A 57,671-nucleotide genomic window follows, 5' to 3' on the forward strand; every position below is an offset into this window, starting at 1 on the left:
GTAGCTACGTCATTTCGAGCGGAGCGCAGCGAAGTCGAGAAATCTTTTAAAAATGCTACTAAACCCTATTCAAAGATTTCTCCATTTCGCGGCCAATGAAAAATCGGCACGCTACAGTCGAAATGACGATCGCTCTATTAATTCTTCTTCGAGTGGAGTTTACACTAGTTTCGTCATTTCGAGCGGAGCGCAGCGAAGTCGAGAAATCTTTTAAAAATACTAATAAATCTGGTTCAAAGATTTCTCCATTTCGCTGCCGATGAAAAATCGGCACGCTACAGTCGAAATGACGATTTTTCTAGTAATAAATTCAACTAGAACGAAGTGCCCGTAGTTCCGTCATTTCGAGCGGAGCGCAGCGAAGTCGAGAAATCTGTTAAAAATGCTAATAAACCCTGTTCAAAGATTTCTCCATTTCGCGGCCAATAAAAAATCGGCACGCTACAGTCGAAATGACGATTTTTCTAGTAATAAATTCAACTAGAACGAAGTGCCCGTAGTTCCGTCATTTCGAGCGGAGCGCAGCGAAGTCGAGAAATCTTTTAAAAATGCTAATAAATCTAGTTCAAAGATTTCTCCATTTCGCTGCCGATGAAAAATCGGCACGCTACAGTCGAAATGACGATCGCTCTATTAATTCTTCTTCGAATGGAGTTTACAGTAGCTACGTCATTTCGAGCGGAGTGCAGCGAAGTCGAGAAATCTGTTAAAGATGCTACTAAACCTGTTCAAAGATTTCTCCATTCCGCTGCCGATGAAAAATCGGTACGCTACAGTCGAAATGACGATCGCTCTATTAATTCTTCTTCGAGTAGAGTTTACACTAGTTTCGTCATTTCGAGCGGAGCCGAGAAATCTTTTAAAAATGCTACTAAACCTGTTCAAAGATTTCTCCATTTCGCTGCCGATGAAAAATCGGCACGCTACAGTCGAAATGACGATCGCTCTATTATTCTGTCTTCAATAGGAATTTACATTATTCCCGTCATTTCGAGCGGAGCGCAGCGAAGTCGAGAAATCTTTAGAGTTGCTACTAAACCCTGTTCAAAGATTTCTCCATTTCGCGGCCAATGAAAAATAGGCACGCTACAGTCGAAATGACGATCGCTCTATTAATTCTTCTTCGAGTGGAGTTTACACTAGTTCCGTCATTTCGAGCGGAGCGCAGCGAAGTCGAGAAATCTTTTAAAAATGCTAATAAACTTGATTCAAAGATTTCTCCATTTCGCGGCCAATGAAAAATCGGCACCCTACAGTCGAAATGACGATCACTCTATTAATTCTTCTTCGGGTGGAGTTCACAGTAGCTACGTCATTTCGAGCGGAGCGCAGCGAAGTCGAGAAATCTTTTAAAAATGCTACTAAACCCGGTTCAAAGATTTCTCCATTTCGCAACCAATGAAAAATTGGTAAGCTACAGTCGAAATGACGATTTAGATATAAAGATTTGCTCGGAATGGCGAAAAATCAACCTTAAAACAAATCCGTATTTAACATGGTTTTTAAAATATTCGATTGAACATCGAAATTATTGAGGTGGTTTAAGAAATTAATATCCGATATTTTATGATAACTATCTTCCAGCAAATTAATTACCTCGTGCGGAATGGCGGTTTTTAACACCGCAGCATTGCTTTTCAACTTATCATTTTTGTATTGAAGTTCCTGCATAATCTTACCCTTTTCGGAAAGATTGGTAGAAGTATCCAGATCTTTCAAAATGGTTAAATCGCACAATAAAAAGAGGTTTCTGCTTGGAAAAAAGAGATAATAACTGTCTGTTTCCATAAATTTATATACTTCTATAACCTGTTCGCCCGATTTTAAACCGATGTAAAATTCTGTACGAAAATCGTATTTACACAGTTTCCCCATCAATTTTTTCTCGATAGTGGCATACACATGAGTATATACCTGTTTATCCTGAAAATTAATCAGTTGGGCAAATTGACCGGTGGTAAGATCGAAATAAAAATCGTTAGCGTATTTAGAACTGAAAACATTGATGTTTTTAGAGAAAGGAAAATCTGTGCTTAAGTCAGACAATACACTGAACAGTTTCCGCAATGACAGGTTTACTTTAAGCGATTGCTTTTGTTTATCCTGCTGAAAACTTTTCTGATCAACCAGCGTTCCCGCCATACGGTCTATCAGTTCTTCATTAAGATCGATCTCATCGTAAATGAGTGATACATTTTTCTCGTTACTCTTTTTAATCTTTTTGAGCAACTCGATTACACTATCGGTAAACTGAAGGTGAAAAAGATCCAGTTTTTCGATCTCCAGTTCTTCATTATTGGCAAAAAGCTGATGAATAACCTGGCTCCGTAAGTAAATTTTATAAATCACTTCATCATCAAAAAACACAGAGAGCAACTGTAAACGGTTGATCTCTGCGCTTGATTTTTTGATAATATTTAAACGGTATTCATCCATGTTTTAATTAATTCACCCTCGTAACGTTCTTTTTCAACTCTGCTTCCAAAGTTTTAAGTTCGCCATCTAACACACGTCTGCTTTGTGCACCTGCCTCATGAATCTGTTTCACCTCGTTAAGTGTTTCAATCAATGATGATGTGGTCAATTTTAGGGTTTCCAAAGATACCACAGTTTTTTCATTTTCTTTGGCCACATCGATACTGTTTTGCTTTAGCATTTCTGCATTTTTCTGCAAAATGGTATTCGTGGTATCCGAAATTTTCTTTTGCATCTCTACATTGGCTTTCTGCCTTTGTAAAGCAACCGCAATGGTCAATTGGTTTTTCCATACCGGAATGGTGGTAGACACAATCGACTGGGCTTTTTCTGCAATAGACGTATTGTTGTTCTGCACGACACGAATCTGCGCTAAAGATTGTAACATAATAAAACGCACAATCTTCATATCTGCAAGCCTTTTATCCAAACGACTGATGAAATCTCTTAAATCGGCAATTTCATAATCCTGGTAATCGGCAGGCCTGCCTTCCATTTCTGCAAGTTTAATATTCAGGTCGTTGTATTTCAGTTGGCCTGCAATAATCAGTTCTTCCATCTGGTGGATGTACCCGACATTGCTATCGAACATGGTTTGCAGCGAGCTGTTATCCTTGATCGAATTTAACCTTCCGGCTTTAATTTTGTTGGTGATTTTATCGATATTATTCACCACCACATCGTATTTCTGAAAAAGTTTCTTCACATCAACCACTAAACTCTTTAAAAATGGAATTTTAGAGATAAAACTCTTAAAGCCGCTCTGTTCAAGCTCAGAAACATCAATATAATTTAGTTCGGTAAGCAGTTCGTTAATTAAACCGCCAACTTCGCCACTGTTATAGGTACGTACAGACGATAAAAACTCGTTACTGTATTTCTCCATTGAATTTTGGGCGTCGCTTCCGTAATTCAGGATCGAATTTACATCTGATGGTTCAAGCGATTTTCCAATTTCATGGTATTTAGTGGTTTCCTCAGAAGTTATTTTTTCGAGGTCAACATTCCCGTCTTTATCCAGTTTAACCGGTGTAAGAACCTGGGGCAGATTTGGGTTGGTTTCCATAGTTGATGATATGATCGGCTTTGCAGCTTATAAATAATTTTGGGTTACAGTTTTAACAGTATCTTCCAGTTTTCTGTCTTTGGTTGGTTCGCCAATGGCATTAAATTTCCATTCGCCGTTTTTCTTGTAGAAAACACCCATTACCATTGATACGTGACCTGCAAAATTAGAACCGTTGGCAATATCGTATTTAGCGAAAACTTCGTTTACACGTTTGGTTGTACCTTCGTAAATGCGGATAGATGCAAAAGGAATGGTTCCAAAATCGTGACCTCTAAAGCTGTTCAACACAAAAGCCGCATAACTTACATTAGCATCCAGCTGGGCAAAATCAAGCGTAATCACTTCATTGTCCAGACCATCATCACCGCCCATATCGCCGGTTAAATCGTCACCACTATGTTTTACCGATCCGTTTTTAGATTTTAGGTTACCAAAATAAACAACTTCTAAAAGCTGCTTGTTTTCGTTATACAAGGCACAGCTTCCATCTAAATCTACAGCCTCTTTTGAAGATCCGAAACCGAAAAGACCTTTCTTTTCAATTGCGCCCCAGTTAATGCCTACGCAAACATTTTGCAGTTTGCTACCATTGCTTTTTTCAAGACTGATACGCTGTCCTTTTTGAAGATTGATTGCCATAATATTTTATTGATATTTGTTTAAATAATCCTGTAAACCACCTTTCATGCCTACGCCTACTGCTTCAAATTTCCATTTATCTTCGCGTTTGTAAATTCTGCCGAATTCTACAGCCGTTTCGATAGAGAAATCTTCTTCCAGTTCATACTTTAAAACCACCTCATTGGTTGTGGTATCAAAAATACGGATGAAAGAGTTTCTCACCTGGCCGAAATTCTGTCTTCTGTTCTCCGCATCATGAATGGTTACCACAATGCAGATTTCGCTTACTTTAGCATCAATTTTGGTCAGATCGATTTTAACCTGCTCATCATCGCCATCACCATCTCCGGTTAAGTTATCGCCTGTATGTTCTACAGCACCATCTGGAGAAACAAGGTTATTGTAGAAAACAAAATTTTCGTCAGAAACTAATTTTTTCTGATCGTTTAATATAAAAATTGAAGCATCTAAATCGAATGCAGAACCGGTAGAAGAGCTGTTGGTATCCCAACCTAAACCTATTGTAAATTTAGGAGCATTGATATTTTCTCTTTGCCCCTTTTGCAAATTAATAGCCATATTAAATTAATTTATAATTGTTGTTTTTGATATAATCTTTAATGAGATGTAAATTTTCGGAATACGCCTCTATGGTATGGTAATTATTGCCAAGCGAAAGGTCGTAAAGCTGGTTGATAAAATCGGTACTTCTACGTTCTAAAAATATGGTAAAACTACTCGAAGTACTATTTAAAATATACTTTACAATGCGAGTATTGAAACAAAAATTTTCACTATCGATAATTTCTTCCAGATCAAAAATAGATTTAATCTGATGATAGTTCAGCAGGTTTTCTACATTTGGATGGATATTTTTATTCACCAGTTCGGCAAAATAAAGCATGTGCATTTCGTTTTTCAGGCCGTATTCTTTTGCCATTTTTAAGATCATGCGCTCGTGGCTTCCGGTAATTTTGATATCATCCAGAAACAAAAGGGTTTTACCGGTCAGAAAATCCTTATCAATGTGAAAAGAATCATTTCCGATGAGCGAAAGCCTTTCTTCTGCACTTAATTCGCCATAATCTTCCTTATAGGTAATGGTTCGGTGTACTTTTGTTTCCTGCACAGCTAAACCACCATTTTCGACCAGCCAACGATTCAGCTGACTTACGAAATAATTTTTCATCGCAAAAGTTGCTGTGGGTATGAAGCTGTAAGGACTTGAAATGACCACAATCTGATCGGTAATCAGGTTATCAACGAGGTAATAGCGGATAAAGCCATCGGCGAGGGCCTTACCAAATGACCTGGCGACCAGGTCATCGCCAAATTTAAAACGGCTGTAATCGTCAGCACTAAAACCGAAGTCGGTTGTATTGTCGATTTTATGGAGTGAATAACTATACGGTATCATAGAGTAGGTTTGAGATAGATAGATTATTGGAATTGATCAGCATACTGTTAATGCCTATGGCTTCTGCCCCGCGGACATCGGCATGCGGGTTATCGCCAATATGTATGATCTCTTTTAACTGTAATTCAGGATGTTTTGTTCTGTCGATGGTATCCAGCATCAACTGAAAAAATCCAGTACTGGGTTTAGACATGCGCACTTCGTCTGAATAAAGCTGAAAATCGATATACTGACCGATACCTAAATGATTGATGACCTTTTTTAAAGTTTTACCTTTAATAAACCCGGTGTTGCTTAAGATATTGGTGGAACTTTTGCCCGATTCCTTAATCTTAGCCAGCACATTTAAACAATCATCGCAGTAGAGTTTCGGCATGTGGGCAAATACGATTTGCTCCATATCATGGTCCAGCACCTGCAGGTCTACATCACGAAAGTTAAAATCGTAATCATTGATCATACTGATGATCATTAAATACATTTCGTCTGCATCAACATTTTTTCCGGCTTTCTCATTAATGGCATTCACCATTAAATCAACCTGCCTGAAAGTGATGGCAATCTCGTCAAGGCTTTTATGCTTGCCGTTAAAATTCTTGTAAAAATACTGTACCCGTTCCTGTTTATACGTTGGATTAGATTTAATCAACGTTAACCAAAGATCGAATGAGTAATGTTTGTAAAAAGCCATTGCACCCTGTTTCCTAATCTATTTTATTAAATCCTAATATTACAAAATTTGGTTGTAATATCAGGAAGGTTTGATTGTAAGATTTATCACAGATAAGCCTTACAATTAAGATTTATCCAATACATCTTCAGCATCATCCGAAATGATAATGTCGCTTTTGTGTTTTTTTGGATAGTTGAATAATAAAGACGTTATTACTGGTATAATAAAAATGGCCACGGTAAAAATAGATACGAAAAGATCTGTTTTTTCACCTTCGATGGCATGGGAGATAGGCGATTCCGGGTAGAAATGTGTAAACAATGATGAGGTAAGTTTAATACCCAAAACACCAATTACGATGAAAGCTACCGTTTCTAAAAAGGTAAATTTCTCCATTAATTTCACAAAAGCCTGTGCCACGAAACGCATGGCCAAAATACCGATAAAAACACCGATATAGATTAACCAGATATGATCGGTAAACGCTACCGCAGCAAAAACGTTATCGATAGAGAAGGCAAGGTCCATTACTTCTACCAAAGCAACTGTTGCCCAAAAGGTACCGATTAAACCTACTGTTGATTTGTAGATCCAGCTTTTGCTTTTATCTACTTCCTCTTCTTCCTCGTTGTTTTTACTGTTCTTTTTTCTAAAATAATCGAATGCCAGGTACAGGAGGTATAAACCACCCAGCGGTTTTAACCACCAGATTTTTACCAGCCATGCAGCCAGGAACAAACAGATACCCCTAAAAACGTAAGCACCGATAATACCATATTTTAATGCTTTATCGCGTTGGTTCTTTGGCAAATCCATAACCATGGTAGCCAAAACCGCAGCATTATCAACTGAGAGCAAACTCTCGATTACAATCAGGTTTAAAATAATTAATAATCCGGCCTGTATATCATCACCTAAAATTGTGTGCAGAAAATCCATTGAGCGTGTGTATTTTTAAATTAAAGTTTTAGTTTTCATAACAAAGAAACAAAATTTTATCATTTCTGCTATTTATTTATATGATTGTTCTATTGTTAGAATGACAATTGTTAAAATTGTTACGTATTTAGCGTCAAATATTAGTTAACAGCATCTAATTGATAAATCGCTCCCTTATCTCCTGCCAGCACAACTATCTTACCTTTTTTTGCTTTTTGAACAGCATTAAAGCTCTTATCAGAAATGTGTTTCCAGTTTTGACCACCATCTGTTGAGATATCTGTACCCGATGTTCCTGTAGCAACTAATGTTTTGGCACTGAGGTAAGCCACGCCCGAACGAAAGCCCCAAACAGGTGTATTTGGCTTTCGCCAGGTTTTACCACCATCGTTGGTTAAAAGAATGTTATTGACATTTTCTTTATCTTTTACATAGTTTCCGCCAACAGTTACACCAATTTTTTCATTTAAAAAATCGATAGAAAAAGGCCCTGTGCTATTTTCGCCCTGTAAAATAGGGCATTTAAATACCTGCCAGGTTTGGCCATAATCAGGTGAAAAATAAATATTGGACACTGTTCCACCGGTGGCAATCCAGGTTTTTCCACCCGGCAGTGTTTTAATGGTTGTGCCGCTGGCGGCAAAACTGGCTTCGCCCTTGGCTAAACTGGTTTTTAAATTTGAAGTGATATCCTGCCAGGTTTTTCCTGCATCGCTTGTTTTAAGCAATTGCAATTGATCATTGATCGGATCGCCGAAAATGATCCCTCTGTTTTTATCCCAAAAACTAACCCCATCCAAAAATATGGCAGAATCTACATTTTTGTAATTTTCTGTCCAGGTTTCGCCCCCATCGGTGGTTTTTAAGATATACGCCGGCGATGCAATACCCACAATAACGGCCTGTTTATCGTCAAAAGCTTCGATATCCCTGAAATCGATTTTTTCATATCCTTTAGGTTTTACCCATGTCCAGGTTTTGCCGCCATCAATTGTTTTACCAATTGAGCCATTGCTGCCACTTACCCAGGCAACCTGATCAGATACCACGCTTAAACCACGCAAACTGGTTTTAGCACTCTCATTTAAGGGTTTAACAATATACGACTGCGCAGCGCAAAAAAAAGGTGCCATTAAAAGGCACCATATTAATTTCTTCATTGATTGTTATTTAACACGTCTAAAAGTTTCCGATCGGCCTAAAAGTGAAATACCCACATAACCACGGATGTTTAATACATCAGCACTTTTTAAGGTCATATTACAGCTATAGGTTTTACCACTTTTTGGATCATAAATTGTTCCATCGGTCCATTTGCCATCATCATATTTAAAATCCTTTAGTATTTCCAGATTTAACAAAGCACGTTTCTGTAGATTTTCGTCTGGATTTTTAACATCTAATTTAGGTTTTCCGTTGATATTCGGCTCCTTTATCCATGCTAATTTCCCGTAAAACTTATCTCCTTTTTTATAAATTTCTATCTGTCCTTCTCCGGATGGATTTAGCCATTTGCCTACAATAGCATCTTTATTCTGTGCAAAGGCAGAAAATGATACTGCTACAAAGAGCAGCATTAAAAATGGTAACTTTCTCATATTTTTTATTTCTAGTTAGTTTTTAAAGATAATGAATTACACCTTATACCGAAACACTAAATAAAGAGAAAAAGTATGAGAAAGTTTTAAAATCTGAAAATTTACTTTGAAACGATGGGTAGATACTTGGCCCTGTAAGCATAAAACAGGAACAGGTTGAATAACAACATTACTGCAACCATTGGAAGATCTTTGGGACCTAAAAATGCATGATACAGAAAGACATTTAAAGTTACCGGAAAAATAATGATCGCAGCAAGCGGTGCTGTTCGGTTAATCAGCAATAATGCACCTCCGATCAATTCTGTTATTTTAATCAACGGGAAGAGATAAACCGATGCCATTATGCCTGTCATAAAGGTGGTTTGCGCAGCCGTCATCTCCGGCGCCTTCGGCATCAAGTTAAGAAAATAGCTTACGGAAGCAAATAGATACATGGCGGCCAAAAGCACGCGTACAACAATTACTGCAATTTTCATAGCGGTTAAGTTTTAGTTTGTATTTTAAAAATAATAAAATTTATTGGTTCAATTGGTTAACTGGTGAATTGTTTAAATTGGTTAGCTGATTATAACGCGGAACGTTAAACCGCCTGTTTGGTCAATAGTTTGATAGTCCATGGCTGATAGCCACATAACTTAGAATAATTACTAAAACCTTAATATCCTTAACTTCTTAATGGTCAAATTATTTATAGTTGATAGATCATTCTAAGATTAATCATTTAGCCTTGATAATTGGTAATTATTCTACTGGTGATCTCAGACTTAGTACTCACGACTACGGACTTTAGACTCTAATTATAATCATAATTCACCATCCACTGGATCCCGAATTTATCGGTAGCCATACCAAAAAGTGCGTTCCAGAATGTTTTTTCTAAAGCCATGGTAATGGTACCACCTGCAGACAGGCTATCAAACAGGCGTTTAGCTTCTTCTTCGCTTGTTGCATCAACCGAAAGTGAAATGCCCGTACCAAAGGTTGCCGCTGGCATTGGATTGGTAATATCGGTTCCCATTAAAATATTGCCGCCGATGGGTAAAGCGATGTGCATCAATTTTTCCTGATCGCTTGCAGGCATACCATCGCAGCCGGGAGAATCTTTATAACGTTGCACGACCAAAAATTCGCCACCAAAAACTGACTTGTAAAAGTTGAATGCTTCTTCTGTGTTCCCGTTAAAATTTAAATACGTGTTAAGTGTTGCCATTGTTTTGTTTAGTTTATTAGTTAATTCGTCATTAGTTCACTAGTAATTGAAAATTGTTCATTGGGCATTGGTCATGGTTTGATGATTAATAGCCTTGCGATTAGTCGGCTTCCGACTGCGGACTTCGGACTTCATCTATATTCTCGTCAGTTTTATATCCATCCATGGCACCCAGTTTTTTCCATCAAACTGTTCCCACAGGCCTTCTATGCTATTGGTTTTAAAATTCCCTTTAAATCTTTCAGTATCAGCAAATATTAAAATGATATCATCGTAAATTTTAAGTGTCGAGATAGAAATGTTTCCTTCGTTATCGAAAGATTGCGACCTGAAAACATCCTCCATATCATCATAATGGGTAATTTCTAAAGATTGTATTTTCTTCTTGTTAAAGGTTACCTCTACTTTATGTGTTAAAAAGAAACTGCCATCAATCCATTCGTAAGTATCGGTTCCGGTAATTACTTCGCCAGATTTGGTTAAACCTTCTGTTTTCCATTTACCGATATAGGGATTTAATAAATCAAGCCTGCTGTTTCTCATAAATTTAGTTAAAATCAATTGGAATTTAAGCCACTGTAAATGTTTTTTAATTGGTGGATATGTCGCTGCGTATGATATATCACAAAATAAACAGCTTCCAAACGTGTAAGAAAACCATACCCGGGCAATTCATAGGAGCTACAGGTTTTAGTTAAATCCAGGTTTCCCGCCGCTTCCGAAATGCCTACCCTAATCTGCTTTAAATTTCCTAACAATTCAGACGGATTGTAGGTCCTATCTTCAGGGTAAATTTCTTTCGGAGAATCGTACTTCACATTAAAATTCAAAAAATCTTTTTTAATGGTCTCAACCATTAAATCGGCTGGCTTATCTGTCTCCGTTACAGGTCCATTAATAACCTGCAAAAAGCCCGAATTCGACAAAACCAGGTGCTCAGCCAATTGCCCTGCAGTCCAGCTGCCCTCAAAAGGCACTTTATTCACTAGTGGGGTATCAAATTTTGAGAAAGCGTTTTCCAATGCCAATAAGGTTTCATCAGCTTCTTTAATTAATTTTTCCATAGCTTACATATAATTCATTCCTGGATAGTTCAATAATCTCCGCCACAAGGCAATTTGTCCGATGCAGTTTGCATCGCGATAAGTGCTGAAACTGATCATTTCGAAGAGGGTAATTTCCATTCCGGGTATGTTGAGTTTCTCTTCCAGCTTTTCATCCGTGGCCTGGGTTAGGGCTTCCTGTAACTTTGGAGAAATGTCTTTCCAATCTTTTATAAAATCGGCAAGCGGCGGATAAACCGCATCATCGATAATGCCCTTGTTATTAGCAAAAAGTTCATCAGTGATGGATGGAAGATCGATGCCGAACGATTTAGCAAGAAAATATCGCCCCTGCACTATGCTACCCGTAATCCAGGCGATGTGATTGGCTTTGGTATCCAATCTTTTCTGCGCATCCTTTTCATCTATCCCATCTAAAGCCCTCAATAAAAAATCTGTCTGCATTTCGTATAATACAATTATGCCGTACATTCTGCTACTGGTTGGTTTGCTTTTCATATTATTTTATCAGGTGGTTAGTATAAGAATAAAGTTAAGACTTAATATTGATGCCTACCCTTGCCGTAAAAGTCAATATTGAGGGGCATTTCAGACAATTTTTATATATTTACTACACTTAAATTTTAACCAAATGATAAAAATAGGCGTTTTAATGCCCCAAAACTTCAGATTATTGAGCGTAGCGGCTATTTTAGATGTTTTTGATACCGTAAATGGATTTTATCGGAAAGATGAGCTGGAAACGCCTTTTAATATCAGTTTAATTACTGCTGATGATAAAAATTACAACTTTAGCGAACACCCCTGTATACCTTTACAAAAAGCCACCGATCTTGATCTTATTCTGATCCCATCGTTTGCAACCAATGATATTAAGGAATGCATTTCGGCCAATAAAAGTTATATCCCATGGTTGAACAAACAGCATCAAGCAGGGGCAGAAATCGCAACTTTTTGTACCGGTGCATTTTTACTGGCCGCATCGGGATTGTTGGATGGCAAAGCGGCTACCACACACGTTGATGCCTGTTCAGCATTTTCTACCGCTTTTCCAAAGGTGCACTTAAAGGCCGATAAAACGGTAACGCAGGATGGTAAACTATTTACCAGCGGAGGTGCTACATCAACCTTTCATTTATTGCTGCACCTTTTACAGATCCATTGCGGGAAAGATATGGCGGTTAAAGTTGCTAAAATTTTCGCCATCGATATGGACCGTGTAAACCAGTTGTACTTTAGCACTTTTCAGCCCATCCGTCACCATAATGATGACCTGGTGGCTTCGGCACAGGAAAAAATAGAAAGCAATTATCAGGATGTGGCTACGATTGAAGAAATGATCAAAGATATTCCATCAAGCAGGAGAAATATTGTGCGCCGCTTTAAACAGGTAATCGGTATCACCCCTATCGAATACCTGCAGCAAACCCGTATAGAAGCCGCCAAAAAGCTTTTAGAGCAAACGGCACAACAAATGACAGAGGTGATTTTTAATTCCGGTTATAACGACCCGAAAGCATTCAGGAAAGTGTTCAGAAAATCTGTTGGGATGACGCCGACACAGTATCGGGATAAATTTCAGGCGAGGTAGATCATGAGATACCGTCATTTCGACCGCAGTGGAGAAATCTAAGCGTTTTTTTTGAAGCGCAAAACATGTGGTTCTTGGTAAAAGTTCGGTCCCGCTTTTTGGGGGCAGTCCACATGCTTCGCTCCAGGCTTTACGTTCATCCGATAGCTATCGGATCGGGGCTATGAATAATTGGTATCTGCTCCAACCACTAAAAAACATTACTGCTTCGAAAAAGCCTGCTGATATTTAAGCGGTGTTTTTCCGGTTATTTCCCTGAAATATTTATGAAAACTGGTAAAGTTATAAAAACCACAATCGTAACAAATCTCCTTTACTGTTAAATCATTTTCGATCAATAATTTACAAGCCTGCCCCACCCTTATTTCGTTCAGAAACTGGGTGTAGGTTTTTCTGCTTTTAGTTTTAAAGAACTTACAGAAAGAATTGGGACTAATTTTAGCAACTGCAGCAATTTCTTTTAGTTCTATTTTATTTTTGTAATTACTGATGGTATAATTATAAATCGACTGGATCCTGTCTTTCTCGTTTTCCAGAAAATTAGGCTTGAATCCTAATGAAACCAATGTTTTTTTCTCTTCGCAATTGGCAATTTCAGTTAAAACTTCCAATAGCTTGATAATCCGCATGGTACCCGTGGCTTCAATAATGAGTGGCATTAAACCCGCAATCCTTTCTTTAGCGATCCCTAATAGCTGGATCCCCTGTTTAGATTGTGCCAACATTTTTTTAAGTTCCTGGTTTTCGGGAAGATCAATAAAGGCTGCTCCCAAAAAATCTTCTTTAAAATGGATGGCATAAACATCAACGGATTCTTCCTCTTTTTTCTCAAAAAATTCGGGATCAAAACGCCAGTAATGCGGCAGATTGCTTCCCAGCAGCACCACATCCCCCTCACTAAAATTTTTAATGCTATCGCCGATAAACTGCGTTCCCCTGCCTTTTTTAACGTAAATTAGCTCTAAAGCAGAATGGTAATGCCACAGGTTGTTAATATCTGGCATAATATCCCTCCGGGCGCTAAAAGAATCTACGGTATTGGTAGATACATTAAGTAAATGCGGTTTCATAATTCTTAAAAAATCAATCTAATATGCAGTAATATTTCGCAATGTATAAAATTGAGCCAATATCATTTAATAATTAGATCATAAAGTTAAATTTTTATTAGCACTTAAGGGCTTAATTTGTAAAGCAACAACTAACCAAAAACATAATTATGAAGGTGGGATTATTTATTCTTTGTTATATCCATCAGCTCTATCCAAAAGTTGCCAATAACCAGCTTAACCAATTATAACCAAACCAATATGAGCCACACCACAACAACGAATTTTCAGGTATCCGATACGTCAAAAAATAGCAAGGGATACCTGTTTCCATTAATTTTGGTCACCAGCCTCTTTTTCTTCTGGGGTTTTGTCCATAACCTCGATCCGGTATTGATTCCGCATTTACGCAAAGCCTTTCAACTGAATGTTTTCGAATCTACCCTGGTCGATTCATCGGTTTTTATCGCCTATTTTTTATTGGCGCTACCTGCAGGCTACATTATGCGTAAATATGGTTATAAAAGCGGGATCATTTTAGGCTTAATTTTGTTTGCTGTGGGTTGTCTATTGTTTATTCCAGCCGCCAACACCGCACAATACATTTTTTTCCTGGGCGCACTTTTTATCATCGCCTGTGGTTTAACCTTTTTAGAAACGGCTGCAAATCCTTATGTTACCGTACTTGGGCCGCCAGAAACGGCTACGCAAAGATTAAATTTTTCTCAATCGTTTAATGGTTTAGCCGCTTTTTTAGCTCCGGTTATTGGGGGTAAACTCATTTTTACCGAAGCAAAATATACCGATGCCCAATTGGCAAAACTACTGCCTTTAGAAAAACAGGCTTACGTGCTTGAAGAAGCCTCAACAGTAAAGGCGCCGTACTTAATTTTGGGTCTCATAATTATTGTGGTGGCCATTTTATTTATTTTCACCAAACTGCCCGATATCAAAGAAGAAGAAAGTGCCAATGAAAAAAGTAGTTTTGGCCATGTATTGGGCCATAGTCATTTGCGTTGGGCCATTATCGGACAGTTTTTTTATGTTGGTGCTCAGGTTTGCGTACTCAGTTTATTTATCAGTTTCGTTACCACATCGGCAGGAATCACACAGGATCAAGCAAAATGGTATGCGGGTGCAGCAGGTTTGGCTTTTATGTTAGGTAGGTTTGCCGGAACGTTCTTCATGAGGTTTGTAGCTCCGCATAGATTGTTAATGTTATACGCCTTAATCAGCGCCGTCCTCACATTAGTTTCCATCTTTTCCAGTGGGATGATCACCGTTTACGCACTGATTGGCGTAGCATTTTTTATGTCGATCATGTTCCCAACCATATTCTCTTTAGGAATAGCCGGGTTAGGTAAAGATACCAAACTGGGTTCGTCGCTCATTGTAATGTCGATAGTGGGCGGTGCTTTTTTACCACCGATATTGGGTCTGATATCAGATGCCACACACAATATACAATATGGTTATTTAGTGCCTTTCGTTTGCTTTTTAGTGGTATTTTACTTTGGCTGGAAAGGCTGGAAACCCAACCATATTGAAAAAGAAATAAGTTTAGAAGCATAAAATTGATAATGAAAAAATTAGTCATCAGGATTAATAACGCTGATAATGTTTTGGTAGCATTACAGGATTTACCCAAAGGAACAGAAATAGTGCACGAAGGGATTACCTATCTAACTGTTGATGAAATTCCGGCCAAGCACAAGTTTTTTATGCAGGATATGAAGGGCGGTGATGAAGTAATCATGTATGGTGTTCTGGTTGGTAAAGTCCAGTTTGAGGTAAAAGCCGGTATGCGCATGAGTATAGAGAACACCAAACATGCTGCCGAACCCTTTGCTTACCGCAATGTTGATTATAAATGGGAAGCCCCGGATGTAAGCCAATTTGCCGATCGTAAATTTTATGGTTATCACCGTAAAAACGGTGCAGTGGGTACTGCAAATTACTGGTTATTTATTCCAACGGTTTTCTGCGAAAACAGAAACCTCGACATCATTAAAGAATCCTTGTATAGCGAATTGGGTTATGCGGTTGATGCACAATATAAATCATATACACACAAACTTGTTCAGGCTTACGAAAATGGTGAAAGCATCGATAACATCAGTTTCGAACCCAAAGCAGATAAAGCCAACCGTACCTTTAAAAATGTGGATGGGATTAAATTCCTAACACATAATGGCGGTTGTGGCGGCACCCGTCAGGATTCGGATACGCTGAGCAAATTGTTGGCTGCTTATGCCAATCACCCCAATGTGGCAGGCGTTACCGTTTTAAGTTTAGGCTGTCAGCATTTACAGGTAGAAGATTTTAAACGTGATCTTTTTGCGCTCGATCCTGATTTTGATAAACCACTTTTAATTTTCGAGCAGCAAAAAACACAGAGTGAAGAGCAATTGATCCAAAATGCAATCAAAAGTACCTTTGAAGGCCTGATGTTTATCAATAAACAACAACGTACAGAAGCCCCTTTAAGCAAATTATGCGTAGGCGTAAAATGTGGAGGCAGTGATGGTTTTAGTGGCATTTCTGCCAATCCGGCTGTGGGTTACTGTGCAGATTTATTGGTTGCATTGGGCGCAAAGGTGTTATCGGCAGAGTTTCCCGAACTTTGTGGCGTGGAACAGGAAATGATCGACAGATCTGTAGACCGGCCCACTGCCGAAAAATTTATTCGCTTAATGACCGAATATGATGATTTGGCACATAAAGTAGGTTCCGGTTTTTACATGAACCCTTCACCAGGCAACATTAAAGACGGTTTAATAACCGACGCGATAAAATCGGCCGGAGCAGCACGAAAGGCAGGTTCTTCTCCCGTGGTTGATGTTTTAGATTATACCGAACCTGCCACTAAACCGGGTTTAAGCCTGGTATGCACCCCAGGAAATGATGTAGAGGCTACTACAGGTAAAGCAGCTGCTGGTGCAACGCTTATCCTGTTCACCACGGGTTTGGGTACCCCAACGGGAAACCCGGTATGCCCAACCATTAAAGTAGCTACCAATTCCGTTCTGGCAAAACGCATGAGCGACATTATCGATATCGATACCGGAGCGGTGATTAACGGCGAAAAAACCATTAACGAAATGGGCGAAGACATCTTAGAATATTGCATTAAAGTAGCCAGTGGAGAAGAAATTCCAAAAGCCGTACAGCTTAACCAGGATGATTTTATCCCCTGGAAAAGAGGAGTAAGCCTTTAAATTATGGAAAATGGATGAGGTAAAATGGAAGATGTGAGATTAAGATCTCAAAACAAATTCGTCATTCCCGCGCAGGCGGGAATCTTAAAGTACCTAGCGCTTGGCAATAAGATTCCCAATCTAGTTGGGAATGATGCAACTCTCCAACTTATACTTCGTGTTCTCTGTGAAAAACTCTGTGTCCTCTGTGGTAAAAAAACAAAATAAAAACCTAACCGAATATGAATTTAAATTTAGACGGAAAAATAATACTGGTGAGTGGCGGTGCAAAAGGCATTGGCGCAGCAATTGTTAAGGCTTTAGCCATTGAAAATGCACTTCCTATTATCATTGGCCGAAATGAGGAAGATAACCTGAAAATGCTTCAGGAAGTAAAAGAACTAGGTTTAAAAGCCGACTATTTTACAGCAGAACTTACCGCACCAGAAAGTTGCAAAACCATTGTTGATGACATTCTTACAAAATACAACAGAATAGATGGTTTGGTGAACAATGCGGGAGTAAACGATGGCGTAGGACTAGAAAGCGGCACCTACGAAGCTTTTATGGAATCGCTACATAAAAATGTGGTTCATTATTATCTTTTGGCAAAATACGCGCTCCCTGCACTAAAAGAAAGTAAAGGATCTATTTTAAATATTGGCAGTAAAACTGCTGAAACTGGTCAGGGCGGAACATCTGGTTACGCGGCATCAAACGGAGCCAGAAATGCCTTAACACGTGAATGGGCTGTAGAATTGTTACCATTTAGCATACGTGTAAATGCAATCATCGTAGCCGAAGCCTGGACGCCATTGTATGAGAAATGGATCAACACTTTTGAAGACCGTGATGAAAAACTGAAAAGCATTACCGATAAAATCCCATTCGAAAGCCGGATGACTACTGTGGAAGAGATTGCCAACACTGCTGTGTTTTTATTATCGGATAAATCGAGCCACACTACCGGTCAGTTGATCCATGTAGATGGTGGTTATGTACATTTGGATAGGGCTTTGTTGTAAAGTACTACGCTCAATTCAATAAGGCGTGTCATTCCCGCGGAGGCGGGAATCTTAAAGCTCTTCTCCTCGGTCTGTGTCTCCACAGACCGAAACCTAAAAAACAATCTGAAATTGGTTTCTTAAGCCATTTCTGTCATTCTGAACGCAGTGAAGAATCTTTTATTCTTCGAAATGGAATATTCGCTTTAATCATAAGCTCACTTGGCTTCAGTGTTTCATAGGGTGGAGATTCTTCGCTACGCTCAGAATGACAACCTTACTTTCTCTTCCTTTCCTCTAAATAAGCGTGCCATAACAGCATCGTGGCGATGGTGCGATAAGGTTTAAACTGATCTGCCACTAATAACACTTCTTCTTTACTTACAGCGGGTGCCAAACCTTTTATTTTCTTTAAGGAGTTTACCGCAGCCAGATCACCTATCGGGAATATATCGGTATGATGCAGCATAAAAATCAGGTAAATATCTACCGTCCAATCGCCGATACCTTTAATACTTTTAAGCTGGTTTCTAATGGATAAATCATCCATCGTTTCCATTTTGCTTAAAGATAAAGCCCCACTGACCAGGCTTTCGGCCAGATGCCGAACATAAACTGTTTTCTGCCGGCTGAAATAACAATCCCTTAATTCCTGATCGGTAAGCAATAACAAGCGTGCAGGCTTAACCTCCCCTATTTTTTCTTTTAATTTATTCAACGTGGCTAATGCCGAAGCCAAAGAAACCTGCTGCTCCAAAATAATATGCACTAAAGATTCGAAGGTATTCGGCCTCGACCAAAACGGCGGATAACCATACCGATTTAAAATCGCCTGTAAATCTGCATCCCTGCTACCCAGTAAATCGCAAAGCTGATAAAAATTGGTCTGATCAAATGTTTCGAACATGGAGATGTTTTTATTCAAATATAATAAGGATTAAGGTAGTGTAACCTCTGTCAAAACTTCTTTGCTGTCATTCTGAACGCAGTGAAGAATCTTTTATTCTTCGAAATGAATAATCATAAGCTCATTTGGGTTCTGTATTGCATAGGTTAGAGATTCTTCGCTACGCTCAGAATGACAATAACGTCATTTCAGCTACAACATAACTCATTTTGGATCATCCAGCCCTTTAAGCATTCCACACCTTTGTGAGGTAATATTTAACTCCATAAAAATGAAAACAATCTTCATCACAGGCGCTTCAACAGGTTTGGGCAAAGCCACCGCAAAATTATTTCAATCAAAAGGCTGGAAAGTAATCGCCACCATGCGCAATCCAGAAAAAGAAACCGAATTACAACTTCTGGAAAATGTAAGTCTCTTACCACTCGATGTAACCAATACAGAGCAGATAGAAGCAACCATTGCACAGGCCATCACAACGGGTAATATCGATCTGGTATTCAACAATGCCGGTTATGGCTTGGTTGGCGCTTTAGAATCTTACACTGAAGCACAGATTATCCAACAGATCGATACCAATCTGATTGGCGTGCTCCGTGTAATTAAAGCTTTTATCCCTTATTTTAAATCGCGTAAAAACGGTTTATTTATTACCACTACATCGGTTTGCGGTTTCTCTTCCAATCCCCTCTCTCCAGTGTACAATGCTACCAAATGAGCTTTAGAAGGATTTAGCGAAAGTATTTCTTATGACCTTGCCCAGTTCAACATCGGGATTAAAACGGTAGCACCCGGCGGTATCAAAAGCGATTTTATTAACGGCATGCAGGCTAAAATAGATCAGGATTATGAAACATTAAACAAAAGACTGGGTGAACTCTTTGCCGATGGCACACTCATCACTTTTACCGAGGCGGAAAAAATTGCAGCAGTAGTTTATGAAGCTGCAACTGATAGCAAAGACCAGTTGCGTTATCTTGCCGGAGAAGATGCTAAAAAAATCGCGCAGCAACGCCTTAATCAGGGAAGCGAAAACTTCAGGATCAACCTGCGCCAAACCTTAAACCTTAATGCACCAGAATTAAAATAAGCAACCATGAAAAAATCAGAAGCCATAGAAATTACTACCTTTAAGTTAAAAGATTATACCTGCGAACAGTTTATTGCTGCCAATGGTGAAATTGATGAATTTTTGAAACGGCAGCAAGGGTTTATCTCCAGAAGGATTTTTCAAAAATCTGACCGTACCATTGTCGACATGCTGATCTGGGATACTGTGAAAAATGGAACGGAATCCATGCACCGCCTGATGAACGAACTGAGTGAATCTGTTGTACACGATATGATCGACCAGAATACCGTAGAATGGACCATCAACCAGGTTGAACACCAAATTAATAATAGATTTGTAATATGAAAAAGGAAGAGCGCCTGCCCCAAAAATTCGATTCCATATCCGAATTGCACCGTGCATTGGGTTTACCAAAACCGCTGCATCCATTGGTGAGTTTGGTTAATTACGCCGATATTACTACACCTGAGGCCGAATTGCCAACCATGCTGTTGTTCAACTTTTATAAAATCTCCTACAAGATAAACCTACAGGGTAAGATAAAATACGGACAGCATTATTACGACTTTGAAGAAGGTGGCATCTCTTTTTTGTCGCCCAACCAGATCATTGCCGCAGCAGAAGACGAAAAAGATTATTCCGGCTATACTTTGTTGATCCATCCAGATTTTTTAAGGAATTATCCACTGGCTAAAAGCATTAACAATTATGGCTTCTTTTCTTACTCGGCAAATGAAGCTTTATATCTCTCTGAAAAAGAAAAAATCACCATTTCTGAAGTTTTCGAGCATATTTTACAGGAACTGAATAGCAGGATCGACGATTTTAGTCAGGATGTAATTATCTCGCATATTGAAGTGCTGCTCAATTACAGCAACCGATTTTATAAACGGCAATTTATCACCCGGAAAGCAGCAAACCACGATATTTTAACCCAACTGGAAGATGTTCTCAACCAATATTTCAATGATGAAAAAACACTGACCAAGGGATTGCCTACGGTTTCGTACCTGGCGGAAGAATTAAATCTTTCGCCACGCTATCTCAGCGATATGTTGCGTAGCCTTACCGGACAGAATACCCAACAGCACATTCATGAGAAAATGATTGAAAAAGCAAAAGAATTTTTAGCATCCGACAAATTAACGGTTGCCGAAGTGGCTTATCATTTAGGTTTCGAACATCCTCAATCCTTCAATAAAATTTTCAAAAAGAAAACCAATCAAACCCCGGTGGCTTTTAAACAGTCATTTTATAAAAATTAGATGAAAAATTTAGATTTAGCAGAAATAAAGGAAAGATCTTTAGTGCTTCGCGAACGTTACCGTGAGCTGGAATTGCAACACCATGGCAGCGAGTGGACGGTTGAAGAAGATGCCCTTGCTTTCCTTACCGATGCCGGTTTGGTGGGGCGTTTGACCATGTCGCAGCAAGGACGCTGGCCCAAAGGCGAACAAACTGTTCCTGAACTCGAACATAAACTAGGCGAATGCATTTGGTGGCTAACCGTATTGGCCGACCGTATGAACCTGGATATAAACGAGGCCACAGCAAAATTCCTCACCAAAACCGAAAACCTCCTTAAATAACAGAAAGCCATCCATTTTAATCCCGTTTTAAGATGAGATGGTTACTTTTGTTGCATGCTAAAGATTGGAATAGCTGAAGACGACCCTAAAATTGCTGAATTGTTAAAGTCGGCACTCGAAGAAAACAATTATCAGGTGCTTACCGTTGCCAATGGGATTGATGCGTTAGACCTATTTTTGGGCGAAAACTTTAATCTGCTGATTATCGACGTGATGATGCCCGGCCTCAATGGCATCCAACTTTGCAAACACATCAGGGAAAATGATGTGCACACGCCAATCCTCATGCTTACCGCCATGGGCACCATTGATGATAAAGTTACCGGTTTAGAAGCTGGGGCCGATGATTATCTGGTAAAACCTTTTCACCTGAAAGAACTTCTGGCCAGGGTTGCCGCACTTTTACGCCGGCAACCTGGTGTTGAAACTAAAACAGATCACAAATTATATTTCGAAGACCTTACACTCGATACGTACAGCAAAGAAGTAAGTCGAGGCGGTAAAACAATTGAATTAAGTGCCAAAGAATTTGTGCTGCTCGAACTGTTTATGCGCAACCCCAACCGTTTACTTTCAAGGCAGTTTATAGCCGAACAGGCCTGGGATATCAGCTTCGAAACCGGAACCAATGTAATTGATGTGTATATCAATTTCCTGCGGAAAAAGATCGAAAAAGATTTTGATCGCAAACTCATCCATACCAAAATCAACATGGGTTATATCCTGAAATAATGAAAATAAAAGACCGTATAGCACTATACTTTACCCTGATCAGCACTTCGATGCTTTTCGCCGTGCTCTGTACCGTGTATTTTACTTTTATGAAGTTTCTGGAAGCTGATTTCTTTGAGCGCCTCACCGACCGTACCATGGTTACGGCAAAACTTTACCTCGAAGCCGACGAAATCAGTAGAGACGCCTTAAATACCGTCCGCCATAAATACCTCCAAAAGTTGAATGGTGAAGTTACCCGCATTTACGACAATAAAAACAGGGCAACCTTTATTGGCGATTCTGCGCAATATTGGACCAACTCCACTATTGATGAAGTACGTAAAAAAGGTCGTTTAAAATACACGGATGGCCAGCGACAGGTGGTGGGTATTTATTACAAAGATAACCAGGGCGATTTTGTAATTCTGGCTTCGGCCGACGACCAAGGCTCACACAATAGATTAGCCAAATTATTGAAGATCATGATTTTTGTGTTCATCCTCATTTCACTTATCGTATTGTTGTTAAGCCGATGGGTTGCACAAAAAATGCTGAAACCCCTGCAAAAATTCATGCTCGAAGTAAAACAGGCCAGCTCGCAAAACATGGAATTCAGGGTGGAAGAAAATCACAATAAAGACGAAATCAACCTCATCGCCCAAAGTTTTAACCATTTAATGGAAGAACTGGAACAGGCTTTTATTTTGCAGAAAACCTTTGTGGCAAATGCTTCCCACGAATTAAGAACACCTGTTACCCGCATTATGATGACCGCTGAACTTGCTTTATCAAAAGAAAGGGATCAGGCAGCTTATCAAAAAGTAATCGGTTCCATGCTTGAGGATGCCGAAAAAATAGAACACATCATTACAGGTTTAGTTGCCCTGGCCAAAATGGATCTCGAACTGATCAATTCCCAGCTTGTACCAATCAGGCTGGACGACCTGCTTTCAAAGATTCAAACCGAATGGAAATCGCAGAAAAATTTTGATCTTAACATTACTTATCAGGTTCCATTTGATTCAAATCCTCAAATTTTAGCCAATACGGTTTTATTACAGATTGCTTTGGACAATATCATTTCCAATGCTTTTAAATTTTCCAACAATCAGGAAGTAAATATTTTTGTCGAAGCCACTGAAAATAATTTCCTCATCCATATCACCGACCTGGGGATAGGTATCCTTACAGAAGATCAAGCCGATATTTTTAAACCTTTTTACACCCGTGCAAAAACCCACGACCATAGCGGTGAAGGAATGGGACTTTACATGACCCAGAAAATCATCGATCTGCTTAAAGGCGAAATAACCGTAAACAACCACGAAAAAGGTGGTTGCACTTTTACCGTGAGGTTGCAAAGCTCTAGTTGCTAGCGATAAGTTCCTCGCTCTTTAACAATCCGATCGTCACCCTGAATTCATTTCAGGGTCTTTGATGCACAATGAACTTCCGCTAATACTCGTACAATGTTTGTTATCTCGACTGAAGGGCAGCGAAACGGAGAGATCTACCTCGAGACAGATTTAGCTTCGCTGAGCATTTCGTGGTTCTCGACTGCGCTACACCAGATAGCTATCGGGTCCGCTCCAAATGACGGTATGAGTAAAGGAGCATTTAACAGCTTAGCTGTTCTAAGGTAACTAAGGTGGTAAATTAAACAGCGTAGTTTTTATTTTTTATCACCACCTCGGGCACCTAAACTCACCTGAGTTTGACGTCTTCATAATTTTGCTAACGCTCTTTTTTAACGAGCATTAAATAATTTATCGTTTACACCGATAAAATCGTTTAACTATTTATGCACTCGTTTGGAAACGAGCGCAAGCATAATCATTAATCGTTGCTTCATTTATTTATGCATTTCCTCCCAGCTGGGCCAAAGCACAGTATCAACGTTCCACTTAAATCCGGCCTAACAAATTTTTCGGCTTGCACCGACCAAGCCATCTCACCAGCTTCGAAAGAAAAATTTTCAGCCGGTGTTTTTTGTTTTTTCATCAGTATTTATATTTTCAATGGTATTCAAGCTAGCTTCGCTGGTCTTTTTGACACCAAAAAGAAAGAGCCCATCGGCGGCGGAGAGCTGAGGCAAGGATTAGCCATGGAACAAAAAATAACAGTGATGTAGACAAGTCGATCCCCAACTTTAATCCCCTTTTAATTCCCATTTAATCCGCCTTTAATTCGGCAAGGATAGTTTTGCTGGATGACAAGAATATGTACGTTGCTCATTTTCTTTTCGGCCCTAACAGCCAGAGCAACTTTCGCACAAACCGATACCCTGAGCTTAAACCTGAGTCAGGCCGAAAGCCTTTTTCTAAAAAACAATTTCGACCTCCTGGCCAGTAATTATGAGGTTGATAAAGCAAAAGCCGAAATCATTACCGCCAAACTGTTCGAGAACCCTACGCTCGAATACGAAAACCTCTTTTACAACCATGAAACGAAGAAATTTTTCCAAACTTCTTATGCTTACGGACAATATGCCGGATCTATTTCGCAGCTGTTTAAACTTGCCGGCAAACGTAACAAAAACATCAAACTGGCCCAAACAGGCGTAAAACTGGCCGAATATGAATATTTCGATCTGCTAAGAACGCTGAAATTTGAACTGGTTAATACTTTTTATAAAACCTACTTTGCTGCACAATCGGTAAAGGTTTATCAGGAACAGATCAGCTCCACCGATCAGTTATTGAAAGCTTACGATGTCCAGTTAAAAATGGGCAATGTTGCTGCAAAAGATGTGATCAGGATCAAATCATTGTTGATTAATCTCAAGGCCGAACAGGCTGGCTTATTAAACGAACTGGAAGACAATTACAAAGATTTAAAACTGCTCTGTGGCATTAACGCAGCTACTTTGATCGATTTGGTTTTAGATCAGGCAGATCATCATTTATCAGCCGATAAAATTCCCTACAGCACGCTGCTCGACTCGGCCAGAGCCAACCGTGCTGATCTTAAACTAGCCAAAACCGACTTACTTTATAACGAACGTAATTTAAAACTGCAAAAAGCAATGGCCATCCCTGACATAGAAATCGGCCTTAGTTACGATCTAAAAGGCAATTATCCCGAAAAATATACCGGTTTGGGATTAAAGATTCCTATTCCACTTTTCTCCAGAAACCAGGGTGAAATTAAAAAGGCACAAGTTGGTATAGCTGCAGCCGATATGAATATTAAAAAACAGGAAGCATTACTCGAAAACGAAGTATTTAATACTTATAAAACTGCTTTGCGCAATGAAAAATTGTATGCAGAAATCGATCCTGCATTTACAACCGACTTTAATACACTCATTTCGGGACTCATTAAAAACTTCAAGGCAAGGAACATCAGTCTGATCGAATTTTTAGACCTCTACGATGCTTACAAAGAAAATACACTGCAGTTGAACAAACTCCAATTCGAAAGAATGAGCACCCGCGCTGAACTCAATTATGTAACCGGCTCTAACATTTTTAAATAATCCCAATGCAAAATCTCTATAAAAACACAGTACTCATAGCCGCAACCAGTTTAATTTTTAGCTGTAGCGAACATAAAACCGCAGCACCGGCAGAAAAATTTACCATCACCGACTCATTGATCAATCGCTTACTGATCGATACCGTACAACAGGCCAACAGCAAAACAGAACTGATGTTTTCGGCAAAAATTGCAGCAAATGAAGAACGCCGGTCAGAACTATTCCCCATGGTAAGCGGAACCGTAAACCGTGTTGGGGTACGGTTGGGCGATCAGGTTTCGAGCGGACAAACTTTAGCAACCCTCACCAGCTCAGAAATGGCCGGTTTTGATAAGGAAGTTATTGCTGCCAATGCCGAACTTAAAAATGCAGAACGATCGGTAAAACAGGCTGAACAACTTTTTCAAAGTGGTTTATCATCCTCAAAAGAATTGGAAGAGGCCAAAAACGATTATCAGATCAAAAAAGCAGAAGCAAAAAGGGCCAGTTCGGTATTAAAACTCAATGGGGGTAGCAGCAGCGGATTATACGCCATTAAATCGCCGATCAATGGTTTTGTGATCGAAAAAAATGTAACCCAGAACATGCAGTTGCGGGGCGATAACGACAAAAGCCTTTTCACCATTGCTGATCTCTCCAACGTTTGGGCCATGATTAACATTTACGAATCGGATATTTCGCGGGTAAAAGCTGGCGATGAGGTGAATTTATCTACCCTATCCTACCCCGATAAGGTTTTTAAAGGAAAAATTGAGAAATTATACAACCAGGTTGATCAGGATAGCAAAGTGATGAATGCGCGTGTGGTAATTCCTAATCCTGGCTTTTTATTAAAACCAGGCATGCTCGGAACCGTGAAAGTTTCGGCAAATTCGGCTATCGATCTTCCGGTGTTAAATTCAAGGGCAGTTATTTTCGATGAGAACAAAAATTACGTACTCGTTCTGCGTCAGGATCATAAAGTGAGGATTCAGGAGGTCGAAATCGGCCGCAAAATGGCCGATAAAACCTACATCAGTAAAGGCGTAAAAGCCGGTGACCGCATTATTGCGTCCAAACAGGTTTTCTTGTTCGAAAGCCTAAAAACACAATAATTTCTTTTCATCTCCTAGATTTTAAAAATGAATAAATTCATAAAAAGCGTTATCGGCTTTGCACTGAAGAACAAATATTTCATCTTTTTTGCCACTTTTATTTTAATCCTTGCTGGTTATTTAAGCTTCAAGCATACCACCATCGATGCCTTTCCGGATGTAACCAATACCAATATCACCATCATCACTCAATGGCCAGGCCGCAGTGCCGAAGAAGTAGAAAAGTTTGTGAGCAGGCCGCTGGAAATTGCGATGAACCCCACCGAAAAACGAACCAGTATCCGTTCTTCTTCCCTATTTGGTTTATCCATTGTTAAAGTAAGTTTTGAAGACGATGTAGATTATGCAGAAGCACGCGTGCAGGTAAATAACCACCTCGAAGAAGCCGATCTGCCCGAAGGGATTCAGCCCGAAGTACAGCCACCATATGGCCCAACTGGTGAGATATTTCGTTATACTTTAACCAGCGACAAAAAATCGGTCCGCGAATTAAAAACCCTGCAGGATTGGGTGATCCAGCGCGAATTATTATCCGTTTCGGGCATTGCCGATGTGGTAAGTTTTGGTGGAGAGGTAAAAACCTATCAAATCACGGTGGATCCGCAGAAAGCCATCCAATACGGCGTGAGCGCCACTGAACTTTTCGAAGCAGTATCTAAAAGTAACATCAATGTAGGTGGCGATGTCATCGTACAGAGCGGTCAGGCTTATGTAGTACGTGGTATCGGCGTACTCAACAATATAGACGAAATCAGGAATGTGGTGGTCGATAACATCAATGGCACCCCGGTTTATGTTAAAACCATTGCCGATGTAGCCGAATCGGCCTTGCCACGCTTGGGTCAGGTTGGCCGAGACAGGGATCCCGATGTAGTTGAAGGCATTATCGTCATGAGAAAGGGCGGTAACCCCAGCGAGGTAATTGCAAGGTTGAAAGAAAAAATCAATACCATAAACAATTCCATTCTACCCGATGATGTAAAAATCAAACCCTTTTACGACCGTGAAGACCTGGTAAATTATTCCGTACACACTGTAATGGGTAATATGCTCGAAGGTATTTTGTTTGTAACCCTCATCGTGTTCCTGTTTATGGCCGATTGGCGTACCACCTTAATTGTTTCGATTATTATCCCATTGGCATTACTTTTTGCTTTTATCTGCCTCAAATTAAAAGGCATGCCGGCCAATCTTTTATCAATGGGGGCAATCGATTTCGGGATCATTATCGATGGTGCCGTAGTAATGGTTGAAGGGATTTTCGTCATATTAGACGCCAAAGCCAAAAAACTGGGCATGGAAAAGTTTAATAAAATGAGCAAACTCGGTTTTATTAAAAAAGCCTGTCTCGAAAATGGTAAAGGTATTTTATTTGCCAAACTAATTATCATTACTGGTTTGCTTCCGATTTTCACTTTTGAAAAAGTGGAAGGAAAAATGTTCTCCCCATTGGCCTGGACCTTAAGTTTTGCCTTATTGGGCGCCTTAATCTTAACCTTTACACTCGTACCCGCCATGGCCAGTGTACTTTTAAAAAAGGATGTAAAAGAAAAACATAATATCTTTTTAGAATGGATTACCAAAGCAACACTTAAATTTTATGATGTTTGCTTTAGCAAAAAGAAACTGGTTTTTAGCATTTCGATTATTGTGTTATTATTGGGTGCTTTTAGCTTTAAATTTTTGGGCACAGAGTTTTTGCCCAGTTTGGATGAAGGATCCATTTATGTACGTGCCACCGGGCCTTTAAGTATTTCTTTGGATGAAACCAAAAAGCTTTCGAACGAGATGAGGAAGATCTTTTTAAGTTTTGAAGAAGTAAAACAGGTGATGTCGCAAACCGGCCGGCCAAACGATGGAACTGATGCCACTGGTTTTTACAACATGGAATTTCATGTGGACATTTACCCACGTAAAGAATGGAAACGTAAGCAGACCAAAGAACAGTTGATTGAGCGCATGCAGGAAAAATTAAAGAGTTTTCCCGGTATAAGTCTCAATTTTTCGCAGCCCATTTCTGACAATGTAGAAGAAGCCGTATCGGGTGTAAAAGGCTCGATCGTGGTAAAACTATTTGGCGAAAACTTCGAATACATCGAAAATGAAGAAGAAAAAATAGAAAGCATTTTAAAAACGGTGGAGGGTATTGAAGATCTGGGGATTTTAAGGAATCTTGGTCAGCCAGAGCTGCAGATCAACCTCGATCAGAAAAAAATGGCGCTTTATGGTGTAAGCACAGCTGATGCGAATGCGGTAATCGAAATGGCCATTGGCGGAAAAGCCGCTACCCAGATTTATGAAGGTGAGCGCAAATTCGATCTCATTATCCGTTACCCTGAAGATTTCAGAAACGACGAAAGTTCGATCAGTAAATTAAGGGTGCCTACCTTATCAGGATCTAATGTGCAATTGGGCGAAATTTCGAGCATCCGTAAAATTACCGGCCCGAGTATGATTTACCGCGATAAGCACAAACGTTATGGTGCCATTAAATTTTCGATACGCGGTCGCGATATGGGTAGCGTAATTGCTGAAGCACAACAAAAAGTAAATGCAAAAATCAAACTGCCACAGGGTTATCAATTGGAATGGGCCGGAGATTTCGAAAACCAGCAAAGAGCCATTGCAAGGTTATCGCAAGCCGTTCCGGTAAGTTTATTGCTGATCTTTTTTATCCTGTTCGTACTTTTTGGCAATTTCAGAGATGCATTATTGGTACTCAACAATGTTCCTTTTGCCATGATTGGTGGAATATTAGCCCTTTTGGCTGCCGGCGTAAACTTTAATATTTCTGCAGGAATCGGTTTTATTGCACTATTCGGGATCTGCGTGCAGAATGGCGTAATCCTGATTACCCGATTCAAAAGCAACATCGCTGACCTGAAACATCACCCCAGCTGGACTTTTACCGATGCCATGCGTGATGGAATTGCAAGCAGGTTCAGGCCGGTATTAATGACAGCCTTAATGGCTGCCATCGGTTTAATGCCCGCAGCACTTTCTACCGGGATCGGTTCGGAAGCATCCAAGCCATTAGCCATTGTAGTTATTGGCGGATTAATTACCAATACACTTTTTAACCTTTTTGTTTATCCGATCGTATTTTACTGGTCGTACCGTAGAAAAGTTAATTAATTTAAGTATCGTTTAAGGCTCCGCGCTAGCTTGCTTTGAAAAACAATCTACCTTTACCGAAGAACGCCAGTCAATCCCAAGAGCCAGGAAAATCAAAAAAACAGATGTACAACAGAACAATTAGCTCTACCAAACCTCAAACGCAGTGGTTTTGTGTTCAATGCTTGCAAGAACTTTCATTAAGCATTTTACAAACAAAACGAAGTGCCCCTGTTTTTTTGATGTGCGTGGGCTTGTGTGAAGGCTCCTAGCTGGATTGACGAAGCATTTTTGCATACTTTTGATGCCTCAAAAGTTTGATGCCGTGCGGCAGAGAGCACTAAAATAGTTGCAGTATTTTGTGTCCACACGATAGGTATACGCTGTGAGTACGAACTTTCTTATACAACAAGCTATTATTATAGAATACTTTTTCAATAGATTCTATAAATGGTTATAATAAAATGAGGTCTGTTTCTGGCATTAGAAACAGACCTTATTATCATCAGAAAAAAATCTGATGAATTAACATGAACAAATATTAGTTCATATCACCTTTAACTTTTTTAGCAGTTCCTCTTCCTGGCAGATAAATCTGAAATCCAAAAGACAGATTAAGGTTGTTTTGCGTGGTTGAATTACCAAAACCTACAAGGCCTTTGTATTTAACCAAAGTTTCTAAACCAATGTTAGGGGTAATAAAATAGGCAAAACCAGGACCTACACTTAAATCTAACCCGTTAGTGTTTGCACCACCTCTGTTAACGTTTACGCCACCAACACCAACAGTTGCCTCTGCGAAGAAACGTCCGTGTTTCAATACTTCAACATCTTTTCCAGCGTAATAACGACCCAATGCACCTACACCATAAGTTGTTGTGGTGCTTGAGTTTTTAGCCGTTTCTAAACCAAAGTTTACGTAACCACCCACCGCTACATTATCCTGAATAAACCAGGCCGCTTTTGGGGTAATATCAATACTGAAAATGTTTGGTGCATCTAAACCAAGATTGATATTGGTTAGGTTTCCTCCAACCATTACATTACCTTTTTGAATTTGTGCCTGTGCACTACCTGCGAACAATAATGCAGCGAATACTAATTTTAATAGATTTTTTTTCATGATAGATAATTTTTTATTATCCATCTCTAACACGCGCCTATACATATAGTTTAAGAAAAATATACTCCTACCCTTAAATCACTGAAAAAGAGCGCCATAAAATCACATCAAAAACTGTTTTTTATGATAAAAGTTACCCGTAAATAAAAAATCTGATCTTCAGTAACTTGCCAAAATCATTAAATGATAACAACTATTTAATTTCACTAATGTATTTTTTCATCAACGCTATACCGTCATCATCAATAACGGTTGTGCCTAATTTTGGCATGTGGAATTCGCCCATCTTGCTTGTCCTGATGATGATGTTGCTCTTATTAAATTTGATCCCTGTATGCTCCAAACCTGTCCGATAATCAAGGTTTAGCGTGGTATTTCCTGCAAATCCACCTTGCTGGTGGCAATGGGCACAATTAATATCCATGTAAGCCCTCGCCCGTTGTTCTAAAGGCAATGAAATATCCTGGTAATCAGCTAAATGGATTAAAGAATTAATTTTAGTTTCTTTTATCATTCCTTTTTTCATCAGGTAAATCAGCTGATTGATATTTTCACCTGTTCTTTCAACCTTGATATTCAGATTTCTTGCTTTCGGCCCGATTGGGATAATCGCATCATTTTGCCTGTGGCAGCTTCCACATTCTTGTTTAGTTGGGATATGATAAGCAATCTTCCTCTTTTCTCCATCCAAACTTGTAAAATCAATAGGAATGTTTGCCCCATCAGTAATCAGATCAGCATCATTTTGTGCTGCATTCCAACGGAAAGTAGCCGCATTCCATTTTGATTGATGCAGAATCAATAAACGTGTTTCTATCAGCCGCCTGCCCTTATCCTTAACTTTCGAGTAATAAAAAGTTTTGGCAATAATAGTTCCTTCGGGGAAAACAGGCAGGCCATCGCCACTCAATACCATTTGCTTTCCTTTAGGCAATTTGATCAGACGTTGTTTCTCCGCATAATCAGTAAAAAGTGTGGAGGAAAGCTGGAAAACCGCTACACCATCAGCTGGTTCGAGAGCCGACATTTCGCCTTTAAAAAGCTGATAAAAAGAAAGTTTCTTATTAAAACTGATCCCGTTATCAATATTTCTCTTCCCCGAATTATGGCACGACCATACATATACAATCGGGCACACCAATACGGCTGCAATAATGATGTACTTTTTATACTTCATTCCACACCACTAATTCAAATGTTCATCTCCTTCATGCATCGCCGATTGCGGCGCTAGAATGTATTTATCGATGTAAAAAGTGCCAAAAGGAATGATACAGGCCAATAACACCTTCCAGGTTATTTTAGAGAACGCCCATTTATAGGCCACGCCTACACTAAACGTAATAAAAACAAAAAGGCAAAACAGCAGTCCGTGGATCGGCCCCATTAACTTTACCAGTTCGGGCCTGTGCATGATGTATTTTAACGGCACCGCAATAAATACCAGTACCAATAATGAGGTTCCTTCCAGGAAACCAGTTAGCCGCAATCTCCCAATCGGGGTTTTTAACAGATTTAACATAACAACTTAATGATTTAAAATGATCTTAAAAATGGACGGTTTGTAAAAGGCGAAAAAGGCCATGGAATAGCCACTAGAATAACCAAAAGTGCCAAACTAAACCAAAATAGCATGGTCGAGAATTTCTGATCGTCAGTCTCCATTCTCTTTGCCTTTGCCGAGCCAAGCGTGATCAGCACAACCGAAGTGGCCATCAGCCAGATATGGATATACTTAAAAAATACATGCTCGCTCACCAAATGGTTATTATCGGATTCTGCTACTGCATACTTCACCACGGGACTGATCATGTACAAACTTAAACCCAGCAGCAACTGAATCTGCGAAATGGTGGCCGTAACATGCCTTACAAAATTGGCATTGGCCGTAAATTTCAGCTGTTTTAAACGACCCATGGCCGCCAGATAAATGCTGTAAAGAAGTGATAAAAGTACTAGCCAGCGGTTGATTGAATGTAGGCTTAAAAGGATCTGATGCATGATAAAAAAATCAAAACATACTAATTAGTATGTTATAGTATAAAAAAATTTAGAGATTTATTAAGTAGGTTTTAAGCCCTCTTAGATACGTTTTATAACTCGATTTACCCAAAGCTTTACCGATATTTCTTACACCACCATAGCCTGATATTACCACCATGGCCACTTCTTCAGGTACAAAAGTGCTGGTAAATATATGATCTGCCTGCCCTTTGTTAAGTGCGGCTACAATTGCATTTTGCCACTGTTTAACCAATTTGGCGAGTGCCTTTTTAAATACAGGATTCATCGGCGACATTTCTTCGATCAGGTTAATGGCCGGACAGCCGTAATCGGGATTAAAGAATACAAAATCATTCAGCAGGTTTTCCATTACCTTGTAAATAGCCTTCACAGGATCCTTAGCTTCTTCCAAGGGCTTGATCATTACATTGTACATGCCAGGGTACAACACTTCATTGATCAGGCTTAGTCCCATGTCATCTTTGGTTTTGAAATGATAAAAGAAAGCGCCTTTGGTGACTTGTGTAGTGGCAATAATTTCATCAATACTCGTTGATTGATATCCCTTTCGGTATATCAATTCGAAAGATTTCTGTAAAATCATCATCCGTGTATCGGCCGCTTTGGACATAACATACTAATTGGTATGTTGGCAAAGATAGAATGATTGGAGATTAAGAGTTTAATAGATATGTCATATTTTAAATGATGAAAGATGTAAAATGGATGATAGAATTCTTAAAACAGTTCGTCATCCTGAGCGGAGTCGAAGGATTAATGAGAAGCATTCAGTTAATCTGCGTGAGATGATGAATCCATGATTTTTCAGCCACGGATGCACAGATTAACACGGAAAATCTGCCGCATTGGTATATCTTATATCTAAAACAGCACTATGCAATCTGTATTTTATTAGAAACAGATTATTAACTACGTTCAGAATAACAGCGATAATAAAACATTAATTAAGTATATAAGGCCCTATCCAGTGTTTCTCTGTGCCATATCTCCGTGCAACTTTGTGGTTAAATAAAAAGGCTGATACCATTTTCAGATACCAGCCTTATTAAATGCTTTTTGGAATTATCTCTTAAAATTTAAAAGTGAAGTTACCTGTAATTTTAGCCGGGGTTTGCGCCGCGTACCTGAACGACCAGTATTGTTCGTTGGTTAAGTTATCCACCTTTAACCCGATTCTATATTTTGGTTTATCATAAAATACTGCTGCATCAAGCACGGTATAAGATGGGATACTGAATTTAAATGCCACCGTATTTACCTGATTATACGAGCTACCATAAATCCCTCCGAAACCGAAGCCCAAACCTTGTGCAGGACCATTGATCAAACGGTAACTGATCCATAAGTTGGCCATTTTAGGCGCACCTGCGGTAGCTGGTCTTAAACCTTCAACACTTGCATTGGCTTTGGTATATTTACTATCATTATAGGTATAACCTGCTACAATATTTAAGCCTGGTACCGGATTGGCAATAATTTCGGCTTCAAATCCTTTACTCAACTGAGTACCATCCTGTAAAGAAAAATTGGCATGTGCCACATCATCGTAAAGGGTATTGGTAACTTTAATATCATAATAGCTAAAAGTAGCGGTGATTTTGTCAAGATCGAATTTGGCACCACCTTCAAACTGGTTCGCATAACTTGGCTTAAAGGTATTACCATCAAAATCAGAACCACCGTTGTTACTAAAACCGTTCATGTAATTACCAAACACTGATACCCTATCTTTCACAATCTGATAAACAGCTCCAAATCTTGGTGAAAAAGCAGTCTGATTGTATTTTCCTTTGGTAATATCGGTACTTGCATCATAAGTTCCACCATTAAAGTAACGGTCTACCCTCACCCCTGCCATAATCAATAACCTGTCGGTAACATTCAACACATCAGAAGCATAAGCACTGTAAGTAGTTTCATCATTCGAAACCTGATTTAAATAAGTAGCTGTATTGAATAAAGGTGCTACCTTAGTTAAGTTGAAATTATTGTAGGCAGCACCCGGTTTTTTAAAGTTTAAAGCGGGCATATTTACTGTGGCATCGTTACGTAAAGCACGAAGGCTATAAAAATCAACACCTAAAACGACCCTGTTACGCAGGCTACCAATTTTAAAATCACCATTAAAATTTTGTTGGATATCAGTACCATAAAAGGGATTATCCTGATTGGTAACTTGCTGTCTTAGGGTAGAATCGGTTAATAAACTTAAGGCTACAGTATAACCTTCAGACGATGAACGGGTGCGCGATACAACCGTTTGCGATTTCCATTGCTCAGAGATTTTGTATTTCGCCTGTGCAAAAATATTATACTGCTGACTGGTGTAGCTAACCGTATTATTGGCGAAAGAAAGTTTGTAAGGTATACCTAAATCGGTTATGCTCCTGGCTTTTAAGTTCACCAGTGTTGGCGCTATCACCAATCGTGTTGGCGATGTAGCTTTTGAACCACTCATCTCCACATCTAATGATAAGGTAAGTCTGTCATTTACGGCATAAGAAAAACTTGGTGCGATTAGATAGTTTTTATAGAAACCTGCATCCTGAAAACTTCTTTCGCTATGTAAAGCGGTATTAATCCTTAATAAAGCCGTTTTTTCTTCATTTAACGGGGTATTCACATCTGCTGTTAAACGATTCAGATCATAACTTGCACCCGAATAAGAAATTTCTCCTTTAAAAGTATCGAAAGGTTTTTTAGTTACACGGTTAAATAAACCACCAAATGAGGATATGGTACTGCCAAATAAGGTTGCCGCAGGACCTTTAATTACCTCAATGCGTTCCAGGTTGGCCGGATCGATTGTAGTATAGGTAAAACTTCCCACACCATTCCTTACCAGTTGTGGTGTAGCAAAACCCCTCGAAATGTTGGTTGTTCTACCCTGGTTACGCACCTCTGCGATACCTGCCCCCGGGACGTTTTTAAAAGCGCTGTTGTAATCAGTTATTACCTGTTCTTTCATCAGCTCTTTACTTACCACGCTGTAAACCTGCGGATTTTCCATGTTTTTCAACTGCATCTTCGAAACATCCTCACTTTCTTTTTTGGCAAACCTGTTTCCTCCGGTGCTAACGATTACCTCCTCCAGTTTTTGAGAAGAGTAATCCAATTTAAGTTCCAGGTTGGCCACAGGATTTTCAGAAGTAACTTCAACGGTTTGTGTAGAACCATCAAAGCCTACCCTAAGCATTTGCACCGTGTATTTACCAAATGGAAGATTTTTCAACTCGAATTTTCCATCTGCATCACTTACGGTAGCTTTTTTAAGCTCTTTAAGTTTTACGGTCACCCCTTGAGCACTGCTGCCATCTGTAATGGTAATTCTACCTGTGATTGTACCTTTTTCTGGTTTGCCTCCCTGAGCCATGGCCGAACCCAAAGTGAAAAGACATATGAAAAACAAAATTATAGCGCCTGGTTTCGGCTTAGACATGCTATAACCTGAAAGTAAATTTATCACCATTTTAATTCTTATTTAGACTGTTTTAAAATTAGGATGCAAAGAACAGTATTTTGCACATGAAAAACAACAGCTAAACAGAGATTTTCCACTTTCAGAAATGCTTATTTTCAAACAAGCACTTCTTTAAAAAATCAGCAAAAAAACATACTGCTTAAGCTTTTGTTATTTCATAATTAATCCATTTAAACAGGCAAAATTTTGAACCCTCAGTATATCATTTACTTACTCATTGTACTTGCATTGCTTTGCATCATGGTATTGGGTTTTGTAATTCGTTACCGGAATATAAAATCTCAGCAGAAACTCGCTAACGCTCCTATTGTGTTACCTGAAGCCTATGGCCTTGGTCAAAAAATGTTTAGCGTACATCTAAAATGTGCGGATTTAAAACAAGCTTATTTTATCGTAAGTATTATTTTCAACCTGATTACCATTTTAATGCTGGTAATGCTCATCGGAGAAACTGATCCGTATGATTCCCTTCCTTACCCAAAAATTGTTGATACCATCCTGAGCAAGAAAATGATGTTACCCGTTGGGATAGGCTTTGCTGTATTTTTAATTTATAATGCTTATCACCGCGTAAATATTACTTGGGAAAATGGCCCTGTTGTTGCAGAAAACCCTGTTAACATCAGGTATTATGAAATCAAGAAAAATGGCTTGCTGTTAAATGTGATCTACCTGCAAACCGATCAGAAGCTTTGGATATTGGTTCCGGGTACCTCACAAGACCATACAAAATTTAAAGATTTTAACAGGCTTAGGCAGGAGCAGCAGGAAAATGATAAGTATACCCAGCAACTAAAGGAAAACTTAAGCCATTATGGTGCTCAGGAAAGAAAATTCTCTTTTTTCACCCTTTATTTCAAGTTATCCTTTTTTGCTTTAATCCTAAGTTTCATCCTGATACTGGCTGTTCTGAAGTTCCAATAATCCATCCTGTTTATTTCTCATTTTGGCTACAAAAGCCCTCAATTAGGCTACAAATTAGCGCATAACCATCCTCACCTTTAGTTTATCATTTATTCAGATAAAAAATTATGGAACATCAACAAGAAAATCAGGTTACAAATACCGCAACAGCTCATAAAGTTTGGTTTATTACCGGTACCTCGCGTGGATTTGGGCGTGTATGGGCAACTGCCGCATTAGAACGTGGAGATAAAGTTGCTGCAACGGCACGTAATCTTTCAAGTATCGCCGATCTTCAGGAAAAATACAAGGAAAATGTATTGACATTGGAGCTGGATGTAACCAATTATAATCAGGTTGAAAAAACAGTTAAACAGGCACACGAACATTTTGGAAGGTTGGATATTGTATTAAACAACGCAGGTTATTCGCTTGTAGGTACTATTGAAGAAGCCACCATCGACCAGGTTAAGGCCATGTATGATACCAATATTTTCGGAACAGTGGCTGTTATTCAGGCAGCTTTACCCATATTACGTAAACAAGGTTTCGGACATATCTTAGGTACTTCGAGTAACCTGGGCCATGTAGTGCTGCCTGTTATTGGTTATTACGCTTCTTCTAAATGGGCATTCGAAGCCATCCACGAAAGCCTGGCCGCAGAGGTAAAAGCATTTGGCATCAAAGTTACCATTATCGAACCGGGTGCTTATGCCACGGAGTTTGGCAGTCAGGAATCATTGAAATTTGCAGCTGGTTTGGAGGTGTATACCGACTTTAAAGCAAACTTTTTTGAAGGTTTACAGCAGTTGGAAAGAGGTAATCCGGCCGCAACACCAGAAGCTATCTTTAAAGTTGTTGATGCTGAAAATCCACCTTTACGTTTCTTCCTCGGCAGTCATAACCTGCCGTGGGTACGCACGGCATACGCCGAGCGCATGTCCACCTGGGAAGAATGGGAATCGGTATCGAACGCAGCGCAGGGTTAATTAATCAGAAAATCAATCATATAACCGATAAACAAAATCTTATCGGTTATATTTGTATTACAACAATATGAAAAAGGAAGACCATAGCCCGTATAAATTCAGTTCGCTAACGGAAGCACACCGGGTAATGGGCCTGCCGCAACCGAAACATCCGCTGATTAGCCTGATCAACAACGAAGCACACCCTGTTGAAATGAACGGGCAACCCAATTCGCATATTCTCAATTTTTATAAAATCTCGTATAAGCCAAAGTTAAGTGGCAGGCTAAAATATGGCCAGAGTTATTATGATTTTGACGAGGGCGGTTTGTTATTTGCAGCTCCCAACCAGATCATAGGTCATGAGGAAGATTTAGAATCGAGCGTATGTTCGTTATACACTTTATTGATTCATCCGGATTTTTTGTTGTCGTACCCCATTGCCAAAAAGATCAAAAGTTATGGCTTCTTTTCTTACTCGGCCAACGAGGCATTACACTTATCGGAAAAAGAAAAGGCCACAATCATTACGATCTTTAAAAGTATTGAAGAAGAACTGAACAGCAGGATTGATGATTTTAGTCAGGATGTGATCATTACACAAATCGAATTGTTGTTAAATTACAGTAACCGCTTTTACAAACGCCAGTTTATTACCAGAAAGGTACAGAACAGTGATCTGCTACAAAACCTGGAAGAACTGTTAGAGGACTATTTTAACGACAAAATACCAATGTTTAAAGGTTTGCCAACGGTACAATATCTTTCTGATCATTTAAATGTTTCGCCCAGTTATTTAAGCGACTTATTGCGCTCACTTACTGGACAGAATGCACAACAGCATATCCATTTAAAACTGATCGAAAAAGCCAAAGAAAAATTATCGGGCACCAGTTTGTCGGTAAGTGAGGTGGCTTACGAACTGGGCTTTGAGCATCCGCAATCTTTTAATAAATTATTCAAGGCAAAAACACAGGTTTCTCCACTGGCATTTAGAAAATTATTTAATTAAGTAGCGTTTTTGTTATTTGCACCGTATAAGCTATAAATTAAAGCTTTATGAAAAAAATATCACTGCTCCTATTAGCAATTGCATGCATTATTTACGTATCATGCAAAAAAAACACTATTGACAACGATGGTCCGGGTGAAGTTTTCGGCAAATGGAAACTCACTGAAACAATGTTCGATCCCGGTGATGGAAGCGGAAAATATAAAAAAGTAACCGGCGATGCCAAATACCTTACTTTAGAAAAATCAGCAGACAAAGCCGGGAAATTTAGCGGGAATGCTGTTCCCGATTTATATGCATTCAGGATTCTGGATAGCGTAACCATGGAGGTTTTCAGCAATACTTATAAAACGCCTTCTACTTATCGTTATAAAGTTTCAGCAAAGTATCTTCAACTTAACCCACCCTGTATAGAAGGCTGTGGTTACAGGTTTGTGAGAGAATAAAGGTAATCAGCCTCTTGAATTGCAGATTCCCTGCTGGAATTTCAGATATTTAGACGGGCTAAGGTTGAGGTAATGTTTAAAATCATGAATCAACTGGCTTTGATCGTAATAGCCACAGGTTTCGATCACTTCAAACCAGTTTACCTGTTCATTTTCGATTGCCCGTTGCTGAACCAATTCGATTGCATTTAAAAAGCGCATATAACGGCCGATTTCCCGTGAAGAATAACCCAGGTGTTTTTTCAGGTTCAGCTGTATGGATCTTTCAGAAAGTTTTTCCTGAATTGATATTTCTTTTACCGGACTGATTGGACCATTGCCCAAAGCAATAATCTGTTCAGTTAATGGATGCCTGTTTTGTATATAAGGACGGCTAAAGTCGAGAATCTGTGCTATTCTTGCCTCTAAATCATCTATTTTACTGAGGCTTGTCCATAGTGCTGTGAAACAGTTATCGTTCAGCAAATCATCCGGATGAAGATATTCGGATAGCGATGCCGTACCAAAAAAGCGAAAAAACGCATCATCTTTAAAATTCACGACCAGCATTTCTCCTCCTGCAGGAAGAATGTAGGTAAAAGCCTGTTTAATAGGGCCTAAAACCAGGCATTTATCCATTGATATTTCTTCATTTTCTTTGGTAACCAAAGAAAGTGCTGCGCCAAAACTGAATACCATCATGGTTTGAAAAGTAGGCAACAGGGTTTGGGTAATTGGGCTATCAGATTTATTTACTGCAAAATAAAAATGCGAAAACAGCTCCTCAAAGTCAGCAGGAACTGCAATCCGGTAGCCGTTATATGCCTGATTACTTTTCATGATCAAAGATGATCATTTTTTGAGAAATTTATATAAGTCCAAAATCCGTGGCTTACAGACTTATCAAAATACAACAGTATCATCTTAATAGATCCCAAAGAACGGTTGTCATTCCCGCGCAGGCGGGAATCTTAAGCAACCTAAAAACCCTGCCAAAGCATTACGATTCCCAATCGGGTTGGGAATGACGATCTCTCTAATTATTGCTCCGAAGCAACTTTCAATGCCTTCAACCAATAAATAAGAGAACCTCTATTTACAGATTGAAACTGGCACTTAATAACCAAACCAACCAGCCTTCCATACTTTCTTCTACTTTTACAACGGTTTTATTTCCCTGCTTGATAAAATACCAGTTGTGGATGGCAAACGAGCCAAACGCCGGACCAGACCAGCCTACTTTGGCATTGCTTTCTACCGTGTGGAAGGTAGAATGGATGGTTAAACCATGCGTTTTCCAATCGAATGATGTTCCGGCTTTAAAAGGACCATTTATTTTACTACCGGGAATTTCTTTTTGCCATTGCGGCCATCTGTTTACATCGGCAAAAACCTTCCAAACGCTATCAATCGGGGCATCAATAACAATTTGCAATTTGGTAACCACCGGCGCATCTTCATGAATATTTTTGGTTACCAGGTAAGAACTGCTCATTTCCAATACGGCAACTGCCAAAGCCAATACCATTATGATAAGGCCAGTTATTTTGATCAATTTTTTCATCATCATTTTTTTGTTGAGATAATGATTCAAAAGTAAAGCCACTGATGTGCCTAAAATTGTAAGTTTCCGAAATCAATTGAACGATTGACGAAAAGCTATTGGCGAGAGATTGGTTTTAGATTTAAACAGCTTACTGAACGATTGTGGATGCCCGAAACCCAATTGATAAGCAATTTCGCTAATGGTAAACGTGGTAGTTGATAGTTTTTCTTTTGCCCGTTCAATCAATTTATAGTGGATATGCTGCTGCGTGCTCTGTCCGGTAGTTACTTTTAGCAAGCTACTCAGATAATCTGGTGAGAGGTTTAGTTCTGCTGCAAGATCATTTACAGTGGGTAAGCCACTCTCTACGGCATTTTCATCGAAATAACGGTTGAGAAAACTTTCTACCTGATCCAAAACCTGGTGGTTGGTGATCCTTCGGGTAATAAACTGGCGGTGATAAAAACGTTCTGCATAATTAAGCAGCACCTCGATCTGCGAGATAATGATCTGTTGACTGAAGTTATCAATATTGGCCTGATACTCCTGCTGGATGTTTTGTATAATACCCGATAGGGTTATTTCTTCTTTTTCGGAAAGAAACAGGGCTTCATTTACCGAATAGCTAAAATAGGCGTATTTCTTGATGATATTGGCCAACGGAAAATTCCATAAAAAATCAGGGTGAACGAGCAACATCCATCCCGATTTATCTGGTGCATCATCGGTTACTTCGATCCTGAAAACCTGTCCCGGTGAAATAAAAAACAAAGTGCCTTCGTCGAAATCATATTCCTGCTGGCCATATTTAAACCTGCCATTCATGTTCTTCTTCAGTGCAATAAAATAGAAGTCGAATACCCAGCTTACGGTATTAATGGCAGACGAATGTTTCATGTCTGCATAATCAATCAAACTGATCAGCGGATGTTCAGGTTTAGGAAGTCCCCTCACCTTATGGTACTCGCTAATGCTTTTTATCCGTTGAACCTGTTGATTGGCCATTGATTGAGATATTTATGATTACAAACTAAGAAAAAATCCTGAGATGAAGATTTTACTATACAAATATCCAATTTATTGGAGTAGCTGTTGTAGGCTAATCCTTTGAAGTTGTAGCCGAATCCGGTTCCTTCTGCGCTGTCATCCTGAGCGCAGCGAAGGATCTCCAACCGACGAAACACCTAACCTAAACAAACACCAGTACGTTACCGAAGGATGTGCGGGTACGAAACAGATTCTTCACTGCGTTCAGAATGACAAACTAAATGAGGATCGTTTTTAAACCGTCAAACTTTCCCAAATCACATTATAAACATCGGGTGCATGCAGGGTTTTATCTATTGGCTTAGAAGTAACTAAAATTGGCTTATACTCATCGGTTATGTTGGTACGGCCGTGCGATCCTTTAACCAATGTTGCATCCAAAGGGATTACATCCATTACATAACGGAACCCGGCTTTTTTCCTGAGTAATTTATAACCTGCACGCAGTTTAGAAGTCATAAACATTTCTACCGGATCGTAACCCGGTTTTTTATGGATATCAACTACCCTTGCATAATCAGGTGCTTTGGCATCATCCAGCCAGAAATAATAGGTAAACCAACTGTTTTCTTTGGCTACCAATACCAGGTCGCCGGAACGTTCGTGCCTGATGTGGTATTTTTTCTGCTCTTCTTTATCCAAAATCAATTCGATGCCGACAGCATCTTTCAATAAAGTCTTCACCTGTTCGGTTACGCTTTTATCATTGATATACACATGCGCGATTTGATGGTCGGCCACTACAAAAGCTTTTGATGCTCCCGGATCTAACAATTCCAAACCCCTTTCTTCGCGGATCTGAATTAATCCGTTTTCCCTGAACAAGCGGTTTAAATGGATCGGATTATTTACCAGAGCAATGCCATACTCAGAAAGTAAAATGATGCGTGCGCCCTTTTCTTCGTAAAAACGCACCAACTCTGATACCACCTGATCAATTTCCTGTAATTCGGTGCTGATTTTGTTCAGATCAGGTCCAAATTTTTGCAAACAATAATCCAGATGGGGCAAATAAATTAATGTTAGTGTGGGATTATGGAGTTTTTCGGTCTCCATTGCTGCATCGGCGATCCATCTGGTTGATTTAATATTGGCTCCCGGCCCCCAAAACTGGAACAATGGAAACTGACCCAATTTATCCTGCAGATAATCGCGCAGTTCAGCAGGTTGCGAATAACAATCAGGCAATTTACGACCATCAGCCAAATAATTAGGACGTGGTGTTACCGAATAATCAACAGTAGAGTACATATTGTACCACCAGAACATGTTGGCGCAAGTAAAATTCGGATCTTCTTTTTTAGCCTGATCCCATATTTTTTCAGCATTGACCAGTTTGTTCGACTGTTTCCAGAATTTAACTTCAGCATCAGCATGATCATACCAGCCATTGCCCACAATACCGGTTTCAGATGGAAATTTTCCCGTAAGGTAACTCGACTGTACCGAGGTAGTAACCGCAGGCAGTAAAGGTTCAATAGTAGTAAAATGGTTTTCAGAAATATATTTCTGGATAAAAGGCGTATGCGCCCCGATTACGGATGCAGATAGGCCTACTATATCGATAACAACGGTTTTATGCATGATTTTGTGCTTCTAATAATGTTTTCACCCAGGCCAGTTCTCTAATGATAGAATCATTTAAAGGTGCTTTTAGGTCTGTGGGCAAAACATCCCAGGTGTAGGTTTCTACTTCAAGGTGCGCCGTAAAAGGATTATTTTTTTGCAGGTTCAAAACTTCTGTAATATCGCTTTGGGTTGATTGGATCAAACCCATATCTTCTACAAAAATCGGTACGTGGAAATGTGCCCGCCATTCTTCTACCGCCGGTTCTTCACCCTCTGCCAACGCTTCAGCCAGATCAGGATAACGGATCAAACTGCCATCACTTTTACGGGCAATTACCTGATGGAGGTAAGTAGGTTCATCAAAACGGCGTAACTGCTCCAAAGTTTCCTTTCTTTGAGCAGTTGAAGCAGGTAACTTTGCTTTCAGCGCCGCACTGATCTGAATTTTACCGATTTTAATGCCTTTATTCTGTAATTCGTTAATGATGGCGGTATGTGGTTCATATCCGATGGCAAAATGACAAACATCAAAACATAAATTGATGTGTTTTTTAATCAGATCGTCATTATTTCCGGCAGGTAAAAGTATATTTTCGTACCAATTGATAAATTCAGACCCGGATTCCAGAAAACCATCAGGTTCGGGTTCAATATCCAAATGGATTAACTTACCGGTTTGTTGATGGATTTGATGTAAACCTTCGGCAACTTTTACAATATTAGCGGTTGCCGTGGTTGTGGCATTTTCTCTCGCCTCAGCATCGGTAAACCAGGGTTTATAACTTAATGGCGAGGTCGAGATTCCACCATCCATATCTTCATGAAGCAATTGCGAAAGGATATCGGCCAAACGGAGGGTATAAGCCACCCTATCTTCTGTAGTCCAATCGGGTGCATGTACCTGATCTTTAACTCTGGTGTTGTGAAAACCGCCATAAGGAAAACCGTTCATGGTAAATACGTATCCACCTTCATCTTCGAGCCATTGTTTAAAAAGGGCTAAATGATTGTTCTCTAAAATTTCGATACTGGCGAGATTGGAAAGACGCAAACCAATTCCCATAGGCGCATCTGGCGATAATTTTGCTTTTAATATAGGAAAACTGTCTTTCAAAACTGCGAAATGTGCATCCCAGTTTTCGCCTGCATAAATATTGGTACAGAAAGTTAAATGACCGGAGTTTAATTTCATCTTTTAATGCTGAATAGTAACGCTTTGATTATTTAAAATTTCGGCCGCCTGTTTTAGAATTTCCGCATCCATTTCGTGTACTTCTTCGCCACTACCGATACCAGTAAGCAAAGTAATGGTTAATTGGCCGCCAAGATGTTCACGAAATTCTTCCAGCCCCTGTAAAATCGGACTATTACCTTCTGTAACCTGTAGCAGTGGATGCGTTAACTCAAAACCAAGTTGCTGGATCAAATTAATCACCCTTTGTGCTTCATCGGCCGTAATCCTTCCGGATAAGTTTGAATAAACGCTATCCAAAGCAATGCCCATGGCTACTGCTTCACCATGCCTGATTTCAAAATTGGTGAGGTATTCGAGTTTATGGGCGCTCCAATGACCGAAATCCAACGGTCTGGCCGAACCATTTTCGAAAGGATCTGCACTGCGGATATGCTCCATGTGCAGTTTGGCGCATTTCCAGATCTGGTAATTCATGGCTGCTGTATCACGTACAGCAAGTGCTGCTGCATTTGCTTCGAGCCATTCGAAAAATTCTGCATCTTTAATCAGCGCCACCTTAATGGCTTCAGCAATACCCGATCGCCAGTCGCGATCAGATAAAGTACTTAAAAAAAGTTCGTCATTAAAAACAGCAACGGGCGGTGAAAACGTACCCAAAAAGTTTTTTTTATTAAAATAGTTAATGCCGTTTTTTACGCCAACGCCAGAATCGTTCTGCGAAAGTACAGTACTGGGGATCCTGATGTGTTTAATTCCTCTATGTGCAACCGTAGCGGCATAACCCACCATATCGAGCACAGCCCCGCCACCAATAGTCGCAACAAAAGAATGCCTGTCGATACCATGAACGTTGATGGCTTCCAATACCTGATCGAAATAACGTATATCGTTTTTCACCACTTCTCCCCCCGGGATAACCAAAATATCCTGAACCAATTGTGTCCTGTTATATTTATAGAAATAGGTTTTAATCTGCGCAACAAGGTCCTGATGTGCGTTGGCTACACCCTCATCTATTACGAATAAAATCTTTTTTACGGCAGCAGCCGGATTTAGGTTGACTAAAAAGCTATTGAATAATTCGTTTTCAGGCGAAAAAAGTGATGAAGTGAAGAAAACGTTATAGTTATATTGTACGGTGAAGGATTGATGTAAATGTTCCATATCAATTGGATAATGTGTGTTGAATTAGGTAACGGCAAACAATTTAGAGAGCCATAACGATAAGGGCAATAAAGCGGCGATTACAAAAGCAAGGATCAGCGCATCGAAAGTTACGGCCCAGGCGGCATCCATCAAAATCAGGGATATTACCCCGGCTTTAACCGCAGCACCAATGTTTTTACCAACAGGTTGATTGATTGCCTTTAATAGGGGTTTAAAAATCATAAAGGTAAAAGGAACCAAAAACAGTAGCGACCATAACAAGCGGTCGTTCGCATAAGCGAAGTAAGCAATTGCAAAGATTACAATGGCGTATAAAAAAGCTGCGATGTATAAATTTTTAGCATGACCGCCATGCACCTCACCACGGCTCGTCATGGTAATGGAGAAAATGTACACCACGGGAATAATGGCCAGGTAATAGTGACTGTACAGCATTGCGGGTACAATACTTAAACCGAGCAGTAAATTAAAACCGCGGCACAATCCCATATTTAACGGCCCGAAAAAAGAATGGTGTTTGCCAAATTTGTTGTACAGCAAAGCAAATACAGCAACCAAAAGTGCCAGTACGCCCGAAGTAAAACTATTTAAAGCTGCTAATACAATTCCGCCAGAAAGTAAAAGGGTACCAAAAGTGGCCGCATTTTGCAAGCTGATCAATCCACTGGGAATAGCCCGCTCGGGGCGTTCAATTTTATCGAGTTCGGCATCAAATACGTCGTTAAAAACGATTCCTCCACCGTATAAACAGGCCGTTGAGGCAGCCAACAGTAAAATCGAAATCCATGGCGTGACAAATCCGCTGCTTAAAATTCCGGAAATGGCAATACCCGCTAAAATATCGGCTACAGAAGTAACAATATTCGCAGGGCGCATCATGCGCAGGTAAACAATTAATTTTTCCAATACAATTTAGCTGATAATGATGGAAGATTTATCGGGTCTGGGTTGTTGTCCGCCGCGCAGAATGGTATTCCCTTCAAATTTCTCGGTAAGGTCTGCCTGTGCATTAAAATCGGCTTCATCAATCTGTCCGCTCTGAGCAAAGGCAGTAATGGCGTTGCGGTAAGTTACCAGCTCAATATCGTGATCACTTAGGCCACGCATTTTCATCAAAGCTGCAGTTTTTGGCACTGCCAACGGATCGCTGATGCCCCAATCTGCTGCAGAATTGACCATAATGCGTTCAGCACCATATTGTTTTACAATTTCTACCATGCGCTCGTTGCCCATTTTGGTAAAAGGATAAATGGTAAAAGCGGCGAAAAAACCACGATCTAACACTTCTTTTACCGTTTCTTCATTGTTATGGTCGATAATAACCTGATAAGGATCAAGGCCATGCTCCAGGGCGATATCCATACTCCGTTGAGTACCTTTTTTCTTGTCGCGGTGTGGCGTGTGTACCTGTACGGGCAAGCCAGCTTCTTTAGCCAGTTCGAGCTGTAACCTGTAATATTTTTCTTCGGCCGCAGTCTGATCGTCGAAACCAATTTCACCTATCCCCACCACACCTTCTTTATAGATAAACAAAGGCAGGATTTCCATTACCTGTTCGGCAAGACTTTCGTTATTGGCTTCCCTTGAATTGAGACCAATGGTACAATAATGTTTAATACCGAACTGTGAAGAACGGAAACGTTCCCAACCGATCAGGCTGCTGTAATAATCCCTGAAACTATCCAGTCCGGTACGGGGCTGGCCCAGCCAAAAGGCAGGTTCGATAAGTGCAACAACACCTGCATCGGCCATGGCCTGGTAATCATCTGTAGTTCTCGAAGTCATGTGAACATGTGGATCGAAGAATCTCATTCCCTTTACCGCACTGATATCAAAAGCTTCTGGCTCTCCCATCAATGCTTTATCTCTTGCAATTGAACTGCTACAACACATATCTTTATTTTGAATTTTAATTTTAAAATGAATTCCAGTTTAAACTTCCATCGGCAAGAGCCAACTTCAGTTCCGGAAAGGTATTAATATAATCTTTTGCGGGCTGGAATTCCGATTCGGTTACGGCCAATGCAATGGCGCGCTGCTCCGTCTGATCGTAATGCCGTAAACCAATTTTTAAGTCTTCAAAAATTTCAGCATTGATAAATTTACCCACCAGGCGCCACAACTGTGGATTTACCTGTCGCCCGGCAGCCCAACGCTCTTTCGCATAATCAACCAGCGTTAAAGCCAGCTGAAGATTAGCACGTTCATCCAAACCTACAATCAGTTTGATATTTTTTTCGGTAAAAAATGCTTTTAATACGAGCTGGTTCCAGGCCGCTTCATTCAGGTGCGCCGAAGGATATGGATTGTTTTCCATAATTGCTTCCAAAACCGAACCAATATTGCTCCTGATCCCTTCGGCACAGCGTTTAACCCAAATTTCGGGATAAGGTAAAAATGGCAGTGCCGAGTATAATGCCACAGCCTCGTTCACCTCTGCTGACAGAAATAAACGCTCGAGAGTTGAGTATAGCTGTTCTTTATCCTGTATGGTTAAATTGCTTAACAACCATACCCGGCTAAGCCTGTCGATGGTCCAGCTACGGATATAGCCGAAGCCTGCTGTATCGAGTGCTTTTTGCTGATCATCGTTAATTGCAACCAATAATTTACCTGTTTTACGTGGTAGCATCACAAATGCTTTAGCTACCTGTAACGATTGATCTGGCAATTGTATAAAATCCTCCAGCCACTTTTCGGCCTCTAAACTTATATTGTTTTTAATAACAGACCATATTATTTCTTTTACCGCTTTCATATTATAACCTCTCCTAAATAAATTACCAAAAGACAGTTATACGGTAATACCCGCCGAACAGAAATAGTTGATTAACAGTGCGCCTGCAATAATCAATAGACCAAAAAACTCACGTGTCTGCTCGATATAAGGCTTTGTGGCCTGCATGCTTTGCACCAGACTTTCACGTCGATATTTAGTAATCCAATCTCGTACACCATCTTTAGCAAAGAAAAGAATAATGGCGTAAACGAGGTAAAAGGCAATCAAAAACAGGTATGCAAAAGGATAAAATTTGCCAGCAGCAGCCAAACCACATGATATTGCGGCACTTAAATAGATTGATACCCAAAGAAAAGCATCGTTATCGTTTAAATTTACGTAGGCAAAGCCCAAAAATGAGATGCAAAAAATAATGTTGAGGATAATTAAAGGCATTTTAAATTATTTGGTTTAAAACAAGCTAAATCGATTTCCCGATTCTTTCTATAAAACAAAGTTATTTAAACTGAACACTTTTTTAGCATTAAAATATGTAAATTATATACTGCTGTAAAATATTTTTTTGATTAAGAAAATGAATGTACAAACTCTAAATGCAGAAAAAATGTAATGGAAAAACTTACAATAATTAAGATATATCTACCTTAATGAAGGAAAAATAGTATCGAACATGATATTTGCCTGTTCTTTAATTAAATCGACATCTTTATGTTTATTATTAACCAATAAATAGGTGCTGTTTTTTTCTTCCATAAAATGGCTAAAATACTCTTCGCCAATAAGATTGTAAACAGCATAACGATATATTTTAAACCGTTTTGTACACTCCTTACTTTCCTCGTAAAACCTTTTTGGGTCAAAAGTATGAGACCCCAAAAAACCAAAATTGGCCATGGGATTCTTTTTTAAAATCTGTAATATAAGTTGAATACAAGTTGCTACGATTTTGCCCATCTTATTTTCACCTGTAAGAACATTAAATCTCCTAGGGTGTTTTTTTAGACGGGCAGGGAAAAATTTCAACACATAAATATTGAAAAGATACTCTTCAACCTCTATATGATATTTTTCTTTCTGAGTTTTAAAAATATAGGTTGTTCGCTCTTTTAAGTACTGAGCCCCTTGAAATTTGTCGGTAAAATGTTTTGTAAACGGAAATGAATTATCAAACATTAAGGAATCAAGTGCTTGTATGCTTGTGAACGTCCATTATTGATTTGATTGGAAGTCACACGTACAAGATTTGATTTTGATGTAGAATTGATTTTAACACAAGAATTTTTGGCCGAAACAGCACTGTTATAATGCGTTTTGTTTTGTTCGTATGAATTGTTATTGCTACCCATGGTAATTCTTTAAGTGTAATATAATAACAACGATTAATTTAAATTGTTATTTAATATTCTCTACTTACTTATTGAGAGTGACTAATTTTCATCAAAGTTATAGCATTTTCATCATATTTCAATACAATTTAGATTTTTTCTATAATTCTAAATAAATATGGTTCAAACCTTTATGAATAGATTAATGTATTATTTTAATACTCAAAAACAAGCTTTAAAATATTGGCAAGCACAGGATTATGATCATCTGCACGCCAGTTGATCAGTAAATCGGTTTTAAAAGGCAATGGAATAAATCGCAAACCTGGGCTTTGGTGATGCATGTAAGAATCGGGCAAAATGGCAATACCCAAACCTTTTCTTACCAATGCGATGATGGTAGATCCAAATTCGGAATGGAGAAACACATCTGGAACAAAATCATAGGATTTAAAAAACGCCTGGATAATTTCGCTATAACTGCTGCCCTCATCTTTACTCGGAAGGATGAATTTTTGCTGTTTTAGGTTTTCAGCAGATAAATCACCTAATGCCTTAAAAGGATGGTCTAATGGAACCACCAAAGCAAGATGATCAGAATACAATTTTATCGATTTTATACCTGGCTCACTATTGGTATCCCTGGTGATTACCAGATCAATTTTATAGTTTTTCAAAAATTCCAGCTGATTTTCATATAAAACCTGTACCAGTTTAATCTGAAGCTGTGGAAATGCGTCTGTAATTTTTGCCAAAAGATCAGGCATAATGGAAGCTGATATAGAATCTGGATGTGCAATGGTGATGGTTCCACGTTCGCCCAAATGGAGCTGTTTTGCAAACTGATGGATATATTCGAGTTCACTCAACTCTACTTCCCATTTTTCTTTTAAAAACTGACCAGCTGGCGTGAGCTTTACATTCCGTTTATTGCGTTCAAAAAGCTGTAGCCCTAACTCGCTTTCGAGTGATTGAATCTGGCGGCTAAGTGCTGATTGTGTGATATTTACTTTTTCGGCCGTCTTCCAATAATGAAGCTCCTCCGACAGGGCCAAAAAATATTTGATTCGCTGAAGATCCATTAATGCAAAATACGCATTAATAAATGAAATAATAGCATTTTATTACATTTAAAGAGTGATTACATTCGTGCCATGGAGCAAATCACAATCGAAAGGGCAACAATTACAGACATCAAAAAATTACAGGAAATAGGAAGAAATACATTTTTTGAAGCTTTTGCCGAAGTAAACAGCGAGGAAAACATGAAAGAATACCTCGAAAACAGTTTTGCGGAGGAGAAATTAAAGGCAGAGCTGGGTAATAAAGATGCTCAGATTTATTTTGCTGTACTTAATGGAAAAGTAATTGGTTATCTGAAAATTAACCTTAGAGCAGCACAAACCGAAAAATTAGATCTTGAGGCGCTCGAAATTGAAAGGATTTACCTCCTAAAAGCATTTTACGGCCAAAAAGTTGGTCAGCTGCTCTATCAAAAGGCCATTGATGTTGCCCATGAAATACAGGCCAGTTATGTATGGCTTGGCGTTTGGGAAGAAAACTACAGGGCTTTAAAGTTCTATGAAAAAAACGGATTTAAAGCATTTGGTAAACATTCATTCTGGCTTGGCGACGATGAGCAAACAGATTTGATGATGAAAAAACAATTGGTAAATGATAATGAGTTAAAAGTATCTTAATGGAAAAAAGAAACCTCTTCCTGATTTTATTGATACTGGGCACTGCTTTCTGGGGAATTTCTTTTTCAGTTACCAAACTTGCTATCGGGCAAAGCCAACCTGTTTTATTTCTATGCTATCGCTTTATGCTGGCTACAATGGTTTTATCCATCATTTTCTGGAAACATGTAAAAAAACTGAATTTCGCCACAATTAAAACCGGTGCCAGTTTAGCTATACCTTTGGTATTGGGTATCTACCTGCAAACACTGGGTATCACACATACTTCAGCATCGCAATGTTCATTTGTAGCCGGGATAACGGTAGTGATGATTCCTGTAATTAAACTCCTGATTTACCGAAAATCTGCACCTTTAAAAATATGGATAGCAGCCCTTACCGCATTAATTGGTTTGTTTGTAATATCGATAACCAATAACCTTAAAATCGGCACCGGCGATCTTTATACCATTGTTGGTGCATTTTGTTTTGCCATATACCTGATCCAGATTGAAAAGGAATCAAAAGTACGAGATATTGTACCCACCATTTTGCCCATGTTTGCCACTTGTGCCATATTAACTTTTTTATTAGCACTCTTCCAAAACAATACCACCTGGATTCCCCAAGACCATACTTTTTGGATAGGTATTATTTTCTGCGCGCTGTTCTCTACCGCATATATGTACACCATATCCAATATCGCTCAAAAGTACATCAGTGCAGAAAGAGTATCCATCATCTATCTGTTTGAGCCGGTTTTTGGAGCCTTTGCAGCACATTTTATTTTGGGAGAAGAAATTACATCCAGGTTGTTGATGGGTGGAGGACTGATATTTATGGCTACCCTGATATCAGAACTTAAATGGAGAATGCCAAACCAAATGGTAATATCAAGCCTGTCAAAGGGAAAAAAGGATTAATGCTAATTTTTGCAGCAACGTAAATGATCGATATATTAGTGTTATGGAACCTATTGTACTGAACAGATCGCAGGCACGGAAAATCATTATACACGCAGCAGGACTCTCAAAAAAAGCACCGTTTGGAACAGGAATAAATGCAGTTTACAGGGTGATTGATCATTTAGGATATGTACAGTTAGATACCAATTATGTGGTAGAACGTGCACACCATCATGCCATATTTGCCCGTGTGCCTGATTATCAAACAGAATGGCTCGCAGAACTTGGTGATAATGGTGATATTTTCGAATATTTCACCTCTGATGCAGGATTTCTGCCCATGCACGATTTCCGCTTTTCATTACCGGTTAAAAAGGCATTTGAAACAAAGGGCACTTCCCTCAAAAAAAGAGAATCGGACTTGATGAATCAGATTTTAGATGGCGTGGAGCGCGATGGATCGGTAATGGTCGGCGATTTTGAGAACGACCGTGTAGAGGCCAGTTCGGGTTGGTGGGATTGGCGCCCGGCAAAGGTGGCGCTCGAAAGACTTTACCTGGAGGGCAAACTGATGATCAGCCGCAATAGTGCCTTTCAGAAAGTTTATCATCTGCCTTTAGATCTGGTGCCTCAGGATACTGATCAGACCATGCCAACAGATGAGGCATATGCACGTTATATCATCAACCGCACACTTGGCGCACTGGGCATATCCTCGGTAAAGGAAATGGCCTGGCGTGCGCGTCGCGTAAAAGGAAATCTGGTCAAAAAAGAACTAGAGAAAATGGTTCAGGCCGGCGAAGTTAGCCCTGTAGTCGTGGATGGAGTAAAAGGTCCATTATATATGCATTCCGATACAGATACTAACGTGAGTATCGAAGAGGAGGTTTTCATTCTTTCCCCTTTCGATACGCTGAATGTATTTCGTGCCCGTTTAAAGGATTTCTTCGACTTTGATTACCAGATAGAATGTTTTGTTCCGGCTCCAAAGCGAAAATTCGGTTATTTCTCACTCCCAATCCTTGCCGGAGAAAAATTTATTGCAAGAATGGATGCCAAAGCAAACCGTAAGCAAAAAACACTCATCATTCATAATATCCATTTTGAACCTGTTGAAATTGATGAAAAAATCATTGATAAGTTTGTCCGTAATCTAAAAGAGTTCATCCTGTTCAATAAATGCCAGGATGTTACCTTTGAAAGATCGAATAACAGTGATTTGCTGAAATTGATTAGTAGAGAATTTGGTAATTAAACAAAAAGGATTGCTCATTTTATAAACAATCCTTTCATTTTTTGGATATAACCCAATTAAATATCATCAGCAGAAATCCTTTAACATTTAAATTACTAATTGTGTCTATAGCGCCAATAATCGAAGATTTGAAAGCACAAAAAATTTTTTAAATGTGGTGCTCATATTGTTTATTTCAATTTAATAACAACCTTTCCTTTGGCACGGCCACTCTCTATATATTCCAGTGCCTCATTGGTTTGTTCAAAAGGAAAGACCTTATCTATAACTGGCCTTATAACATGTTGTTCAATTAGTTTGGAAATCTCCTGTAACTGTTTTCCTTCAGCCCTCATAAAAAGGAAAGAATATTGCACACTTAATTTCTGTGCTTTTCTGCGGATACCCGAACTAAGCAGGGATAAAATAAGCTTAACAAACCAGGAGGCACCAATTGCCTCGGCAAAATCAGGTGTAGGTGGCCCAGAGATCGAAATTACCTTTCCTCCAGGCCTTAAGATTCGAAGTGATTTTTCAAGTGTTTTGTTATCCTGACTATTCAAGACAACATCATAATTTTTCAGGATGCTTTCGAAATCCTCCTTCTTGTAATCAACCAGCACATCGGCTCCAAGATCCTTAAGCATTACAAAACTTTTTTCACTTGCAGTAGTAGCAATCACTGCACCTAAATGTTTCGCCAGCTGAATAGCCATGGTACCTACCCCTCCTGAACCAGCCTGGATAAATACTTTCTGGCCTTTTTTCAGATTGGCCATTTCTACCAGCGCCTGCCATGCTGTAAGTGCTACCAGGGGAATTGAAGCTGCCTGCTCCATAGTTAAGTTTTTGGGTTTAAGTGCCACATCTTCTTCAGGTATAGAAACATATTCTGCAAAAGTTCCTATATGGTAATCTGACGGGCGGGAATAAACTTCGTCCCCAACTTTAAATTTCGTAACATTTTTCCCTATTTGGGTAACAATCCCGGCTACATCGTGTCCGAGAATCAGAGGTAATTTATAGGGTAATATTAATTTAAATTCTCCTGTTTTAATTTTCGAATCCAGAAGATTAGCCCCAGCTGAGTGTACCTACACCAAAACATCATTTTTACCAACCTGCGGAACCGGCATCTCTACAAGCTGCAGACCTTTTTTGGCATATTTTTTTATAACAAATGCTTTCATTTTAATTTTTTAATAGTTGATGGCTTTTCTTCGGATTAATCAATCCAAACGCTATTTTTGGGAATAACCTGTTAATCAGGTTAAATATTTTTGCATCGCCTACTCTAATCGTGTATGATTCTCTTTGTAAACCGTTGATCAGGCCTTTAACCATTTCTTCGGGAGATATTTTTTTGTCGTTCCTGTCGGCGGTCATTTTTGTAGCAACAAGTGGTGGTATCAGTTCAAATACTTTTACTTTACTATCAATGATTTTTAGGTGTTCACGAAGTGATATTGTATAGAAGGCCAGTGCCGTTTTTGATGAAGAATAGGTAGCCTCGATGAGAGAAGGAGCCTGACTCAGTATTGATGTAGTATTAATTATTGCTCCCTCATTTCTGGATTTAAGCATATCCAGAAAAAGATTATTCAGCCTTATTACACCCAGATAATTCACTTCCATTTCGTAGGCAGCACCTTCAAGATGTTTATTATTTGCTAAACCCAGATTTGAAGCTGGAACGAGCACGGCAGCATTATTATACAATATGTCAATACCGCCCAATTCTCTTACTTTATTAAAAAGGGCTTGTGCATCTGCTTCATTTCCAACATCGCTTTGGATGGCTATTAGGGCCGGATATGTTTTTTGAGCCGCATCCAGTTTAGACACGTTCCTTCCGGTAATGATTACTTTCGCACCAATTGCTAAAAATTGTTTGGCTGCTTCCAGTCCAATACCTGATGCGCCACCCGTGATCAAGACCGTTTTTCCTTTTAATTTCATTGTTTCCGTTTTAGACTTTTTAGTATATTTTATATTAAAAAAATTATATCACATAACTTTCTAAGTCCACTTTCAGGCTCTTGATTAAACTCGCCATCGGTTTTGCAGTATTCATAGACCTACACATGATCACTGCACCTTCAACAGCAGCTACAGCTTTAAATGCATAAACAGCCGGATCAAGTTTATCAGAAAACTCGCCGTCTTTAATGCCCTGATTTAAAATACCAACAAATATTTCCTGCCCACTCCGGATAACACCGGCTATTTTTTCTCTTATGGCCGGAAAATTATCATCAGATTCAACCGCGACATTAAATATCGGGCACCCACCCTTCATGTAGGTATTTAAAGGATCCTTGTAAAAATCAAGAAAAGCAAACACTTTAGCCTTTGCGGTTTTTCTTTTGCCTATAGTTGATAACATTTTTTCGCCATTATTACTCAGCATGAAATCTACAACCTGTAAAGCAAGGTCCTCTTTACCTTCAAAATGACCATACAGGCATCCTTTAGTCAGTTTAGTGGCAGCAAGCACATCGTCTATATTAGCACCGGATATTCCTTTCTGATTAAAGATAGGAGCTGCTGTTTCCAGGATAAATTGCTTTGTTCTTTCAGCTTTAGTAAGCATATTGATAAATTTTACAACACAAAAATATACTAAAAAGTTTAATAAAATATACATTTTAGTATATTATTACCATTATGTCAGGAAGATGACAATGATGGTCATTCAAAAGATTAACCCGAATTAAATGCTAAAAATAATTCACCAGGAATATTTTAACTATAATTCGAAGCTGAGCTCATCTTACATCTTCATTAAATTGAACCACTAACATCAATACCTTGAACAAGCCTGAAGTAGCTTAAAAAATGGATTTGACAAAAAAAAAACGCACTTTAAAATGTTCAAAGTGCATTGTACCGATCAGCAGGAATATTTTGAACATATAAGTCCCCTTTTTATTCCTTGTTGAGTAAATAATCGAGGATTTGGAAAGGAAAAAATTTATATAAAGTTCCTGCAATTTATGGCTTCTCAAGATTTCCCACACCTTGAGAAGACTATTTTAGAACAAAAACTTGGCCTATATTAACAAATTTATTATCGGTTCTCAATGGATAGTTCAGGATAAATTCCTTAAAAAGTCCTTGAACATAATTGGCGATTTATACCAATTCCTAATTCAATTTCTTGAATATTTCGAGCATGGCATCTCTGTCCAAGCTCTCCATATCCACCAATTTCAACAATTTAACCATTTTTAGCGTAGTCGTCTTATAGTGCAGGAAATGAGGAGTTTTAAGGTGCGACTGGTAGCCAGCTTTATCGGCATACATTTCGATGATGCGGATCTGGGTAGGGTTTTCCTTTTGGTACATTGGGAAAATGGCAATGACGCCTGCTTCCAGTTTTACCGATGCTGTGGCCTCCTGTTTTAGGATAGCATTATACTCCTCGAGGTATTCCGGCAAAATTTCGA

61 protein-coding genes and 1 pseudogene (1 of these 62 running past the window's edge) are annotated in these 57,671 nt (G+C 39.2%); 23 read left to right on the top strand and 39 right to left on the bottom strand.

Annotated elements, in window-relative coordinates:
- Nucleotides 1-648 precede the first annotated feature (648 nt).
- Nucleotides 649-1,074, top strand: a complete 426-nt coding sequence (locus U859_RS0115125) for a hypothetical protein (protein ID WP_162799940.1) — start codon at nt 649-651, stop codon at nt 1,072-1,074.
- A 399-nt stretch (nt 1,075-1,473) separates the two neighbouring features.
- Here the strand turns inward: U859_RS0115125 and U859_RS0115135 are convergent, their stop codons facing one another.
- From U859_RS0115135 to U859_RS0115200, 14 genes are all read right to left on the bottom strand, one after another.
- Nucleotides 1,474-2,436: a hypothetical protein gene (locus U859_RS0115135; protein ID WP_025144197.1), complete on the bottom strand. Its 963-nt coding sequence runs from the start codon at nt 2,434-2,436 to the stop codon at nt 1,474-1,476.
- 7 nt (nt 2,437-2,443) lie between these two features.
- Complete coding sequence (locus tag U859_RS0115140) at nt 2,444-3,541, bottom strand: toxic anion resistance protein (protein WP_025144198.1); 1,098 nt, start codon at nt 3,539-3,541, stop codon at nt 2,444-2,446.
- A 27-nt stretch (nt 3,542-3,568) separates the two neighbouring features.
- Nucleotides 3,569-4,183, bottom strand: coding sequence for a TerD family protein (locus U859_RS0115145; protein ID WP_025144199.1), 615 nt, complete (start codon nt 4,181-4,183; stop codon nt 3,569-3,571).
- Between the two features lie 6 nt (nt 4,184-4,189).
- Nucleotides 4,190-4,744, bottom strand: a complete 555-nt coding sequence (locus tag U859_RS0115150; RefSeq protein ID WP_025144200.1) for a TerD family protein — start codon at nt 4,742-4,744, stop codon at nt 4,190-4,192.
- A 1-nt stretch (nt 4,745) separates the two neighbouring features.
- The gene (locus U859_RS0115155; RefSeq protein WP_025144201.1) at nt 4,746-5,582 is read right to left on the bottom strand and encodes a phosphoribosyltransferase family protein; all 837 of its coding nucleotides are present in this window, start codon (nt 5,580-5,582) and stop codon (nt 4,746-4,748) included.
- Nucleotides 5,569-6,273, bottom strand: coding sequence for an HAD family hydrolase (locus U859_RS0115160; protein ID WP_025144202.1), 705 nt, complete (start codon nt 6,271-6,273; stop codon nt 5,569-5,571). Before U859_RS0115160 ends, U859_RS0115155 begins: the two co-directional genes overlap by 14 nt.
- Nucleotides 6,274-6,378: 105 nt before the next feature.
- Nucleotides 6,379-7,194 (bottom strand): TerC family protein, encoded by an 816-nt coding sequence (locus tag U859_RS0115165; protein WP_025144203.1) that lies wholly within the window; start codon nt 7,192-7,194, stop codon nt 6,379-6,381.
- A 140-nt stretch (nt 7,195-7,334) separates the two neighbouring features.
- Nucleotides 7,335-8,354, bottom strand: coding sequence for a WD40/YVTN/BNR-like repeat-containing protein (locus U859_RS0115170; protein ID WP_025144204.1), 1,020 nt, complete (start codon nt 8,352-8,354; stop codon nt 7,335-7,337).
- A gap of 6 nt (nt 8,355-8,360) precedes the next feature.
- The gene (locus U859_RS0115175) at nt 8,361-8,792 is read right to left on the bottom strand and encodes a DUF2147 domain-containing protein (RefSeq protein WP_025144205.1); all 432 of its coding nucleotides are present in this window, start codon (nt 8,790-8,792) and stop codon (nt 8,361-8,363) included.
- 101 nt (nt 8,793-8,893) lie between these two features.
- Nucleotides 8,894-9,271, bottom strand: a complete 378-nt coding sequence (locus tag U859_RS0115180; protein ID WP_025144206.1) for a DoxX family membrane protein — start codon at nt 9,269-9,271, stop codon at nt 8,894-8,896.
- Nucleotides 9,272-9,588: 317 nt separating this feature from the next.
- The gene (locus tag U859_RS0115185) at nt 9,589-10,005 is read right to left on the bottom strand and encodes a VOC family protein (RefSeq protein WP_025144207.1); all 417 of its coding nucleotides are present in this window, start codon (nt 10,003-10,005) and stop codon (nt 9,589-9,591) included.
- Between the two features lie 135 nt (nt 10,006-10,140).
- Entirely contained in the window at nt 10,141-10,548 is a 408-nt protein-coding gene (locus U859_RS0115190) for a hypothetical protein (RefSeq protein WP_025144208.1), read from the bottom strand.
- Between the two features lie 14 nt (nt 10,549-10,562).
- Nucleotides 10,563-11,069 (bottom strand): DinB family protein, encoded by a 507-nt coding sequence (locus U859_RS0115195; protein ID WP_025144209.1) that lies wholly within the window; start codon nt 11,067-11,069, stop codon nt 10,563-10,565.
- 3 nt (nt 11,070-11,072) lie between these two features.
- A complete protein-coding gene (locus tag U859_RS0115200; RefSeq protein ID WP_025144210.1) occupies nt 11,073-11,567 on the bottom strand; it encodes a DinB family protein in 495 nt (164 codons plus the stop codon).
- 133 nt (nt 11,568-11,700) lie between these two features.
- Between U859_RS0115200 and U859_RS0115205 the strand changes: the two genes are divergently transcribed.
- A complete protein-coding gene (locus tag U859_RS0115205; protein ID WP_025144211.1) occupies nt 11,701-12,660 on the top strand; it encodes a GlxA family transcriptional regulator in 960 nt (319 codons plus the stop codon).
- A gap of 200 nt (nt 12,661-12,860) precedes the next feature.
- Here the strand turns inward: U859_RS0115205 and U859_RS0115210 are convergent, their stop codons facing one another.
- Nucleotides 12,861-13,730 (bottom strand): AraC family transcriptional regulator, encoded by an 870-nt coding sequence (locus U859_RS0115210; RefSeq protein WP_025144212.1) that lies wholly within the window; start codon nt 13,728-13,730, stop codon nt 12,861-12,863.
- A gap of 240 nt (nt 13,731-13,970) precedes the next feature.
- Between U859_RS0115210 and fucP the strand changes: the two genes are divergently transcribed.
- The 3 genes from fucP to U859_RS0115230 all read left to right on the top strand — a co-directional run bounded on the left by fucP (nt 13,971) and on the right by U859_RS0115230 (nt 17,931).
- Nucleotides 13,971-15,281 (top strand): L-fucose:H+ symporter permease, encoded by a 1,311-nt coding sequence (fucP, locus tag U859_RS0115215; protein WP_025144213.1) that lies wholly within the window; start codon nt 13,971-13,973, stop codon nt 15,279-15,281.
- An 8-nt stretch (nt 15,282-15,289) separates the two neighbouring features.
- Entirely contained in the window at nt 15,290-16,927 is a 1,638-nt protein-coding gene (locus tag U859_RS0115220; protein ID WP_025144214.1) for a UxaA family hydrolase, read from the top strand.
- Nucleotides 16,928-17,148: 221 nt separating this feature from the next.
- The gene (locus U859_RS0115230) at nt 17,149-17,931 is read left to right on the top strand and encodes an SDR family oxidoreductase (RefSeq protein WP_025144216.1); all 783 of its coding nucleotides are present in this window, start codon (nt 17,149-17,151) and stop codon (nt 17,929-17,931) included.
- Nucleotides 17,932-18,187: 256 nt separating this feature from the next.
- Here U859_RS0115230 and U859_RS0115235 read toward each other — a convergent pair whose 3' ends face one another.
- On the bottom strand, nt 18,188-18,817 hold the full coding sequence (locus U859_RS0115235; RefSeq protein ID WP_025144217.1) for a DNA-3-methyladenine glycosylase family protein: 630 nt from the start codon (nt 18,815-18,817) through the stop codon (nt 18,188-18,190).
- Between the two features lie 271 nt (nt 18,818-19,088).
- Between U859_RS0115235 and U859_RS32370 the strand changes: the two genes are divergently transcribed.
- The 11 genes from U859_RS32370 to U859_RS0115295 all read left to right on the top strand — a co-directional run bounded on the left by U859_RS32370 (nt 19,089) and on the right by U859_RS0115295 (nt 29,899).
- On the top strand, nt 19,089-19,535 hold the full coding sequence (locus U859_RS32370; RefSeq protein WP_240183056.1) for an SDR family oxidoreductase: 447 nt from the start codon (nt 19,089-19,091) through the stop codon (nt 19,533-19,535).
- 105 nt (nt 19,536-19,640) lie between these two features.
- Nucleotides 19,641-19,907 (top strand): hypothetical protein, encoded by a 267-nt coding sequence (locus tag U859_RS32375; protein ID WP_240183057.1) that lies wholly within the window; start codon nt 19,641-19,643, stop codon nt 19,905-19,907.
- 6 nt (nt 19,908-19,913) lie between these two features.
- Complete coding sequence (locus tag U859_RS0115250) at nt 19,914-20,234, top strand: hypothetical protein (protein WP_025144218.1); 321 nt, start codon at nt 19,914-19,916, stop codon at nt 20,232-20,234.
- Nucleotides 20,231-21,154, top strand: a complete 924-nt coding sequence (locus U859_RS0115255; protein WP_025144219.1) for a helix-turn-helix domain-containing protein — start codon at nt 20,231-20,233, stop codon at nt 21,152-21,154. The genes U859_RS0115250 and U859_RS0115255 overlap by 4 nt, the downstream gene beginning before the upstream one ends.
- Nucleotides 21,155-21,478, top strand: a complete 324-nt coding sequence (locus U859_RS0115260) for a hypothetical protein (RefSeq protein ID WP_025144220.1) — start codon at nt 21,155-21,157, stop codon at nt 21,476-21,478. It abuts the gene before it with no gap.
- A gap of 54 nt (nt 21,479-21,532) precedes the next feature.
- Nucleotides 21,533-22,210 (top strand): response regulator transcription factor, encoded by a 678-nt coding sequence (locus U859_RS0115265; RefSeq protein WP_025144221.1) that lies wholly within the window; start codon nt 21,533-21,535, stop codon nt 22,208-22,210.
- Complete coding sequence (locus U859_RS0115270; RefSeq protein ID WP_025144222.1) at nt 22,210-23,568, top strand: sensor histidine kinase; 1,359 nt, start codon at nt 22,210-22,212, stop codon at nt 23,566-23,568. Before U859_RS0115265 ends, U859_RS0115270 begins: the two co-directional genes overlap by 1 nt.
- A gap of 482 nt (nt 23,569-24,050) precedes the next feature.
- Nucleotides 24,051-24,323, top strand: a complete 273-nt coding sequence (locus tag U859_RS0115280) for a hypothetical protein (RefSeq protein ID WP_025144223.1) — start codon at nt 24,051-24,053, stop codon at nt 24,321-24,323.
- Between the two features lie 78 nt (nt 24,324-24,401).
- Nucleotides 24,402-25,670: a TolC family protein gene (locus U859_RS0115285; RefSeq protein WP_025144224.1), complete on the top strand. Its 1,269-nt coding sequence runs from the start codon at nt 24,402-24,404 to the stop codon at nt 25,668-25,670.
- Nucleotides 25,671-25,675: 5 nt separating this feature from the next.
- Nucleotides 25,676-26,764: an efflux RND transporter periplasmic adaptor subunit gene (locus tag U859_RS0115290; RefSeq protein WP_025144225.1), complete on the top strand. Its 1,089-nt coding sequence runs from the start codon at nt 25,676-25,678 to the stop codon at nt 26,762-26,764.
- A gap of 27 nt (nt 26,765-26,791) precedes the next feature.
- Nucleotides 26,792-29,899, top strand: a complete 3,108-nt coding sequence (locus tag U859_RS0115295; protein ID WP_025144226.1) for an efflux RND transporter permease subunit — start codon at nt 26,792-26,794, stop codon at nt 29,897-29,899.
- A gap of 520 nt (nt 29,900-30,419) precedes the next feature.
- Here U859_RS0115295 and U859_RS0115300 read toward each other — a convergent pair.
- From U859_RS0115300 to U859_RS0115325, 6 genes are all read right to left on the bottom strand, one after another.
- A complete protein-coding gene (locus U859_RS0115300; protein WP_025144227.1) occupies nt 30,420-31,001 on the bottom strand; it encodes an outer membrane beta-barrel protein in 582 nt (193 codons plus the stop codon).
- A 193-nt stretch (nt 31,002-31,194) separates the two neighbouring features.
- A complete protein-coding gene (locus tag U859_RS0115305; RefSeq protein ID WP_025144228.1) occupies nt 31,195-32,178 on the bottom strand; it encodes a c-type cytochrome in 984 nt (327 codons plus the stop codon).
- 9 nt (nt 32,179-32,187) lie between these two features.
- Complete coding sequence (locus U859_RS0115310; RefSeq protein ID WP_025144229.1) at nt 32,188-32,523, bottom strand: DUF3817 domain-containing protein; 336 nt, start codon at nt 32,521-32,523, stop codon at nt 32,188-32,190.
- Between the two features lie 14 nt (nt 32,524-32,537).
- The gene (locus tag U859_RS0115315) at nt 32,538-33,002 is read right to left on the bottom strand and encodes a hypothetical protein (protein ID WP_025144230.1); all 465 of its coding nucleotides are present in this window, start codon (nt 33,000-33,002) and stop codon (nt 32,538-32,540) included.
- Between the two features lie 49 nt (nt 33,003-33,051).
- The gene (locus U859_RS0115320; protein WP_025144231.1) at nt 33,052-33,636 is read right to left on the bottom strand and encodes a TetR/AcrR family transcriptional regulator; all 585 of its coding nucleotides are present in this window, start codon (nt 33,634-33,636) and stop codon (nt 33,052-33,054) included.
- A 459-nt stretch (nt 33,637-34,095) separates the two neighbouring features.
- Entirely contained in the window at nt 34,096-36,495 is a 2,400-nt protein-coding gene (locus U859_RS0115325) for a TonB-dependent receptor (protein ID WP_025144232.1), read from the bottom strand.
- 198 nt (nt 36,496-36,693) lie between these two features.
- Between U859_RS0115325 and U859_RS0115330 the strand changes: the two genes are divergently transcribed.
- The 4 genes from U859_RS0115330 (at nt 36,694) to U859_RS0115345 (ending at nt 39,836) form a co-directional block, all read left to right on the top strand.
- A complete protein-coding gene (locus U859_RS0115330; RefSeq protein WP_162799941.1) occupies nt 36,694-37,431 on the top strand; it encodes a hypothetical protein in 738 nt (245 codons plus the stop codon).
- A gap of 107 nt (nt 37,432-37,538) precedes the next feature.
- Entirely contained in the window at nt 37,539-38,399 is an 861-nt protein-coding gene (locus U859_RS0115335) for an SDR family NAD(P)-dependent oxidoreductase (protein WP_025144234.1), read from the top strand.
- Between the two features lie 67 nt (nt 38,400-38,466).
- Complete coding sequence (locus U859_RS0115340; protein WP_025144235.1) at nt 38,467-39,390, top strand: helix-turn-helix domain-containing protein; 924 nt, start codon at nt 38,467-38,469, stop codon at nt 39,388-39,390.
- A gap of 47 nt (nt 39,391-39,437) precedes the next feature.
- Nucleotides 39,438-39,836, top strand: a complete 399-nt coding sequence (locus tag U859_RS0115345) for a hypothetical protein (protein ID WP_025144236.1) — start codon at nt 39,438-39,440, stop codon at nt 39,834-39,836.
- Between the two features lie 6 nt (nt 39,837-39,842).
- Here U859_RS0115345 and U859_RS0115350 read toward each other — a convergent pair whose 3' ends face one another.
- The 12 genes from U859_RS0115350 to U859_RS0115405 form a co-directional block, all read right to left on the bottom strand.
- Nucleotides 39,843-40,655 (bottom strand): AraC family transcriptional regulator, encoded by an 813-nt coding sequence (locus U859_RS0115350; protein ID WP_025144237.1) that lies wholly within the window; start codon nt 40,653-40,655, stop codon nt 39,843-39,845.
- A 256-nt stretch (nt 40,656-40,911) separates the two neighbouring features.
- A complete protein-coding gene (locus U859_RS30460) occupies nt 40,912-41,385 on the bottom strand; it encodes an SRPBCC family protein (RefSeq protein ID WP_084153078.1) in 474 nt (157 codons plus the stop codon).
- Between the two features lie 66 nt (nt 41,386-41,451).
- Complete coding sequence (locus U859_RS0115360; protein ID WP_025144238.1) at nt 41,452-42,366, bottom strand: AraC family transcriptional regulator; 915 nt, start codon at nt 42,364-42,366, stop codon at nt 41,452-41,454.
- Nucleotides 42,367-42,642: 276 nt separating this feature from the next.
- A complete protein-coding gene (locus U859_RS0115365; protein ID WP_025144239.1) occupies nt 42,643-43,992 on the bottom strand; it encodes an alkaline phosphatase family protein in 1,350 nt (449 codons plus the stop codon).
- Nucleotides 43,985-45,169 carry a metabolite traffic protein EboE gene (gene eboE, locus U859_RS0115370; RefSeq protein ID WP_025144240.1) on the bottom strand — a complete coding sequence of 395 codons (1,185 nt, stop codon included), beginning with the start codon at nt 45,167-45,169 and terminating at the stop codon, nt 43,985-43,987. The genes U859_RS0115365 and eboE overlap by 8 nt, the downstream gene beginning before the upstream one ends.
- A gap of 3 nt (nt 45,170-45,172) precedes the next feature.
- The gene (locus U859_RS0115375) at nt 45,173-46,336 is read right to left on the bottom strand and encodes a 3-dehydroquinate synthase (RefSeq protein WP_025144241.1); all 1,164 of its coding nucleotides are present in this window, start codon (nt 46,334-46,336) and stop codon (nt 45,173-45,175) included.
- Nucleotides 46,337-46,360: 24 nt separating this feature from the next.
- Nucleotides 46,361-47,245, bottom strand: coding sequence for a UbiA-like protein EboC (gene eboC / locus U859_RS0115380; protein WP_025144242.1), 885 nt, complete (start codon nt 47,243-47,245; stop codon nt 46,361-46,363).
- A 6-nt stretch (nt 47,246-47,251) separates the two neighbouring features.
- On the bottom strand, nt 47,252-48,232 hold the full coding sequence (locus U859_RS0115385; RefSeq protein WP_025144243.1) for a TatD family hydrolase: 981 nt from the start codon (nt 48,230-48,232) through the stop codon (nt 47,252-47,254).
- Nucleotides 48,233-48,254: 22 nt separating this feature from the next.
- Nucleotides 48,255-49,097, bottom strand: coding sequence for an EboA domain-containing protein (locus U859_RS0115390; protein WP_025144244.1), 843 nt, complete (start codon nt 49,095-49,097; stop codon nt 48,255-48,257).
- A gap of 36 nt (nt 49,098-49,133) precedes the next feature.
- Entirely contained in the window at nt 49,134-49,514 is a 381-nt protein-coding gene (locus U859_RS0115395) for a transmembrane 220 family protein (RefSeq protein ID WP_025144245.1), read from the bottom strand.
- A 204-nt stretch (nt 49,515-49,718) separates the two neighbouring features.
- Nucleotides 49,719-50,252: a hypothetical protein gene (locus U859_RS0115400; RefSeq protein WP_025144246.1), complete on the bottom strand. Its 534-nt coding sequence runs from the start codon at nt 50,250-50,252 to the stop codon at nt 49,719-49,721.
- Nucleotides 50,253-50,619: 367 nt separating this feature from the next.
- On the bottom strand, nt 50,620-51,486 hold the full coding sequence (locus tag U859_RS0115405; RefSeq protein ID WP_025144247.1) for a LysR family transcriptional regulator: 867 nt from the start codon (nt 51,484-51,486) through the stop codon (nt 50,620-50,622).
- A 72-nt stretch (nt 51,487-51,558) separates the two neighbouring features.
- Between U859_RS0115405 and U859_RS0115410 the strand changes: the two genes are divergently transcribed.
- Genes U859_RS0115410 through U859_RS0115420 form a run of 3 tightly spaced genes read left to right on the top strand, consistent with a single transcriptional unit; the run spans nt 51,559 to nt 54,243 of the window.
- On the top strand, nt 51,559-52,104 hold the full coding sequence (locus U859_RS0115410) for a GNAT family N-acetyltransferase (RefSeq protein ID WP_025144248.1): 546 nt from the start codon (nt 51,559-51,561) through the stop codon (nt 52,102-52,104).
- The gene (locus U859_RS0115415; RefSeq protein WP_025144249.1) at nt 52,104-53,006 is read left to right on the top strand and encodes a DMT family transporter; all 903 of its coding nucleotides are present in this window, start codon (nt 52,104-52,106) and stop codon (nt 53,004-53,006) included. Before U859_RS0115410 ends, U859_RS0115415 begins: the two co-directional genes overlap by 1 nt.
- Before the next feature lie 43 nt (nt 53,007-53,049).
- Complete coding sequence (locus U859_RS0115420; protein WP_025144250.1) at nt 53,050-54,243, top strand: winged helix-turn-helix domain-containing protein; 1,194 nt, start codon at nt 53,050-53,052, stop codon at nt 54,241-54,243.
- Between the two features lie 170 nt (nt 54,244-54,413).
- Here the strand turns inward: U859_RS0115420 and U859_RS30465 are convergent, their stop codons facing one another.
- The 5 genes and pseudogenes from U859_RS30465 to U859_RS0115440 form a co-directional block, all read right to left on the bottom strand.
- Complete coding sequence (locus tag U859_RS30465; protein ID WP_410477226.1) at nt 54,414-55,061, bottom strand: NADP-dependent oxidoreductase; 648 nt, start codon at nt 55,059-55,061, stop codon at nt 54,414-54,416.
- A gap of 24 nt (nt 55,062-55,085) precedes the next feature.
- A pseudogene (locus U859_RS32655) lies at nt 55,086-55,304 on the bottom strand (alcohol dehydrogenase catalytic domain-containing protein); the annotation flags it as partial.
- A 109-nt stretch (nt 55,305-55,413) separates the two neighbouring features.
- Complete coding sequence (locus tag U859_RS0115430) at nt 55,414-56,181, bottom strand: SDR family oxidoreductase (RefSeq protein WP_025144251.1); 768 nt, start codon at nt 56,179-56,181, stop codon at nt 55,414-55,416.
- Nucleotides 56,182-56,224: 43 nt separating this feature from the next.
- Nucleotides 56,225-56,815: a TetR/AcrR family transcriptional regulator gene (locus U859_RS0115435; protein ID WP_025144252.1), complete on the bottom strand. Its 591-nt coding sequence runs from the start codon at nt 56,813-56,815 to the stop codon at nt 56,225-56,227.
- A gap of 554 nt (nt 56,816-57,369) precedes the next feature.
- Nucleotides 57,370-57,671, bottom strand: the 3' end of a protein-coding gene (locus U859_RS0115440) for a carboxymuconolactone decarboxylase family protein (RefSeq protein WP_025144253.1). It continues 751 nt past the right edge of the window; the window shows 302 of its 1,053 coding nt (coding positions 752-1,053); the start codon falls outside the window, past its right edge; its stop codon occupies nt 57,370-57,372.

Origin of the sequence: Pedobacter jeongneungensis, from assembly GCF_000633455.1 — a bacterium.
GTDB lineage: Bacteria > Bacteroidota > Bacteroidia > Sphingobacteriales > Sphingobacteriaceae > Pedobacter > Pedobacter jeongneungensis_A.

Excerpts from the sequence above, each read along its gene's own strand:
- U859_RS0115160 (WP_025144202.1), bottom strand. The coding sequence starts at position 6,273 with ATGGCTTTTTACAAACATTACTCATTCGATCTTTGGTTAACGTTGATT.
- U859_RS0115360 (WP_025144238.1), bottom strand. The coding sequence starts at position 42,366 with ATGGCCAATCAACAGGTTCAACGGATAAAAAGCATTAGCGAGTACCAT.
- U859_RS32375 (WP_240183057.1), top strand. The coding sequence starts at position 19,641 with ATGCAGGCTAAAATAGATCAGGATTATGAAACATTAAACAAAAGACTG.
- U859_RS0115400 (WP_025144246.1), bottom strand. The coding sequence starts at position 50,252 with ATGTTTGATAATTCATTTCCGTTTACAAAACATTTTACCGACAAATTT.
- U859_RS0115205 (WP_025144211.1), top strand. The coding sequence starts at position 11,701 with ATGATAAAAATAGGCGTTTTAATGCCCCAAAACTTCAGATTATTGAGC.
- U859_RS0115230 (WP_025144216.1), top strand. The coding sequence starts at position 17,149 with ATGAATTTAAATTTAGACGGAAAAATAATACTGGTGAGTGGCGGTGCA.
- U859_RS0115395 (WP_025144245.1), bottom strand. The coding sequence starts at position 49,514 with ATGCCTTTAATTATCCTCAACATTATTTTTTGCATCTCATTTTTGGGC.
- U859_RS0115375 (WP_025144241.1), bottom strand. The coding sequence starts at position 46,336 with ATGGAACATTTACATCAATCCTTCACCGTACAATATAACTATAACGTT.
- U859_RS0115345 (WP_025144236.1), top strand. The coding sequence starts at position 39,438 with ATGAAAAAAATATCACTGCTCCTATTAGCAATTGCATGCATTATTTAC.
- U859_RS0115285 (WP_025144224.1), top strand. The coding sequence starts at position 24,402 with ATGACAAGAATATGTACGTTGCTCATTTTCTTTTCGGCCCTAACAGCC.
- U859_RS0115140 (WP_025144198.1), bottom strand. The coding sequence starts at position 3,541 with ATGGAAACCAACCCAAATCTGCCCCAGGTTCTTACACCGGTTAAACTG.
- U859_RS0115220 (WP_025144214.1), top strand. The coding sequence starts at position 15,290 with ATGAAAAAATTAGTCATCAGGATTAATAACGCTGATAATGTTTTGGTA.
- U859_RS0115185 (WP_025144207.1), bottom strand. The coding sequence starts at position 10,005 with ATGGCAACACTTAACACGTATTTAAATTTTAACGGGAACACAGAAGAA.
- U859_RS0115315 (WP_025144230.1), bottom strand. The coding sequence starts at position 33,002 with ATGCATCAGATCCTTTTAAGCCTACATTCAATCAACCGCTGGCTAGTA.
- U859_RS0115265 (WP_025144221.1), top strand. The coding sequence starts at position 21,533 with ATGCTAAAGATTGGAATAGCTGAAGACGACCCTAAAATTGCTGAATTG.
- U859_RS0115180 (WP_025144206.1), bottom strand. The coding sequence starts at position 9,271 with ATGAAAATTGCAGTAATTGTTGTACGCGTGCTTTTGGCCGCCATGTAT.
- U859_RS30460 (WP_084153078.1), bottom strand. The coding sequence starts at position 41,385 with ATGATGATGAAAAAATTGATCAAAATAACTGGCCTTATCATAATGGTA.
- U859_RS0115325 (WP_025144232.1), bottom strand. The coding sequence starts at position 36,495 with ATGGTGATAAATTTACTTTCAGGTTATAGCATGTCTAAGCCGAAACCA.
- U859_RS0115210 (WP_025144212.1), bottom strand. The coding sequence starts at position 13,730 with ATGAAACCGCATTTACTTAATGTATCTACCAATACCGTAGATTCTTTT.
- U859_RS0115235 (WP_025144217.1), bottom strand. The coding sequence starts at position 18,817 with ATGTTCGAAACATTTGATCAGACCAATTTTTATCAGCTTTGCGATTTA.
- U859_RS0115365 (WP_025144239.1), bottom strand. The coding sequence starts at position 43,992 with ATGCATAAAACCGTTGTTATCGATATAGTAGGCCTATCTGCATCCGTA.
- U859_RS0115435 (WP_025144252.1), bottom strand. The coding sequence starts at position 56,815 with ATGCTTACTAAAGCTGAAAGAACAAAGCAATTTATCCTGGAAACAGCA.
- U859_RS0115385 (WP_025144243.1), bottom strand. The coding sequence starts at position 48,232 with ATGTGTTGTAGCAGTTCAATTGCAAGAGATAAAGCATTGATGGGAGAG.
- U859_RS32370 (WP_240183056.1), top strand. The coding sequence starts at position 19,089 with ATGAAAACAATCTTCATCACAGGCGCTTCAACAGGTTTGGGCAAAGCC.
- U859_RS0115280 (WP_025144223.1), top strand. The coding sequence starts at position 24,051 with ATGCATTTCCTCCCAGCTGGGCCAAAGCACAGTATCAACGTTCCACTT.
- U859_RS0115420 (WP_025144250.1), top strand. The coding sequence starts at position 53,050 with ATGGAACCTATTGTACTGAACAGATCGCAGGCACGGAAAATCATTATA.
- U859_RS0115335 (WP_025144234.1), top strand. The coding sequence starts at position 37,539 with ATGGAACATCAACAAGAAAATCAGGTTACAAATACCGCAACAGCTCAT.
- U859_RS0115340 (WP_025144235.1), top strand. The coding sequence starts at position 38,467 with ATGAAAAAGGAAGACCATAGCCCGTATAAATTCAGTTCGCTAACGGAA.
- U859_RS0115250 (WP_025144218.1), top strand. The coding sequence starts at position 19,914 with ATGAAAAAATCAGAAGCCATAGAAATTACTACCTTTAAGTTAAAAGAT.
- U859_RS0115305 (WP_025144228.1), bottom strand. The coding sequence starts at position 32,178 with ATGAAGTATAAAAAGTACATCATTATTGCAGCCGTATTGGTGTGCCCG.
- U859_RS0115405 (WP_025144247.1), bottom strand. The coding sequence starts at position 51,486 with ATGGATCTTCAGCGAATCAAATATTTTTTGGCCCTGTCGGAGGAGCTT.
- U859_RS0115170 (WP_025144204.1), bottom strand. The coding sequence starts at position 8,354 with ATGAAGAAATTAATATGGTGCCTTTTAATGGCACCTTTTTTTTGCGCT.
- U859_RS0115150 (WP_025144200.1), bottom strand. The coding sequence starts at position 4,744 with ATGGCTATTAATTTGCAAAAGGGGCAAAGAGAAAATATCAATGCTCCT.
- U859_RS0115390 (WP_025144244.1), bottom strand. The coding sequence starts at position 49,097 with ATGAAAGCGGTAAAAGAAATAATATGGTCTGTTATTAAAAACAATATA.
- U859_RS0115255 (WP_025144219.1), top strand. The coding sequence starts at position 20,231 with ATGAAAAAGGAAGAGCGCCTGCCCCAAAAATTCGATTCCATATCCGAA.
- U859_RS30465 (WP_410477226.1), bottom strand. The coding sequence starts at position 55,061 with ATGGAGCAGGCAGCTTCAATTCCCCTGGTAGCACTTACAGCATGGCAG.
- U859_RS0115415 (WP_025144249.1), top strand. The coding sequence starts at position 52,104 with ATGGAAAAAAGAAACCTCTTCCTGATTTTATTGATACTGGGCACTGCT.
- U859_RS0115175 (WP_025144205.1), bottom strand. The coding sequence starts at position 8,792 with ATGAGAAAGTTACCATTTTTAATGCTGCTCTTTGTAGCAGTATCATTT.
- U859_RS0115350 (WP_025144237.1), bottom strand. The coding sequence starts at position 40,655 with ATGAAAAGTAATCAGGCATATAACGGCTACCGGATTGCAGTTCCTGCT.
- U859_RS0115195 (WP_025144209.1), bottom strand. The coding sequence starts at position 11,069 with ATGGAAAAATTAATTAAAGAAGCTGATGAAACCTTATTGGCATTGGAA.
- U859_RS0115260 (WP_025144220.1), top strand. The coding sequence starts at position 21,155 with ATGAAAAATTTAGATTTAGCAGAAATAAAGGAAAGATCTTTAGTGCTT.
- eboE (WP_025144240.1), bottom strand. The coding sequence starts at position 45,169 with ATGAAATTAAACTCCGGTCATTTAACTTTCTGTACCAATATTTATGCA.
- U859_RS0115200 (WP_025144210.1), bottom strand. The coding sequence starts at position 11,567 with ATGAAAAGCAAACCAACCAGTAGCAGAATGTACGGCATAATTGTATTA.
- U859_RS0115165 (WP_025144203.1), bottom strand. The coding sequence starts at position 7,194 with ATGGATTTTCTGCACACAATTTTAGGTGATGATATACAGGCCGGATTA.
- U859_RS0115430 (WP_025144251.1), bottom strand. The coding sequence starts at position 56,181 with ATGAAATTAAAAGGAAAAACGGTCTTGATCACGGGTGGCGCATCAGGT.
- U859_RS0115135 (WP_025144197.1), bottom strand. The coding sequence starts at position 2,436 with ATGGATGAATACCGTTTAAATATTATCAAAAAATCAAGCGCAGAGATC.
- U859_RS0115145 (WP_025144199.1), bottom strand. The coding sequence starts at position 4,183 with ATGGCAATCAATCTTCAAAAAGGACAGCGTATCAGTCTTGAAAAAAGC.
- U859_RS0115155 (WP_025144201.1), bottom strand. The coding sequence starts at position 5,582 with ATGATACCGTATAGTTATTCACTCCATAAAATCGACAATACAACCGAC.
- U859_RS0115270 (WP_025144222.1), top strand. The coding sequence starts at position 22,210 with ATGAAAATAAAAGACCGTATAGCACTATACTTTACCCTGATCAGCACT.
- U859_RS0115295 (WP_025144226.1), top strand. The coding sequence starts at position 26,792 with ATGAATAAATTCATAAAAAGCGTTATCGGCTTTGCACTGAAGAACAAA.
- fucP (WP_025144213.1), top strand. The coding sequence starts at position 13,971 with ATGAGCCACACCACAACAACGAATTTTCAGGTATCCGATACGTCAAAA.
- U859_RS0115320 (WP_025144231.1), bottom strand. The coding sequence starts at position 33,636 with ATGTCCAAAGCGGCCGATACACGGATGATGATTTTACAGAAATCTTTC.
- U859_RS0115300 (WP_025144227.1), bottom strand. The coding sequence starts at position 31,001 with ATGAAAAAAAATCTATTAAAATTAGTATTCGCTGCATTATTGTTCGCA.
- U859_RS0115125 (WP_162799940.1), top strand. The coding sequence starts at position 649 with ATGGAGTTTACAGTAGCTACGTCATTTCGAGCGGAGTGCAGCGAAGTC.
- U859_RS0115190 (WP_025144208.1), bottom strand. The coding sequence starts at position 10,548 with ATGAGAAACAGCAGGCTTGATTTATTAAATCCCTATATCGGTAAATGG.
- U859_RS0115310 (WP_025144229.1), bottom strand. The coding sequence starts at position 32,523 with ATGTTAAATCTGTTAAAAACCCCGATTGGGAGATTGCGGCTAACTGGT.
- U859_RS0115290 (WP_025144225.1), top strand. The coding sequence starts at position 25,676 with ATGCAAAATCTCTATAAAAACACAGTACTCATAGCCGCAACCAGTTTA.
- U859_RS0115410 (WP_025144248.1), top strand. The coding sequence starts at position 51,559 with ATGGAGCAAATCACAATCGAAAGGGCAACAATTACAGACATCAAAAAA.